Raw genomic sequence first — 57671 nt, 5'->3', positions numbered from 1 at the left:
CGAGAGCGGCACCGTGCCGGTTTCCGGAGCGGCGAACACCGAGGCGATTCCCGCCAACACGCCCATCAAGATCAGCGACTTGTCGGGGACGTACACGCCCAAGAAGAGCGGCAAGGTCACCTTCACGGCCGGTGTCCTCACCATCAAGGCGCTCGGCACGACCACCACGTGCACCCCGTCCAACAGCCCCAAGCCCTCCCTCGAACTGGACGTCAAGGGATCGGGCGGCTCCGGCGGCTCGGGCGGATCTGACGGTTCCGGTGGTACGACGGGTGGCTCGGGATCGACCGGCGGCTCCGGCAGCACGGGGTCCAACAGCGCCCCCTCCGGCGGCGAGGAACTGCCCCAGACAGGACCCGCGGACTCGGCGATCGCCCTCGGCACCCTCGGCGGCACCGTGCTGCTCGCGGGCGCTGCCGGCACGCTCTGGCTGACCCGCAGGAACCAGGCGGCGCGCTCGCGGTAGGCGCTCCGCGACCCGCAGGACCGGCCACCGAACGACGCACCAGGAGCCGCCGATGCCGCCGATGCCGATGCCGTCCTCCGCGCGCGCAGCGCTGTGCGCGGCCGCACTCCTCGCCGCCGCGGCGACCCCCGCGCACGCGGACGGCGGCGGGGCCGCGTGGTCCGTCGCCCCCGCCTCGGGCGGCGGCACCCGACCCGCGAAGGACGGGCGGCCCTACTTCTACGCGGAGGGCACCCCGGGCACGGTGCTCCAGGACACCGTGACCGTCACCAACCCGGGGCCGAAGCCCCGGACCGTGTCACTGCGGGGCGCGGACGCGGCCAACACCGGCTCCGGCGCGCTCTCCGTCACCCCGGCCAAGGGTGCCCCGAAGGACACCGGCGCCTGGATCACCTTCGCGAAGCGGCAGGTCAAGGTGCCGCCGCGGACCCGCGCCGAGGTGCCGTTCACCGTGACGGTGCCGACGGGCGCGCTGCCCGGCGACCATCCGGGGGCGATCGTGGCCTCGGGCGGCGGCCGTACGGCGGGCGTCCGGCTGCACCTGCGGATCGGCGGGCCGACGCTCGCCGCGCTCACCGTCGAGCGCGTCAAGGTCGACAAGGGCACGGGGCGCATCACATACGACCTGGTCAACCGGGGCAACACCGTCCTGACCCCGAGACTCGCGGTGCACGCGGAGGGCGTCTTCGGCACGCTCATCGACCGCGCCCCGCGCACCCTGCCCGTCGAGCTGCTGCCGGGACGCCGGGTCTCCCTGACCGAGCCCTGGCCGGACGCGCCCGCGCTCGACTCGGTCGACGTGCGCCTCACGGCGACGGCACCGGGCGGCGCCCGCGCGGAGGCGAGCGGGTCGGCCCGCTTCGTGCCGTGGAGCGTGGTGGCGGGCGGCACGGCCCTGCTGCTCGGCCTCGCGGGCGGCGCCTTCCACCTCGTACGCAGACGGCGGCGGAGCCCCGACGAACCCGAGCCGGAAGCGACGCCGCAGGAGCGGCAGGACGGCAGGCGGGAACTGGCAGGAGCGGGAGCGGGAGCGAGGCCGATCACGGGCACGGGCACGGGCACGGGGACGGTCACGGGGACGGGGACGGTCACGGGGACGGGGACGGTCACGGGGACGGGAGAGGGACTGTGAAGGGCAAGCGGAACAGGCGCGAGCGGCGCGGCAGGCACGCACGGTGGGGCTTCGGCTTCGTCGTCCTCGCACTGCTCGGCTTCGCGCTGGGCCCGCAGGCGACCGCGTCCGCCGCGGACAAGCCGAGCGTGGAACTGTCCAAGTCCCAGGCGGGCAAGGGGGGTTCGGTCACCGTCAAGGGCGCGGGATGGCGCCCCGACACCCTCCTGATGATGCTGGTCTGCGGCCAGTCCGAACCCGGCAAGGGCGTCATCGGCGGCACCAATTCCTGCGCCAACTCCGAGGGCCGCGCCGTCACCACGGACAAGAAGGGCGCCTTCAGCAAGAAGCTCCCGGTGGCCGAGCCGCCCAAGCCCTGCCCGTGCGTCGTCCACGTGGCGACGGTGACCGGCGAGAAGTCGCAGGTCGACGCCGCCTTCAAGGTCGCGGGCCACCCGGTGAAGCCGCTGCCCGAGCAGGCGACGGGCGGCAAGCTGTCCGTCCTGACCGACACCCGCCTCGAAGGTTCGAGCAGCCTTCTGACCTGGTTCGGCGCGCCGCCGTCGCGCACGCTCGTCTTCACGGTGGGCAACGTCGGCTCCGCGCCCGTGAAGGACCCCGTCTTCCAGGTCGGCACCTCGCACGGCGTGTTCGCCCCGCAGTGGGAGGAACAGCAGTGGCGCGGCACCATAGCGCCCGGCAAGAAGGCGCAGATCAAGCTGCCCTTCGAGCTGTCGGCGGGCGCGCACGGCGACTATCTGGTCTCGCTGAAGTTCGGGGAGAAGGTACTGGCCGAGCAGCCGTGGGGCGTGGGCCGCCCGTGGGGCGTCACGCTGTTCTGGATCCTGCTCTGCGTCGTGGTGCCCGCCGCCGTCTTCCGCATCGGCATGGCCGTCGTCGACCGGCTCCGCCCGAACCGGCGCCGCACCGCGCGCACCGGCCGCCACCGCACCGCGCGCCTGGCCGAACTCACCGAACGCCTGCCGAAGTTGCGGCTGCCGCAGGGGGCGGTAGCGGCGGACCGACGGACGCGCCCGCCGCGTCCCGGCCCGTCGAAGGAGTCCAGCGGCACCACCGGCGATCCGGCGGCCACGTCGACCACCTCGTCGCTGCCGTGGTTCACCCCCGACACAGACCCCGGCGCACCGGCCGGTCAGCTCTCCGCACCGTCCGACAACAGTCCGACGAAGGGAAACACGTGATCACGCAACGACGGAGAGCGGGCGCGGCATCGGTCGCGCTCCTGCTCGGCGGGGCGGGCATCCTGCTGACCGCGGGACCGGCGCGGGCCGCCGCGGTGGCGTACAAGACGGAGTGCGTTCCACCGCCGATCTCCGGCCTGCCGCCCGTGCAGGGCACCACCCAGGTGGAGATCAGCGCCCCTGCCGCGGCGAAGGTCGGCGACGAGATCGAGGTCGTGTGGAAGACGACCCAGGCCGCGTCCAAGAACCCGGACGTGCTCGACCTCGACAAGGACACCGTGAAGCCGACCGGCACCATCAAGGTGGGCGGCGGCCAGAGCGGGGACCTGAAGGTCGAGGGCGAGCGCACGAACCCGCCCATCAAGAAGAACAGCCCCATGATCCTCTCGGACATGAAGGGCAAGCTGAAGCTGACCGCGCCCGGCGACATCACGCTCACCCCGGACGCGTACAACATCAACGTCAGCAAGCCGATCTCGACCGACACCAAGTGCGCGCCCAAGGAGCAGGTGAAGGCGGGCGCGACCATCAAGGTGACGGCGGGCGGCGGCAGTTCGGGCGGCTCGTCGGGCGGCACCACCGGTGGCGCCAACGGCGGCAACAGCAGCGGTGGCAATAGCAGCACGGGTGGCAATAGCAGCACGGGCGGCAACAGCGGCACCGGTGGCGGTAAGGGCGGTACGACCGGTGGCGGCGACGGGCAGACCGATTTCCCCGGCAAGGAGGTCCAGACCCCGTACAAGTGCAAGACGCCCATCGGTGACAAGGAAGCCACCTCGCCCGTCCAGATCAACGCCAAGAAGGCCGGGGGCGACTACGGCCTGACGGTCCAGTTCAAGAAGGCCGTGATGGACAGCCCCGCCGACATCCCCGCGGACTCCGTGAAGCCGTCGATGGAGGTCAAGCTGGGCGGCGCGGACAAGGGCACGGTCCACGTCGAGGGTCCGACCAACAAGCAGCCCATCAAGTCCGGCGACCCGATGACGATCCCCGACCTGACCGGCACGTACAAGCCGGGCGCCGACGGCAAGTCGACGCTGTCACCGGGCGTCCTGACGGTCAAGGCACTCGGTACGACCACGACGTGCACGCCCGTCAAGAGCGAGGTCTCCCTGGAGATCGACACGGCCGCACAGCCCGGCGGCGCGGCCGGTTCCGGCGGCGGTACGGCGGGAGGCTCCTCCTCCGGTACGGGTGGCTCGACCACGGGCGGCTCCACCACGGGTGGTGGCGGCCTCGCGGATACCGGTGCGGAGTCGAACGGGTCCCTGCGGGCGCTGGGTCTGGTCGCGGGCACGGTGATCCTTCTGGGCGGCGCGGTCTTCACGTTCCTGCCCCGCCGCAGGGGCGGCCTGCGGTAGGAGAAGCCCCGTAAGGGACGCGGGGAACTGCGCGAGCAAGCAAGAACCAAGCCGCACCCGCCATGGAGCCGCCGAAGGCAGACGCGCCCGCGGGCACGCCGTGGCCGGTCGCGCAGTTCCCCGCGCCCCTCAGGCGCGCCCCCGGAGCCAGTCCAGAACGTCCCGCGCCATGCCACGTTCCTTCAAGAGAGGAGCGCCGTGCGCGGCGCCACCCACCGTGCGGACGGTGATGTCGCCCAAGCCCGCGCGCCGCTGCGCCGTGGCGAGCTCCGTGGAGTGGACGACAGGGACGAAGTCGCCCGTCGAGTGGACGAGGAACAGAGGGGCGTCGTCCGGGCCCGAGGCGTGGGAGAGGGCGGCGAGGTCGCCCCACCGCTCCCAGCAGCGCACCCCCGCACGGTCCGGATCGCACCCGGCGAGCCGTCTCGCGGCCTGTCTCAGCTCGCGCCGCTCCGGGGAGGCCCCCGGCGCCGCCCCGTCCTTCCAGGCGCGGTAGGGCGAGGCCACGGGGGAGAGGGCGACGACGCCGCGTACGCGTGAGCGGCCCGCCCCGTAGGTGCCCGCCTGGAGGGCGAGCTGGCCCCCGGCGGACGAGCCGAGCACGAGCGGCCGTGCGCCGGGTTCCCTGCGGCCGACCCAGCGCAGCGCCGCGAGCACGTCGTCGCGCTGCGCGGGCCAGACGGCGTCCGACGTCAGCCGGTAGTCGGTGTCGTACACGGTGAACCCCCGCGCCGCGAACCACCGCGCCCAGCCGCTCCAGTCGGTGTCCCTCGACCAGTAGCCGCCGTGCAGGATCACCAGCGGGGAGCCGCCGCGGCCGTACACGGTGATGTTCTGGCGCGCGTGGGAGCCGTACGAGTAGACCCGCCCGGCCAGCGGCTCGGGGGCGGCGGCCCCGTCGGCGGCGCTGGCGGAGAGGAGAGCTCCGCAGAGGACCAGGGTGAGCAACGTACGGCGCATGGCCAGATGCTCCACCGGCGGGGGGCCGGGGACGCGCAGAAACGCTCTGCGCCACCGCCGCGGGTGGCAGAACGTTCCTCTGTACGAAGGAAGGGCCGCTGCTCCGAGGAGCAGCGGCCCTTCCCCCGTTCGGGAATCTCAGGCGGGGAGGGTCAGTTGACCGAGCCCATGAGTTCCTTGACCTTCTTGCGGGAGGTCCAGATGCCGAAGCCCGCGAGGATCGCGATGACCGCCTCGACGGCGACCGCGCCGGACGTGTTCAGGTCGACCCCGAGCTGCGGCGACGTCAGCAGGCCCGTCACGGAGTCGCCCGCGGTGACCGCGAGGAACCAGACCCCCATCATCTGGGCGCTGTACTTGGCCGGGGCCATCTTCGTGGTGAGCGACAGGCCGACCGGGGAGAGGCAGAGCTCGCCGACGGTCTGGATGAAGTAGATCGACACCAGCCACATCGGGCTGACCTTGCCGCCGTTGTTGGCGGTGTCGATCAGCGGGATGAGGAAGACGGCGAAGGAGATGCCGATCAGCGTGAGGCTGGAGGCGAACTTGACGGCCGTGCTCGGCTCCTTGCCCCGCTTGTTCAGCCACAGCCACGCCGAGGCGACCACGGGGGCGAGCGCCATGATGAAGATCGGGTTCAGCGACTGGTACCAGGAGGTCGGGAAGTCGAACCCGAGCAGGCTGTTCGTCGTCTGGGTCTTGCCGAAGATCGAGAGGGTCGAGCCGTTCTGGTCGTAGATCATCCAGAAGACGGCGGCGACCACGAAGAACCAGACGTAGCCCGAGAGCTTGGCCTGCTCCAGCTGCGTGAGCTCCTTGTCGCGCTTCATCCGGGCCAGTACGACGACCGGGATGACCAGACCCGCGACGATGAGCGGCATCAGCGCCCAGTCGGCGAAGTTCCCGGTCACACCGAGCATCGTGTAGAGCGCGGCGGCGACGATCAGCCAGATCAGGCCGTTGCGCAGGGCGCGCGAGCGCTGCTCGGGCGTGGCGGGCTGGGAGACGACGCTGCTCTCCCCGCTCAGGTGGCGCGAGCCGAGGACGAACTGCGCGAGACCCAGCGCCATGCCGAGCGCGGCGAGCGCGAAGCCGAGGTGCCAGTTGACGTTCTCGCCGACCGTGCCGATGGACAGCGGGGCGAAGAAGGCACCGAGGTTGATGCCGATGTAGAAGAGCGTGAAGCCACCGTCACGACGCGGGTCCTCGGGACCCTTGTAGAGGTGGCCGACCATCACGGAGATGTTCGCCTTGAGCAGGCCGGAGCCGAGCGCGACGAGCGCGAGACCGGCGAAGAAGGTCACCGAGCTCGGCAGCGCGAGGGTGATGTGGCCGAGGATGACGACGGAGGCACCGATGATGACCGTCTTGCGGGGTCCCCAGAAACGGTCGGCCATCCAGCCGCCGGGCATGGCGAGCAGGTAGACCATCGACATGTAGACGGAGTAGATCGCCGTCGCCGTGGTGGCACTCATGTTCATGCCGCCGGGGGCGATCAGATACAGCGGGAGCAGTGCCTTCATGCCGTAGAAGCTGTAGCGCTCCCACATCTCGGTCATGAACAGTGTGGCCAGTCCGCGGGGGTGGCCGAAGAAGGTCTTCTCAGAGCCAGGGGTGCTGGCGGAGTCCTTCGTCAGGCTGGACGCCATGGGTCGATCCTCGTGGTTCGGGACGCGCGCGGCAGGAGCGTGAGCGCGCCCGGTGGGGGGCGGTCGGCACCGTCGCCCCCGTCCAACCCCACGCCCAGGGGCAGTTCACCCCCACGCGAGGGGGTGAGGGACGGTGACTCCGGGATCCACACCCTGGCGCATCCTCGCGCGCAGGGCCCGACCACAGGTCATTCCTTCAAAGGCTGGCCGGAGCCGGCCCGCACATAAAAGAGACCTAAGGCGCGCACAGCGGGCCAAAGGTCCTTGAGTAGTGCATCAGGCGTTGGGTCACCATACGACACGGCAGGGATGCATATGGAAGGACTTGAGACATGGATCACAGGTAGCTCTGCAACCAACGTCGCACATTCAAAGGTGTTTCTCAGAATCACACCGTAGAGCCGCAGGCTTCCTCGGCCACTGCGCGATCACCGCACGGCTGTTGTCCACTGCGGACTACCATCACCCCATGACCCGTGTACTGCTCGCCGAGGACGACGCGTCCATCTCGGAGCCGCTGGCCCGCGCCCTGCGCAGGGAGGGTTACGAGGTCGAAGTGCGTGAGGACGGCCCGACCGCTCTCGACGCCGGACTGCAGGGCAGCGTCGATCTGGTCGTACTGGACCTGGGACTGCCCGGCATGGACGGCCTGGAGGTGGCCCGCCGACTGCGGGCCGACGGGCTCACGGTGCCGATCCTGATCCTGACCGCGCGCGCCGACGAGGTGGACACCGTCGTCGGCCTGGACGCGGGCGCCGACGACTACGTGACCAAACCCTTCCGTCTCGCCGAGCTGCTCGCCCGGGTGCGGGCGCTGCTCAGGCGCGGCGCCACCGAGCCCAAGGAGGCGCCCGCCACGCACGGCGTGCGGATCGACGTCGAGTCGCACCGCGCGTGGATGGGCGACGAGGAACTCCAGCTCACCGCCAAGGAGTTCGACCTCCTCCGGGTCCTCGTGCGCGACGCGGGCCGCGTCGTCACGCGCGACCAGCTGATGCGGGAGGTCTGGGACACGACGTGGTGGTCCTCCACGAAGACCCTCGACATGCACATCTCCTGGCTCCGCAAGAAGCTGGGCGACGACGCGGCGAATCCCCGCTACATCGCCACGGTCCGGGGCGTCGGCTTCCGCTTCGAGAAGAGCTAGCAGCACCCCCTCCGGGGGGCAGGGCCCCGTAAGGGGCGCGGGGAACTGCGCGAGCAACCGAGGTCAGAGCCGCACCCGCCGTACTCCCGCCGGAGGCAGACGCGGCTGCGGGCCGTCGACGGCTGATCGCGCAGTTCCCCGCGCCCCTTACGGGGCGCTCGATCCGCGACACTGGGTGAATGCGTCGCCGACTGATCAACTCCACCCTCGCCGTCGTCCTTGTGGTCATCGCCGTCTTCGGCGTGAGCCTCGTGATCGTAGAGACACGGACCATCAGCAACAGCGCTCAGGAGCGAGTGGAAGGCGAGGCCCTGCGTCTCGCCAGCATCGTCGACAGCCGGCTGATCGGCGACGAGCGCATCAGCGGCTCGATCCTGCGCGACCAGGTCGCGTCCGACCGGTACGCCCGCATCGAGATCCCCGGCCGCGACGCCATCGAGATCGGCACCCGCCCCACCGGCGACGTGATCAGCGCGACCCGCCCCGGCGAGCAGGGCGAGGAGGTCACCGTCGAGGAGCCGCGCGCCGCCGTCACCCGCGAGGTCGGCCGCACGCTCCTGATCATCGGTGCCGTGGCGCTGCTCGCCATCATCGCCGCCGTACTCCTCGCCGTACGCCAGGCCAACCGCCTCGCGTCCCCGCTCACCGACCTCGCCGAGACCGCGGAGCGCCTCGGCTCGGGCGACCCGAGGCCCCGGCACAAGCGGTACGGGGTGCCCGAGCTCGACCGCGTCGCCGACGTCCTCGACGGCTCCGCCGAGCGCATCGGCCGGATGCTGACCGCCGAGCGCAGGCTCGCCGCCGACGCCTCGCACCAGCTGCGCACGCCGCTGACCGCGCTGTCCATGCGGCTGGAGGAGATCACCATGACCGACGACCTGAACGAGGTGAAGGAGGAGGCGACGATCGCGCTCGCGCAGGTCGAGCGGCTCACCGACGTCGTGGAGCGGCTGCTCACCAACTCACGGGACCCGCGCACCGGATCCGCCGTCGCCTTCGACCTGGACGAGGTGGTCAAGCAGCAGCTGGAGGAGTGGCGCCCGGCCTACCGCAGCGCGGGCCGCGCCATCGTCAGCTCGGGCAAGCGCCACTTGGAGGCCGTGGGCACGCCAGGGGCGGTCGCCCAGGTGCTCGCCGCGCTGATCGAGAACTCGCTCATGCACGGCGGCGGCACGGTCGCGCTGCGCACCCGCGTCACCGGCAACCAGGCGGTCATCGAGGTCACGGACGAGGGCCCTGGGGTTCCGCCGGACCTGGGCGCGCGGATCTTCGAGCGGACCATCAGCGGCCGCAACTCGACGGGTATCGGTCTCGCGGTGGCCAGGGATCTGGCCGAGGCGGACGGCGGGCGCCTGGAGATGCTCCAGACGAAGCCGCCGGTGTTCGGGCTCTTCCTGTCCCGTACGCCGCTCGCGAGGGGCGTGGAGGGCGACCACCCGGACGAGAAGACCGTCCGCTAGCCCTACGGCCCCGGAGGCCCGATGTCAGCTCGCGCGGCGCGCCACGGGCCGCTCGTCCGATTCCTCCAGGAACGATTCGGCATGGGCGACCGCCTCGCGGGCGGGCAGCGCCTTGAAGACCCAGGTGCGGTACGACCAGAAGCGGAAGAGCGTCGCGATGCCCATGCCGAGGAACTTGAAGAAGTTCGCCTCCAGCTTGCCGTCCCAGCCGAACCAGTACGTCGCGGCGTAGAGCACGCCGTTCTCGATGACCAGGCCGACCACGCTGAACAGCAGGAACAGGGTGAGTTCCTTGGTGCGGCCGCTCTTGTCGCGGTCGCGGTACGTGAAGTACCGGAACCCCACGTAGTTGAAGACGATCGCGACGACCGTCGCGATCACGCTCGCGCGCACCACGTGCAGATCGGTGAGGTGGCGCACGAGGTTGAAGACGCCGAAGTTCACCAGCGTCCCGACCGCCCCCACGGCCCCGAACTTGGCCACCTCGCGGCCCAGCCGGTCAAGGCGTACCCGCAGTGCGCCATGTTCCGTCATGGTGGTCGCCCCAACCCCCGTCGATGTTCGTCAGTACTGGGTCGTCAGTACTCGGTCGCGTACATGCCGACGGATTGGTCATACGGTCGCGTCAACCCAGCCATGCTAACCAGCGCGCTCCGTCGGCGCGCGGGGGCGCTCGGACTCTGTGGCGGCCCTGTGACAGGAAGGGCCGTGGGGGTGCGGGGATCCGGCCGTTCCCGGGTGGCCGATACCGGCCGATACCCTGGGGGTGTGACGTTCCCGGTAGTCGGCATGGTCGGCGGGGGGCAGCTCGCTCGTATGACACACGAGGCGGGCATCCCGCTCGGCATCAAGTTCAAGCTCCTCAGTGACACCCCACAGGATTCCGCGGCGCAGGTCGTCAGCGATGTCGTCATCGGCGACTATCGCGACCTCGACACGCTGCGTGACTTCGCGCGGGGCTGCGACGTGATCACCTTTGATCACGAACACGTACCCACCGAGCATCTGCGGGCCCTGGAGGCGGACGGCATTCCCGTGCGTCCGGGGCCCGACGCGTTGGTGCACGCCCAGGACAAGGGCGTGATGCGCGAGAAGCTCATGGAGATCGGCGTGCCGTGTCCACGCCACCGGATCGTGCGCGATCCGGCCGACGTGGCGGCCTTCGCGGCGGAGGGCGCGGGTTTCCCCGTGATCCTGAAGACGGTGCGCGGCGGTTACGACGGGAAGGGGGTGTGGTTCGTACGTTCCGTCGAGGACGCCGCCGATCCGTTCAGGGCCGGGGTTCCCGTCCTCGCCGAGGAGAAGGTTGACTTCGTGCGCGAACTGGCGGCGAACGTCGTCCGCTCGCCGCACGGCCAGGCCGTGGCCTATCCCGTCGTCGAGTCCCAGCAGGTCGACGGCGTCTGCGACACGGTGATCGCTCCGGCCCCCGGCCTCTCCGAGGCCCTCGCGGGCGAGGCGCAGGAGCTCGCGCTGCGCGTGGCCAAGGAGCTCGGCGTGGTCGGCCACCTCGCGGTCGAGCTCTTCGAGACGCCCGAGGGACGCATCCTCGTCAACGAACTGGCGATGCGCCCGCACAACTCCGGGCACTGGACGCAGGACGGCGCGGTGACCTCGCAGTTCGCCAACCACGTCCGCGCGGTCCTCGACCTGCCGCTCGGCGACCCGCGCCCGCGCGCGAAGTGGACCGTGATGGGCAACGTGCTCGGCGGGGACTACCCCGACATGTACGCCGCGTACCTGCACTGCATGGCCCGCGACCCGCAGCTCAAGATCCACATGTACGGCAAGGACGTGAAGCCCGGCCGCAAGGTCGGTCACGTGAACACCTACGGCGACGACCTCGACGACGTGCTGGAGCGCGCCCGTCACGCAGCCGGCTACCTCAGAGGAACGATCACCGAATGACTGCACCTGTTGTTGGCATCGTCATGGGCTCGGACTCCGACTGGCCGGTGATGGAGGGTGCCGCGCAGGCCCTCGCCGAGTTCGAGATCCCCTTCGAGGTCGACGTCGTCTCCGCGCACCGCATGCCGCACGAGATGATCGCGTACGGCGAGCAGGCCGCCGAGCGCGGTCTCAAGGCGATCATCGCGGGCGCGGGCGGCGCGGCCCACCTGCCCGGCATGCTCGCCTCGGTGACGCCGCTGCCGGTGATCGGCGTGCCGGTCCCGCTGAAGTACCTGGACGGCATGGACAGCCTGCTCTCCATCGTGCAGATGCCCGCGGGCGTGCCGGTGGCGACGGTCTCGGTCGGCGGCGCGCGCAACGCGGGCCTGCTCGCGGCCCGCATGCTCGCCGCGCACGACGCCGAACTCCTCGGCCGCATGCGGGAGTTCCAGCAGGAGCTGAACGACCAGGCGACGGAGAAGGGCAAGCGGCTGCGGGCCAAGGTCGAGGGAGCGGGTTCCGCTTTCGGCTTCGGTTCGGGAAAGTGATCGCATGACGTCCCTCGAACAAGCGCGCGCCATACTCGCCGACTTCCCCGTCGTCGACGGCCACAACGACCTGCCGTGGGCCCTCCGGGAGAAGGCGGGCTACGACATCGACAAGCTCGACATCGCCACGGACCAGCGCGGCAGCCTGCACACGGACATCGCACGGCTGCGCGCGGGCGGCGTCGGCGCGCAGTTCTGGTCGGTGTACGTCCGCACGGACCTCACCGGCGACGCGGCGGTCAGCGCCACGCTCGAACAGATCGACTGCGTCGACCAGTTGCTGACGCGCTACCCGGCGGACCTGGCCCGCGCGCTCACGGCGGCGGACATGGAGAAGGCCCGCGCCGAGGGCCGCGTCGCCTCGCTGATGGGCGCCGAGGGCGGCCACTCGATCAACAACTCCCTGGCCACGCTGCGGGCGCTGCACACGCTCGGCGTCCGCTACATGACGCTCACGCACAACGACAACATCGCGTGGGCGGACTCGGCGACGGACGAGCCCGGGGTCGGCGGCCTCTCGCCGTTCGGCCACGAGGTCGTCCGCGAGATGAACCGCGTCGGCATGCTGGTGGACCTCTCGCACGTCGCGGCGACGACGATGCGGGCGGCCCTGGACACGTCCGAGGCGCCGGTGATCTTCTCCCACTCGTCCTCGCGCGCGGTCTGCGACCACCCGCGCAACATCCCGGACGACGTCCTGGAGCGGCTGCCCGCCAACGGCGGCGTCGCGATGGCGACCTTCGTGCCGAAGTTCGTGCTCCAGGCGGCGGTCGACTGGACCCTCGCCGCCGACGAGAACATGCGGGCGCACGGCTTCCACCACCTGGACACGACGCCGGACGCGATGAAGGTCCACGCGGCCTTCGAGCGGTCGACGCCGCGCCCGATCGCCACCGCCGCCACGGTCGCCGACCACCTCGACCACATGCGCGAGGTGGCGGGCATCGACCACATCGGCATCGGCGGCGACTACGACGGCACGGCGTTCACCCCGTCCGGCCTTGACGACGTGGCGGGCTACCCGAACCTGATCGCGGAACTCCTGGACCGTGGCTGGTCCCGGCCCGACCTCGCGAAGCTGACGTGGCAGAACGCGGTCCGAGTGCTCGGCGCGGCGGAGGACGTCTCCCGGGACATCAGCTCCCGACGGGGCCCGTCGATCGCGACGCTGGAGCAACTGGACGGCTGAGGCAGGGGCGCCCCGTAAGGGGCGCGGGGCTGTGACATGTGCGGCTCCGCCGCGTGGGCGCGAGCGGGCACGACGTGCCCCGTAAGGGGCGCGGGGAACTGCGCGCTCAGCCGTCGACGGCCCGCGGCGGCCCACGGCGCGAACCCCGCAGACGCGTCTGCCTACGGCGGTTTCCACGCGGGTGCGGCTTTGTTCTTGGTTGCTCGCGCAGTTCCCCGCGCCCCTCAAGACGGTGGCCTCTCCCCGAAGCCGGGGAGAGGCCACCGTCACCGCTCAAGCGCCGCAGGCTACGGCAGGTTGCGGGCCATCACGATCCGCTGGACCTGGTTCGTGCCCTCGTAGATCTGCGTGATCTTCGCGTCCCGCATCATCCGCTCGACGGGGTAGTCACGGGTGTACCCGTACCCGCCGAGGAGCTGCACCGCGTCCGTCGTGGCCTCCATGGCGACGTCGGAGGCGAAGCACTTCGCCGCCGCGCCCAGGTAGGTCAGGTCGGCGTCGCCGCGCTCGGAGGCGGCCGCGGCCTGGTAGGTCAGCGCGCGGGCGGCCGAGATCTTCATGGCCATGTCCGCGAGCATGAACTGGATGCCCTGGAAGTCGCCGATCGGCTTGCCGAACTGCTTGCGCTCCTTGACGTACCCCTTGGCGTAGTCGAGGGCGCCCTGCGCGATGCCGAGGGCCTGCGCCGCGATCGTGATGCGGGTGTGGTCCAGGGTCTTCATGGCGGTCGCGAAGCCCGTGCCCTCCTCGCCGATCATGCGGTCGGCGGGGATGCGGACGTTGTCGAGGTAGACCTCGCGGGTGGGGGAGCCCTTGATGCCGAGCTTCTTCTCCGGGGCGCCGAAGGAGACGCCCTCGTCGCTCTTCTCGACGACGAACGCCGAGATTCCCTTGGAGCGCTTCTCCGGGTCGGTGACGGCCATGACCGTGTAGTACTCGGACTCGCCCGCGTTGGTGATCCAGCGCTTGACGCCGTTGAGCACCCAGAAGTCCCCGTCGCGGACCGCGCGCGTCTTCATGCCCGCCGCGTCCGAACCGGCGTCCGGCTCGGAGAGGCAGTACGAGAACATGCCCTCGCCCTTGGCGAGCGGCGTCATGTACTTCTTCTTCAGCTCCTCGGAGCCGGACAGGATGACCGGCAGGGAGCCCAGCTTGTTCACGGCGGGGATGAGCGAGGACGAGGCGCAGACGCGCGCCACCTCCTCGATCACGATGACGGTCGCGAGCGCGTCGGCGCCCGCTCCGCCGAAGCTCTCCGGTACGTGCACCGCGTGCAGGTCGTTCGCGACCAGCGCGTCATGGGCCTCCCGGGGGAAGCGGGCCTCCTCGTCCACCGCGGCGGCGAACGGAGCGATCTTCGCCTCGGAGAGCGAGCGGATCGCGTCGCGGAGCATGTCGTGCTCCTCGGACGGGCGGTACAGGTCGAAATCAGCCGATCCGGCCAAGGTCTCTCACGCTCCAAGGACGCTAATTACCGTTAAGTAACCCAAATTTTAGGCGCCTGCTCACCAGAGGGATACGTGAGCTTGGCGACAGCGGGAAACGTGCCCGGTGAGAGCGTCCGCCATGCCCGACTATGCTCGGGCAGCGCAATCGCCGCCTGTTCACCTCTGGAGCTCCGCATGGCCCCCAAGATCACCGTGATCGGCACCGGATACCTCGGGGCCACCCACGCCGCGGCCATGGCCGAGCTGGGCTTCGAGGTCCTCGGCCTCGACGTCGTCCCCGAGAAGATCGAGATGCTCCAGCGGGGCGAGGTCCCGATGTACGAGCCCGGTCTCGAGGAGCTCCTGCGCAAGCACGTCGCGGGGATCGAGGGCGCCAGCGGACGCCTTCGCTTCACGATGGACTGGGCCGAGGTCGCGGAGTTCGGCGACGTCCACTTCGTCTGCGTGAACACCCCGCAGAAGCACGGCGAGTACGCGTGCGACATGAGTTACGTCGACAGTGCCGTCGAGTCCCTCGCCAAGCACCTCACCAAGCCGTGCCTGGTCGTCGGCAAGTCCACCGTGCCGGTCGGCAGCGCGGCCCGCCTCGCCGCGCGCATCCTCGAGCTCGCCCCGGCGGGCGCCTCGGCCGAGCTGGCCTGGAACCCGGAGTTCCTGCGCGAGGGCTTCGCCGTGAACGACACACTGCACCCCGACCGCATCGTCGTGGGCGTGGGCAGCGAGCACGCCGAGAAGCTGCTCCGCGAGGTGTACGCGACGCCGATCGCCGAGGGCTCGCCCTTCGTCGTCACGGACTTCCCGACGGCGGAGCTGGTGAAGACCTCCGCCAACTCCTTCCTCGCCACGAAGATCTCCTTCATCAACGCGATGGCCGAGGTCTGCGAGGCCGCGGGCGGCGACGTCGTGAAGCTCGCGGAGGCGCTCGGGCACGACGACCGCATCGGCAAGAAGTTCCTGCGTGCGGGCATCGGCTTCGGCGGCGGCTGTCTGCCCAAGGACATCCGCGCCTTCATGGCGCGCGCGGGCGAACTCGGCGCCGACCAGGCGCTGACGTTCCTGCGCGAGATCGACTCCATCAACATGCGCCGCCGCGGCCAGATGGTCGAGATGGCGCGCGAGGCGCTCGGCGGCGGGTCCTTCCTCGGCAAGCGGGTCGCCGTGCTCGGCGCCACGTTCAAGCCGGACTCGGATGACGTCCGCGACTCGCCCGCGCTGAACGTCGCGGGCCAGATCCACCTCCAGGGCGGGCAGGTCACCGTCTACGACCCCAAGGGCATGCCCAACGCGCGCCGCCTCTTCCCGACCCTCGGCTACGCGGAGACCGCGCTGGACGCGGTCAGGGGGGCGGACGTCGTGCTGCACCTCACGGAGTGGCGCGAGTTCCGCGAGCTCGACCCCGCGGTGCTGGGCGCGGTGACGTCGGCGCCGGTCATCCTGGACGGTCGTAACGCGCTTGATCCCGCGGTGTGGCGGGCTGCCGGCTGGACGTACCGGGCGATGGGCAGGCCTGCGGCCTAGCGAGCTCCCGCCGGGGGGCGTCCGTCTGCGGGCCCCCGGTCGGTTGCTCGCGCAGTTCCCCGCGCCCCTTACGGGGCCCGCCCGGCTGACGGGGCCCGGCCCCGGCGGGGTGGCTTTTAGGGGCGCGGGGAACTGCGCGAGCAACCACGACGAACCCGCACCCGAGAACTGCCCAAGCCCCGCAGGGAATCCGCTCAAGCCCGGCGCCGCCGATACGCCCGCATCTTGGCCCGGGAGCCACACACCCCCATGTCGCACCACCGGCTCCGCCCCGCAGGACTCCGGTCGTAGTACGCCCAATGGCAGTCCGACGCCTCGCACGCCTTCAGGCGGGTCCACGTGCCCGCGGCCACCGCGTCGGCGATGGCGACGGCCACCCGCGAGGTGAGCGACGCCGCGTCCGCGGGGACGAGCGACGCCGCGCCCGACGCCGCGTCCACCGTCACCAACAACGCCCCCGCCGCGAGGAGTTCGCTCAAGTCCGCCACCGGCGAATGCGGCTCGTGCCCGGCGTGCGCGAGGCACGCCGCCCGCAGGGACTCGCGGAGTTCGCGTGCCGCCGCCACCTCGCCGGGGGCGAGCCCGAGCGCGTGCAGCGCCTCCTCCGTGGCCAGTGAGTCCACGCCCGTCTCCAGGTTCAGCGTGTTCACCAGCTCCTGGACCAGCGCGAGCCCGCCCGGCGCGGGCGCTCTGTCGTTCATGGTTGCGACGTTACCGCTTCCGGGGGAGCATGGGGTAACCGAGAAGGTGACCGAGAGGCATCCGAGTTCGGAGGAGAACGATGACCATCGCCAAGCTCCGCGTCGTGGCCCTGGACTGCCGCGACCCCCTCGCCCTCGCGGGGTTCTACGCCGCGATCATCGGCGGCACCCCCGTCAGGGACGAGACGGACGAGGACTGGGTCGAGCTCAGGGGCCACGAGGGCACGACGCTCGCGTTCCAGGAGTCCCCCGGCCACGTACCGCCGAAGTGGCCGTCGTCGGACGGCTCGCAGCAGCTGCACCTGGACTTCACGGTGACGGACATCGACGCCGCGGAGAAGCAGGTCCTCGCCCTCGGCGCCACCCTCCTCGACGCGGGGCCCCGGGGCCGGAGCTGGCGTGTCTACGCCGATCCCGCGGGGCACCCGTTCTGTCTCTGTGCCGACTGAGGAGGAGCAGGGCATGACTGACGCGTACGCCACCACCGGCCCCGTCGCGCGCCTGCGCACCGTGGTCCTCGACTGCCCCGACCCGCGCGGACTGGCCGAGTTCTACGCCGGGATCATCGGCGGCACCATCGAGGAGGAGGACGAGGGCGACTGGGTCAACCTCCTGGCCGAGGGGCGCGTGCGCGTCTCGTTCCAGCGGGTGGCCGACCTGCGTCCGCCCGAGTGGCCGCGCTCCGACGCCAACGCCCAGCAGATCCACCTCGACCTGGACGGGGGAAGCACCGACGAGGAGATCGACGCCGCCCAGGAGAAGGTGCTCGCGCTCGGCGCGCGCCCCCTCGACCTGGACGACGACGGCGGCAAGCGCGACTTCCGCGTCTACGCCGACCCCGCGGGGCACCCGTTCTGCCTCTGCAAGATCCCCTGACCGCCGCGAGCTCCCGGGGCCGCGTCCGGCGGGCCTACCCGTCGAGCAGCTCTATCGTCGCCGTGGACGCCGTCCTGCGCTCCCGCGCCGCCCGCGCGGTGAAGTCCGCGCCGCGCAGGGCGCGTTGGACGTTGCCCCAGGTGAGCTGCGCCAACTCGGCCTCGGACCAGTCGCGTTCGATGAGCTCGGCGATCAGCAGCGGGTAGCACGAGGGGTCGGCGAGACCGTCGGGATGCACGGCCGCCGTGTCGTACGTACCGGAGAGGCCGACGCACTCGGGACCCGCGACCTCGCGCACCCGGTCGAGGTGGTCCGCGACCTCGCGCACCGATGAGCCGGTCCGCTCGGCGGCCAGCGGCACCAGGCACAGGCCCTTGGCCTCGCCCACCTCGGCGAGCAGCTCGTCCGGGAGATTGGCCGGATGATCGCGCACGGCCCGCGCCCCGGAGCGGGTGAAGATCACCGGGGACTTGGAGACGGCGATGACCCGGTGGGCCGTCCCGTCGGAGGCGCCGGAGAGGTCCGCCATGACCCCGAGCCGGTTCATCTCCCGCACGACCTCCTCGCCGAACGTGGTGAGCCCGTCAGGGCCCGCCCACGACGTGCCGGAGAGGGTGACCGCGCACAGGCCGAGGCTGTGCAGCGCGCGCAGCGTGCCGAGGGAGTCGCCGAGCGCCGCGCCGCAGGCCGGGCCGATCAGCGTGGCGATCCGCCCGCAGTTGTGGGCGTCGGCGGTCTCCGACGCGTTGCGCGCGAGCCGCAGCCCCTCGGAGTGGGCGGCGACGACGTGCTTGACGAGGTCGATCTGCTCCAGGGTCGCGCCGACCGCCCGGTCCGCGCTGAGCGCCTCGGGCACGTGCACGGACCAGAACTGCGCCCCGACCCGGCCCGCGCGCAGCCGCGGCAGATCGCTCTCCAGACCGCAGTCGCCGGTCTCGAAGTCGTGCCAGGGCAGCTCGCGCAGCGCCCACGGCAGGCCGCTGTACCCGTCGGCGACGGGATGGGCGGCGAGCAGGGAGCGGGCCCGTGCGGCGGGGGCCGCGACGGGCGCGGGATGGGGCTCGTGGGCGGGTGGTGGATCGGGCGGAGCAGGGGGCTTGTCGAGCTCCCCGGCCTCGGCGGCGGTGTTGAGTTCCTCCAGCAGGTCTGCCATGGCAGTGCTCCGGATGTCGGCGGTGGCAGTTCGGATCACCGTGACACGGGGCGGCCGCGGCTTCGCGGCGGGCGGAGCGTTCGGGGGTACGCCACGGCGTGTCGCGCCGTGCGGGGGTCCACGGCGGGGTACGCGGAAGGGCCCCGCCGACCGGATCGGCGGGGCCCTCACGTCGTACGACCCGTACAGCTCGAACGGCTCGGAGGGACGTGGCTCAGCTACCCGAGACCGTCACCTTCTCGTCGTTGTTCAGCTCCTTCACCAGCGTCTTGACCTTGGCCTTGTCCCAGACGAGGTTGCTGCCGACGGAGCCCGAGATCGGGATGTTCATGGACGTGCCCTCGCCACCGGTGATGCCCTTCATCGCCCAGAACATCGAGCCCACGTCGGTGATGCCCATGTCCTTGTCGACGATCAGGGTGTCCAGGCCCGCGCCCATCGTGGGGTAGAGCTTGAACGGGTTCAGGATCGTGCCGGGCGTCGCCACCTGGTGGGCCAGGGCCGCGAGGAACTTCTGCTGGTTCTTCGTACGGTCCAGGTCGCTGGAGAAGGCGTGCCGGGTGCGGACGAAGGCGAGGGCCTCCTGGCCGTTGAGTGTCTGCTTGCCCGCCTCGAAGTCGGCGCCCGACCACTTGTCCTTGAAGGCTTTGGGGATGTCCATCTCGACGCCGCCGACCGAGTCCACGATCTTGGCGAAGCCGCCGAAGCCGATCTCGGCGTAGTGGTCGATCCTGAGGCCGGTGTTGTACTCGACGGTGCGGACGAGCAGCTCGGGGCCGTCCTCCGCGTACGCGGCGTTCAGCTTCGTCTGGCGGCCCTGGTTCGGGTAGAGCTTGCCGGACTCGGCGCCCTTGAAGGAGGGGATCGTGACGTTCGAGTCGCGGGGGAGCGAGACCATCGTGTTCCCGCCGTCGTCCGCGACGTGCAGGATCATCATCGAGTCCGTGCGCTTGCCCTCGGCCGAGCCCGTGTGGAGCTTCTTCTTCTCCTCGGCGGACATGCCCTCGCGGCTGTCGGAGCCGACGATCAGGTAGTTCGTGCCCGCGCCGCCCTCGGGACGCTCGATGACCTTGGAGAGGTCGACGTCGCGCTTGAGCTTGCCGTCGGCCCAGAAGTACGTCGCGACGGACGTCACCACGAGCACGGTGATCAGGGTGATCGAACCGATCTTGATGCGCCTGCGCCAGTTCGGCGCGGGGCGCGGAGCGCGCGGCGGCTGTCCGCCGCCGTTGCCGCCACCCGGGCCCCCGCCACTCGGCTGGCCGTACACCTGGCCGGTGTTGTAGCCGCTGTTGTACCCCTGTTGCTGCTGCCCGTAGGGGTCCTGGCGCGGGGTGCGCGGTTCGAAGACGTCGTCGCGGGCGTCCCCGTAGGGCTGCCCGTTCCCGTACTGGGGCTCGCCGTACCCGTCGTCGTACGCGGGCTGCGGCGGGACCCCGCCCGGCGGCGGTCCTGCCGGACGGGACGCCGGGTCGCGCTGCACATGCCGCATCACGCGGGCGCCGTCGGGCTGCGCGTCCCCGCTGCCGCGGCCGTATCGCCGGCCGCCTCCCTGATCGTCAGGCCAATCGCTCATGTGGTTAGTTTGCCGCCTTGTGCGGTGTCCCTTACAAGGGCGGTCGAGATTTCGGGCCAGTGCTGTTGCAGAGCTGATGCAAAGCGGCCGGGGAGGGGGGCGGACATATGACCGGCATAGGGTGGAGGGATGACAGATCAGGCCACCAGTCCGGAATCAGATGTTCCGGGCAAGCCGACTTCGGCGTCCCGCACCACCCTCAGTCACATCATGACCCACGGTGACACCAACCTCCTCGGCACGGTGCACGGCGGCGTGATCATGAAACTGGTGGACGACGCGGCGGGTGCCGTCGCCGGACGCCACTCGGGCGGGCCCGCGGTCACCGCGTCCATGGACGAGATGGCCTTCCTGGAGCCGGTCCGCGTAGGCGACCTCGTTCATGTGAAGGCCCAGGTCAACTGGACCGGACGCAGCTCCATGGAGGTCGGCGTCCGCGTCCTGGCCGAGCGCTGGAACGAGTCGACGCCCGCGCAGCAGGTCGGCTCCGCCTACCTCGTCTTCGCCGCCGTCGACGCCGACGGCAAGCCGCGCACGGTCCCCCCGGTCCTCCCCGAGACGGACCGCGACCGCCGCCGCTACCAGGAAGCCCAGATCCGCAGGACCCACCGCCTGGCCCGCCGCCGAGCGATCAAGGAACTCCGCGAGGCCCGGGCGGCGGAGGGCTTCGACGACTGAGCGGAGCGGCGGGCGCAGGGCCCGTCACGTGCCGTTCGGGCGGCGCCACTACGGGCAGACCACCTGATCCCCGGTGAGCGCCCCGAACTCGCCCTGGTAGGCGTCCTCGGCCCGTACCGGCCGTACCGCCTTGTAGTCCTTGCCCGCGATCACCTTCAGGGTCGCGCCCTGGCCCTTGACCTTGCGCATCTCGCAGCCGGGCAGCGCCGTGGCCAGGGCCTTCGCCGAGCGGTCCCAGCGGGGGTCGTACGCGACGACCGTTCGCTCGGCGGGCTTCGTCTTGGCGTCGGAGACGTTCCCCGGGGCGCGCGTGGTGCGGAACCCGGTCGCCCGCAGCGCCGAGTCGACCCGCTTGCCGAGTCCGGGGGTGCCCGCGCCGTTGTCCACCTGGACCCGGATCTGCTCGGGCGAGACGCCCACCAGCGCGGCCTTCGCCCGGTTGCGGTGCGCGGCGAGCGGGCGGTCCTCGCGCAGTGCCTTGAAGAGCTTCTTGGACTTGGTCTTCTGCCACTTCAGCGTCGAGCCGATGCCGGGGATCGACTTGCCCTTGGCGCTCAGCGGCACGGTGGTGAACTCCGACGACGACGGCGAGAAGCCCCGCATCGCCCGGCCCAGATCCAGCATCTCGCCCGTCCCGAAGCCCTTGTCCGCCCGCACCGAACCGAGCAGCGTCCGCGTCACGTCGCGGAACTTGACCGGGTTCAGGAGCACCCCGCCGCCCGTGGCCTTCGCGATGAGCGCCGCGAGGAAGCGCTGCTGGCGCTGCATGCGGCCCAGGTCGGACGCGCCGTCGACGTACCGGGAACGGACGTACTGGAGCGCCTCGCCACCGTTCAGCTCGTGCGTGCCGACCGACAGGTCGAGCCCGGTGTGCGAGTCCTTGAGCGGCCGCGCCGTGCAGATCTCCACGCCGCCGAGCACGTCCACCGTCTTCATGAAGCTGGTGAAGTCGACCTCCAGATAGTGGTCGATCTTGACCTTCGTCATGTGCTCGACCGTGCGCACCGTGAGGTTCGGCCCGCCCTCCGCGTACGCCGCGTTGATCTTGTTGGCGTGCTCGTGGTGCTTCTCGCCGGTGGTCTGGTCGGTGTGCGCGGGCAGCTCGGCGTACGAGTCCCTCGGCAGGCTCACCACACTGGCGCGGTCCCTGTCCTCCGAGATGTGCACGATCATGATCGTGTCCGTGCAGTGGCAGGGCGCACCGCCGAGGCGGTACTTCGCCTTCTCCTCGGGGGTGATCTTGTCCCGTCCGTCGGTGCCGACGAGCAGCACGTTCATGCCGTTGCCGGGCGCGGGCCTGTTCTTCATGTCCTTGAAGGCGTCGACCCGCTTGATGCCGGTGTCGAGGCTGGTGACGACGCCGTGCCCGATACCGGCCGCGGCGAGGACCGTCACGGAGAACGTGGTCGCCACCCGCATGGCCCAGCGGGGCCGCTTCCCCCGTCCCGTCGGCTTGCGGGCGGACTGTCGAGCCGGTGGACGCGGACGCGGCGAGGGGGCGGGGGAGCGGGGCGGTGTGGGCACGAGGGGGGACACCTCCGCGGAGACGGGCCTGGTCATGGGGTGGGCGACGAGGTCGGCGACGGGCCAGGGAACCCGAGAAACGTAAGGCCATACGAAATGCGGCCCGGGGTAGCGACCCGGACGGCGCGCGCCCGTGTCCCCCGTTCGCGGTAACGTGACGCGTGATGAACGCGAAGTCTGAGGTGCAGCCTCCCGCCGTATCGGTGATCATGCCCGTCCTCAACGAGGAGCGGCACCTGCGCGAGGCGGTGCACGCGATCCTGCAGCAGGAGTACGCGGGCGAGATGGAGGTCGTCGTCGCGCTCGGCCCCTCCACCGACCGCACCGACGAGATCGCCGCCGAGCTGGTCCGCGAGACGGCGTCGAACACGAACGCCCGGGTGCACACGGTCCCCAACCCGACAGGCCGCACGCCCGCGGCGCTGAACGCCGCGATCAAGGCGTCCCGCCACCCGATCGTGGTGCGCGTGGACGGCCACGCCGCGCTCTCCCCCGGCTACATCACGACCGCCGTCCGCCTCCTGGAGGAGACCGGCGCGATGAACGTCGGCGGCATCATGCACGCCGAGGGCCAGAACGACTGGGAGCACGCGGTCGCCGCTGCCATGACCTCGAAGATCGGCGTGGGCAACGCCGCCTTCCACACCGGAGGCGAGGCCCAGCAGGCCGAGACGGTCTACCTCGGCGTCTTCCGCCGCGAGGCCCTGGAGCGGCAGGGCGGCTACAACGAGGAGTTCATCCGCGCCCAGGACTGGGAGCTGAACTTCCGCATCCGCGAGGCCGGCGGCCTGATCTGGTTCTCGCCCGAGCTGAAGGTCTCCTACCGCCCGCGCCCGAGCGTGAAGGCCCTCGCCAAGCAGTACAAGGACTACGGCCGCTGGCGCCACGTCGTCGCCCGCTACCACGAGGGCTCCATCAACCTGCGCTACCTCGCGCCGCCGACCGCCGTCTGCGCGATCGCCGCGGGCATCGTGGTGGGCGCGGCCCTCACGCCGTGGGGCTTCGTGGTCCCCGCCGGCTACCTCGCGGCCATCGCCGCCGGATCCGTCCCCGCGGGCAAGGGCCTGCCGCTCAAGGCCAGGCTGCGGATCCCGGTGGCCCTCGCGACCATGCACATGTCGTGGGGCTGGGGCTTTTTGACCAGCCCGCGCTCGCTGGCCAAGAAGGTCATCGCCTCGCGCCGCCCGGCCGTCCTCGGGGAGACCCAGGAGGTCTGAGAGGGCCCGAAGGCCGTACGGAACAACAGACTCAGGGGCACCGGCCGAAAGCGGCGGGTGCCCCTGAGTCGTCCGACCGGACCGTCTACCAGGTGTAGTTCGGGTCCACCTTCATGCACGCCTTCTTGTCGGAGCCGCTCAGCGCGTCCGCCGAGTCCGGCGTCTTGTCGTCCTTCTTCTTCGGCTTGGGTGGTACGTCACCCTCGCGCCAGTCGGCGCCGACGACCAGCGTCACCCCGGAGACGTCCGTCGACTTCTTCACCGAACTCAGCGGCAGACCGAGGGACTTGGCGACCCGCTGGGCATCGCCCTCCAGTTCGGCGCTCGGGAAGCGTACGACCGTCCGCTTCTCGGCGAGCGACGTCGTCGTGTCAGGGGCGGCCTTCGCGAAGCCCTTGCCCGAAAGGAGCTGCGCCACCGTGCTGGCGCGGCCGGGGACCGGGGCGAGCGCGTCGGTGCGCGTGCCGTTCTGGACCTGGATCGCGATCTTGTCGTCCGCGGCCGCGGGGTCGTCCGAGAGCTTCTCCTTCGCGGGCTTCTTCTTCTTGCCCTTGCCGTCCAGCGGGATGTCGTCGCGGACGAGGCGGAAGAGCTGCTCGGCGTCGCCGGGCTTGGGAACGACGCGTTCACCGGCGTAGTCGAACGGCATGGTCGTCATCGTCGTGCGCTCCGCGGGGACCTTCTTGAGCTCGTTGCCCAGGTCGTAGAGCTTCTTGATGCTGCCGAGACCGTCGTCGACCTTCAGCGCGTCCACCGCCTTCTCGGCGAGCTTGCGCAGCTGGTTGGGGCTGGTCAGGCCGGTGTTCTCGCGGAGCTTGCGGACCAGCGCGTTCATGTACATGTGCTGGGCCTTGGCGCGGCTGATGTCGGTGCCGCCCTCGAAGCCGTAGCGGGTGCGCAGCCACTGCAGGGCCTGCTCGCCCTTGACCTCCGTGGTGCCCTTCTTCAGCTTCAGGCCCGAGCCCTTGCCCTGGCTGGTGCGCGAGTGGATGTTCTTGTCCACGCAGACCGGTACGCCGCCGATGGCGTCCGCCATGGAGACCACACCCGCGAAGTCGACCATCATGAAGTGGTCGATGTGGATCTTGGTGAGCTTCTCCCAGGTGGCGACGGTGCAGCCGGGGCCGCCGTGGCCCAGCGACTCGTTCGTCATGTACTTCGGGCCGGTCTGCGGATAGACCTTGCCGTCGTCCGGGTCGGTGCACTTGGGGATCTGCAGCAGGGTGTCGCGCGGCATGCTGACCACGGACATGTTGCTGCGGTCGGCCGACAGGTGGAGCAGCATCTGGACGTCGGCGAGCGGCGGTGCGCCGAAGGTCTCCTTGGCGCCGCCGAGCTTCTGGTTCGCCTTGGAGTCGCGCGCGTCCGAGCCGATGAGCAGGATGTTCATCGGAGTCTGACCCGCCGCGTTGGGCGTGGGGGCCGGGGCCCTGTGCTCGCCCAGGTTCAGGTCGTCGGTCTGCAGGCTGTTGTTCAGGTGCTGGTAGTACAGGTATCCGGCGCCGGCCGTGCCGATTATCAGTACGGCGAGGACCGCCGCCGACCAGCGGAGCACCCCCCGCTTGCGCCGCGGCGTGCGCCCTCCGCCGCCCCCACCGCGCCGGTGCCGGTGGCGGGCCGAGCCCTGCGAGGGTTCGCCGTCGCCGTCCGGGGGCTCCCCGGGGCGCTCCTCGCCCTCGGACTCGCCTCCGTCCCAGCCGTGATCACTTGCGTGCGGGGCGCGTTGTCGCGCCCCCTCCTCACGCACGCTCTTCTGTCCCATCCCCATGCCCCTCCCCGCCCCATCCCTGAACTGCGGTCGCCCCGCGTCCTCTTGACGCGCCGGTGCGACATACGCGGCCCGGGCCGACGTACTTGCTTTGGCGCATTGTTAGACGCAGAACGACCGCTTCAGGTCACTTGGCACACACAGTCTTGTCAGCTTCGACTTTCTGGATCCCCTCCGGCGCCTTCGTCGGAGCGGAGACGGGCACCCCCGCGCCCTTGAAGTCACCGCCGAGCGTCAACTTCATGGCAGGGAGACCCTGTGCGTTCTTCTCGCTCTTGCCCGGCTTCAGGGCGGCGGCGGGCAGACCCATGATGTCGGCGAGCCGACGGGCCTGGTCCGCCTGGTCGGGCGCGTACTCGAGCGTCGTCTTCTTGATGTCCGAGGGCGCGTTGCCCAGTTGGCTGGACTTGAGCACTCCCTCATTGTTCTGCAGCCAGGTGAGAGTTGTCTGAGCGGCGCCGGTCTTCCCGCTGCCGTTGTAGATGTCGACCCGCACCTCGGAGGCGTCGGCCTTGGGGCCCTTGAGGCGGGCGGCCACCGCGGCCTTCTCCTTCTTCTCCTTCTTCTTCACCTCGGTCAGCGACTCGTCGGCGCGCATCATCGCGAAGAGCGGGTCGGCCTTGGGCTGGTTGGGCACGACCGTGACGGGGGTCTTCTCGGCGGGGTTGTCGATGACCGGCACCGTGACGAAGGTCAGGTTCTTCATGTCGAGCTTGCCGAGCTCCATGCCGAGGTCCTTGAGCTTCATGATGTCGGCGATCTTGGAGTCGACGGTGAGGGCCTCGGTGCCCGCCTCCGCGAGCTCTATCATCTTCTTCGGGTTGGTGAGGGTGTCGCCCGAACTCAGCTTGCGCATCAGGGAGCTGAGGAACTGCTGCTGCAGCTCGATCCGGCTCAGGTCGCCGCCCTGGCCCACGGAATGGCGCGTGCGGACGAACGCCAGCGCCTCCTCGCCCTTGACCACGTGCTTGCCCCTGGACAGCTTCAGGTGCGACTTGGGGTCGTCGATGTCCTTGGCGAGGCAGACCTCCACGCCGCCGACCGCGCTGGAGAGCGTCTTGACCGCGTTGAAGTCGGCCACCATGAAGTGGTCGGGAGTTATCCCGGTGATCTTCGTGACCGTACGCATGGTGCAGCTCGGCGTGCGGTCGTACTGGCCGAGGCTTTCGTTGAAGCGGACGTTCGGCGTGCCCTTGATGGTCTTCATGCTGCCGTCCGGCTGCTTCGTCGGGCAGTCCGGGATGTCGGTGATCATGTCGCGCGGGATGCTCAACGCGGTCGCGTTCGTACGGTCCTTGGAGACGTGGAGGAGGATCGTCGTGTCGGCGTGGCCGACGCTGCCCTCGTCGCCGTAGCCCTTGTTGCCGCTGCCGCTGCGCTTGTCGGTGCCCATCACCAGGATGTTGATGGCCCGGTCCTTGCTGAAGCCGCCGGTGCTCGCGCCGTCATCGTCTATCGACGTGATGTTGTCGTTGAGGTGCTGGTAGTAGAGGTACCCACCGGTGCAGCCCGCGACGAGCAGGAAGGCCAGCGAGCCGCCGGTCCACATCAGGACCTTCTTGCCCTTGGACTTCCGGGGCTTCTGCTTGCGCCTGCCGCCCGTCGCGGCTTCCGGCTCCTTGACCCGGCGCCTGCGCTGTCCCGGCACTTCCCGCTGCCGCTCGTCCCGCTCGTCACCGCGCGGTCGCTCACCACCCGGCGCAGGGCGGCCGCGGCCACCCGGACGGGGTGCTGATCTCCGGGGTCCTGGAACCGTCGACTGCCCAGCGGAGGGGCTCAGTCGCAATTCGTAATCACCGGTAGTCGGGTTGAGTACCCACTGGTCTGCGGGGTCGATGTTCTCCGCCCGCCCACGGCCTTGCGCGTCCACGGTTGTTTGCGTCCTCCGTCGGGGCCACGCGGCGCCTTTCCCCCCTCAAGAAAGGCGCTCGGTCAGTCGTTCAGCGGCGCGCCGCCCAGAGGGCCAGGCGCGCCGGATCGCTCACACTATCCGCCCAGTTCAGCGCTGAACGACGCCGGTGACAAATTCCACTCCCCTACAACTGGGCAATCCGCCCTATTTCTTGGTGGGGAGCGTCTCCGGCTTGGCGATCGTTTTACTCGCAGGTAGCTCCAGCGGCCGTGTTGCCCCGGAATGTCGGCGCGGGCGACGGAGTATGTGAAGGGTCGTCCGGCTTCTCGTCGCTCCCGTACTCACCGGAGTCCTCGTACCCCTCCTCGTATCCGGATCCCTCTTCGTACGAGGACTCCTCGTACGCCCGTTCCTGGCTCGGCGCCGATTTCTCGGGCTCCCGAGGGGTCACCTGGACCGGGCTGTCGGTGCGGAGCCGGGTGAAGAGTTCCTCGGCCGCCGGTTCGACGAGCTCGTCGCGATTGGCGTCGTAGGAGTACGACTGCCGGGGCACGGTGAGGAACTGCACCCGTTCTGTGGGGATATTGCGCATGCCGCGCACCAGTTCGTACAAACCCCGCAGGCTGGCGAGTGCCGGATCAGTGGTGAGCGAAGAAGTCGCCGCGTCGAGAACGGGATAGAGCTTGGCGGGATTCAGCAGGACGTCATTGCTCTGCACCTTGTTGACGAGTGCCCCGAGGAACTCCTGCTGGCGGTCCATCCGGTCGGTGTCGCTGCCATTGCCGAGGCTTTTGCGCGCCCGGACATAACCGAGAGCCTGTTCGCCGTTGAGGGTCTGCTTGCCCGCGGCGAGCTTCACGTGGGCGTCGGTGTCGTCGACCGGGGCCCGCAGGCAGACCTGCACGCCGTCCACCGCGTCGACCATGCCCTTGAACCCGGCGAAGTCCACCACCATGTGGTGATCGACGCGGATCTTCGTCAGCTTCTCGATCGTGCGGATGGTGCAGGCCGTGCCGCCGAACTCGTACGCCCAGTTGAACTGGGCGAACTGGGCCCTGGTCCGGGAGCCGTCGGGCCGTCGGCAGCTCGGGATGTCCACCATCACGTCGCGCGGGATGGAGACGGCGGTCGCGCTCTGCCGGTCCGCCGCCAGGTGCAGCAGGATCGTGGTGTCCGAGCGCTGGGTGCCGGGATCCCTGCCGTACTTCCCGTTGCCCCGGCCCGCGCGGGTGTCGGAGCCGATGAGCAGGATGTTCTGGGCGTCGTGCACCAGCGGCGTCGGCCGCTCCTTCTCGTAGCGCGCCAGCTCGGCGGCCGCGTCGGTGTCCTTGGTGATGTTGCCGTTGAGCTTCTGGTACGCGGCCCAGCCCACGCCCCCGGCGGCCAGCACCAGGACGGCGACACCGAGCGCCCCGTACCGCAGCCACCGCCGCCTGCGCCGGACGGCACCCATGCCACTGGGACTCGCACCGGCACCGGGCCCGTACGTACCCCTCGACTCGGACATCCCTCCGGGGTCGCTCACGTGTACGTCCACCCCTCACGGCTACGTCGGTGCATGGTGCGTCCTTACGACCATGGACCGAAGCGGGGCGGGGGGCCTCTGGACCAGCGAATCGACTGAGCCGAACGGGGGACGAGTCCCGAAGGGGCGAGTGCTCGAGGGGCGCGGGGAACCGCGCGAGCGACCACGACGAACCCGCACTCGAAAGCCCCAGCCCCCCGGGAGGCAAGCTCACCGCACGGTGACCGTCACCCGCTCGTCCGCGACCCGCTTCTCGAGAACCCCCTCAGCGGCCTGGTCGAGGTTCCGGCAGAGCACCACGGACCCCCCGGAGGCAAGCGCGGCGTACAACCCCGAGCTGAGCCCCTCCCACGCCCCGTACGACAGCCCCGAAAGAATCCGTCCGGGTCCGACGCCCAGCCGCTCCGCGTCGGCGCGCGCCCGCTCCACCACCTCGGCGCCGCTCAGCTCGCCCCCGTCGACCGCGAGCGCGACCTCGTCAGGATCCACCGGCGCGTACGGAGCGAACCGGTCCCCCTGGCTCGGCACCTCCACCGCGTAATCGGCGAAGCCCTCCGGCGTCTGAGGGAAGCGCCCGCCGAGCGGCCGGAGCGCCAGCGCGATCCGCTCGCCGGAGCAGGCGCGCGCCGCGTCAAGGGATTCGGGACCGCTCACGACGAGATCGGCCGACGCCGGATCCCCGCCCACGTCGGCGACGACTCCCACCGACGAACAGGCGAGCAGCCACACCGCGGTCTGCCAGTGCGCGGGAAGCAGCAGTGCGACCCGGTCGCCGGGCTCGGCGGCGAGGTCGCCCTGGAGCAGATTGGCGGTCTTGGCCACCCAATTGGCGAAGGTGGCCACGGACAATTCCACGCGCTCGCCCGTGGCGTCGTCGTAGAAGGTGACAAGGGGGCGGCCCGGGTCCGCGGCGAGCGCGGATCGCAGCAGGTCGGCAGGGGTGCGGTCGTTGGCGTTCACGGGCGCAAGGGTACGCGGGCGGTCCGTGGCGCCCCGGCGTGGCGGGGGAGCCCCGGCCGCCGGTTCGGCCGCTCCGGGCCGACGGTCCGTCAGTTCCCCAATGGACAGATATGTTCCGCTGTGTCGACTATCAGACGTATGCGTGGATTTCTTGCTTCCTCGATCGGCGTCACGTGCGCGGCCGCCCTGGCCGTGCCCCTCACCCTGCCGTCGTCCGGCGCGCGCGCCGCGACACCCGCCGCGGAGTCCCCCGCCGGGTCCGCGGTGGCGGCGGCCCCCGCGCGGGCCGCCGGATCGGTCCCCGGCAGCACCCAGTCCCTCCCGCTCACCCCGGCGGGCTCCGACCGCTCGCTGGGCCCCGCGTCGCGCGAAGAGGGCGTCGCCCGGCGCGACGTACGTCCCTTCTCCCTGGTCGGCGTCGTCTGGGACGACCCCGAAGCCGAACTGCACGGCACCGTCCAGGTCCGCACCCGGGCGACCGGCACGACCACCTGGTCGGCCTGGCAGGGCGTGGAGACCCACAACCACGAACACGCCGCCGACCCGGGCACCCCCGAGCGCGGCACCGGCGCCGTGCGCGGCTCGACCGCCCCGCTGTGGGTCGGCGACTCGGACGGCGTCGAACTCCGCGTACGGGCGGAACCCGAGCGGTCCGAGCGCTCGGGTTCCGCCACGGCCACCGAGAGGGCCCTGCCCCGGGCCCCGCTCGCGTCGCCCCTCCCCAAGGGCCTGCGCCTCGAACTGGTCGACCCCGGCGACGAGCCGCCCCGGCAGGGCGCCGGGGGCAAGGCGGAGGCGGCCCGCGCCGGCGCCACCGCCATGACCGTGGAGTCCGCCACGGCCTCGGCCGTCAACGCGGACCTCGCCCCGATGGGCGCCACCGTGATCCCCGAGCTGACCAAGCGTCAGACGGAGGACGACCTGATCGCCGTGCGCGGCGGCTCCGAGGCGGTCGGCAAGGCGCGGCCCTACATCGGTCCGCGCCCGCGCATCATCACGCGCAAGGGCTGGGGCGCCGACGAGAAGCTCCGCGAGAAGGACTTCGCCTATACCAAGACGGTGAAGGCCGCCTTCGTGCACCACAGCGCGTCCGGCAACAATTACAGCTGCTCACAGGCCGGATCCGTGCTGCGCAGCATCTACCGCTTCCACGTCAAGAGCAGCGGCTGGCGTGACTTCGGCTACAACTTCGCGGTCGACAAGTGCGGAAACATCTACGAAGGACGTGCCGGAGGTGTGGCCAAGCCGGTCCTGGGGGCCCACACTCTCGGTTTCAACACGGACAGCATGGGCATCGCCGTCCTCGGCACGTACAGCAGCTCCAACCCCCCGAAGGCGGCCGTGAACGCCGTCGCCCGGCTGACCGCGTGGAAGCTCGGCCTGTACGGCGCCAATCCGCGCGGGTCGACATACCTGAAGTCCGGCGGTGGCAACCTGTACAAGAAAGGCTCGAACGTCCGGCTCCGGGTGATCTCCGGCCATCGGGACGGATTCGCCACGGAGTGCCCCGGTAGCCGCCTGTACAAGAAGCTCGGCAAGGCCCGGTCCAGCTCGGCCCGCTTCCAGGGCCGCTGAGGTCCGACGCACCGCTCGAACCGCACGATCTGCACATCCGTCTGCATACACTGGCCGGCCGAAACTCAAGTTCGGCCGGCCCCAGCAGGAAGCAGAGACGACAGGTGACAGAAGCGATCCTCCTGGTCGGCGGCAAGGGAACCCGGCTGCGACCGCTCACGGTCAACACCCCCAAGCCGATGGTCCCGGCGGCGGGCGTCCCGTTCCTCACCCACCAGCTGGCGCGGGCCCGCGCGGCGGGCGTGGACCACATCGTCCTCGCCACCTCCTACCTCGCCGAGGTCTTCGAGCCGTACTTCGGGGACGGCTCGGCGCTCGGCCTCCACATCGAATACGTGACCGAGGAAGAGCCCCTGGGCACGGGCGGCGCGATCCGCAACGTGGCCTCGCGGCTGCACTCGGCGCCCGACGAGCCGGTCCTGATCTTCAACGGGGACATCCTCACGGGGCTGGACATCGGCGCCCTGGTCCGTACCCACGAGGAGTCGGGCGCGGACGTCTCCCTGCACCTCACGAAGGTCGACGACCCGCGCGCCTTCGGCCTCGTCCCCACCGACGCGACCGGCAGGGTCACCGCCTTCCTGGAGAAGCCGGGCACCCCCGAGGAGATCGTCACCGACCAGATCAACGCGGGCGCGTACGTGTTCCGCCGCTCGGTCATCGACACGATCCCCACGGGCCGCCCCGTCTCGGTCGAACGCGAGACCTTCCCCGGCCTCCTCTCCTCCGGCGCCCACCTCCAGGGCATGGTCGACTCGACGTACTGGCTGGACCTGGGCACCCCCCAGGCGTTCGTACGCGGCTCCGCCGACCTGGTCCTCGGCCGCGCCCCCTCCCCGGCGGTCCCCGGCCGCTGCGGCGACAGCCTCGTCCTGCCCAGCGCCTCCGTCGCCCCCGACGCGAAGCTCACCGGCGGCACGGTGGTCGGCGAGGGCGCGCGGATCGGCGAGGGCGCGCGGGTGACCGGCAGCACGATCCTCTCCGGCGCGGTCGTCGGACCCGGCGCCGTGATCACGGACTCCCTGATCGGCGAGGGCGCCCGCGTCGGCGCCCGAGCGGCACTCTCCGACGCGGTGATCGGCGACGGCGCGCAGGTGGGCGCCGACAACGAACTCCGCGACGGCGCCCGCGTCTGGTGCGACGCGGTACTGCCGTCCGGCGCGGTGAGGTTCTCCTCGGACCAGTGACCGCCCGGTTCAGGCCGCGCCGGTAGCCGTTCACGACCGGCCCCGGTCCACCCGTGCCGGTAACCACCCCGGCGGAGCCCCCCGTCGCCTACCCTCGGTGAGATGTCCTCCCGTTTCGCCCCGCGCCCCACCCGCACCTCCGTGCGCGGTGGCGAGACGGCCGTGCCGGTGGGTGTCCCGCGACAGACCACGGCGCACCTGAACCGGACGTGGCGGCCGCCCCACCCCCTGGACCTGGGCCTCACCCTGGGACCGCTGCGGCGCGGCCCGGCTGACCCCACCTTCCGTACGACCCCCGACGGCTCGGTCTGGCGCGTGAGCCGCACCCCGCAGGGGCCCGGCACGCTGCGGGTCGCGCTGCGCGCGGGAACCGTCGAGGCCGAGGCGTGGGGCCCGGGCGCGGCCTGGTTCCTGGATCAACTCCCCGTACTCCTGGGCGAGTTGGACGACCCCGAACCCTTCGAGCCCCGCCACCGCCTGGTCGCCGCGACGGCCCGCCGCCGCCCAGGACTGCGCCTGACCCGTACGTCCCTGGTCCTGGAATCCCTGATCCCCTCGATCCTGGAACAGAAGGTCACCACGGACGAGGCGTACCGGGCCTGGCGCCTCCTGGTCCGCAAGTTCGGCGAGCCCGCGCCGGGACCGACGCCCGCGCAGGCCCGCATGCACGTCATGCCGGAGCCGAGGACCTGGTCCCTGATCCCGTCCTGGGAGTGGCACAAGGCGGGCGTGGACAACAAGCGGGCGGCCACGATCCTGCGCGCGGTCGCGCGGGCCTCCCGCCTGGAGGAGGCGGCCGCGATGGAACCCCTCAAGGCCCAGGCCCGACTGGAACTGATCCCCGGCATCGGCCCCTGGACCTCCGCGGAAACGGTCCAGCGCAGCAACGGCGCACCCGACGCGGTGACGACGGGCGACCTCCACCTGCCGGGCATCATCGGCTACGCCCTCGCGGACAACCGCGACGCGGACGACGCGGAGATGCTCAGGCTCCTGACCCCCTACGAGGGCCAGCGCCACCGGGCCTCCCGCCTGATCCTCCTGAGCGGCAGAACCCCACCCCGCAGACACCCCCGCATGCCGAAGGGCAACATCGCGCCCCTGTGAGGGGCGCGACGGGTGACGTGTTTTCAGGGGCGCGGGGAACTGCGCGAGCAACCACGACGAACCCGCACGACGCCACTCGACCGATCATCGAACGGCGAGGAAATCCCCCACGTCCCGCCCGGCGCGAGCCGAAGGCTCACCCACCGGATGCCCCACGGCAACCGCCCCCATCGGATCCCAGGACGCCGGAAGCCCCAGAACCTCACGGACGACATCCCGGCAGAACATCGTCGACGAAACCCACGCGGAGCCGAGCCGCTCGCCGGCCAACGCCACCAGGAAGTTCTGCACGCCCGCCCCCGCCGCGACCACGAACATCTCGCGCTCGGCGGTGTCACGCCGCTCGTCCCCGTACGCATGGGCCCCGTCCATCACCAGGCAGGGCACCACCAGATAGGGGGCCTTCCGCAGCAGGTCCCCCCTCCGCACCCGCTTGGCGATGGACTCCTCCGACTTCCCGTCCCGCCGCAGATCCGCGATCCACGCGTCCCGCATGGCGTCGAGGAGCTCGATCCGCGACGCGGCGGACTCGAGGAGGACGAAGCGCCACGGCGTCGTGTGGTGCGGCGCGGGCGCGGTCACCGCCGCCGCCACGGCCCGCCGCACGGCCCCCGGATCGACCTCCTCGTCGGTGAACTCGCGCACGGTCCGCCGCCGCGTCACCGCTTCCCGCACGGCCTCCGACGTACCGAGCCGGAACATGTCGTCCCGGGCGCCGCGCACCAGCGCCCGCGCCCCCTCGTCGGGGTCGCCGCCCACCACGTGCGGCAGGCCGCGGACCACGGCGACGGGGAGCCCCGCGGCCTTGCCCTTGACGAGGTCGCCCGCCGCGGCGAGTTCGTCCGCGGTGGCGACGACGGTCGCGGCGAGGGGATTGCCGTACGCGTCGACGCCGCCCCGCAGGTCGTCGAGGACCCGCACTCCGGCGGCGCCGATGGCGACGTCGGTGAGCCCGGCGCGCCAGGGCCTGCCGAAGGTGTCGGTGACGATGACGCCGACGTCCACACCGAGCGCGTCGCGCAGCCCCTCCCGCACGGCGCGGGCCGAGGCGTCCGGCTCCGCGGGCAGCAACAGCACGGTCCCCGCGGGCGTGTTGGAGGCGTCGACCCCGGCCGCGGCCATCACCAGGCCCTGCCGGTTCTCGACGATGCGCAGGGTGCCGCGGCGCGCCACGACCCGCACGGTCTCCGCGTCGATGGCGGCCTCGCGGTCGTCGGCCTGGACGACGCGCCCCTCCGCCTTGCTGACGATCTTCGAGGTGACGAGGAGCACGTCCCCGTCGGCGAGGCCCGGTTCGGCGGCGGCGATCAGCTTCGCGAGGTCGTCGCCTTGGCGCACCTCGGGCAGGCCGGGGACGGCCCACACGCGGTAGCCCTGTGCGGTCACGCGCGGACCTCCGAGGCGAGCGCGAGCGCCTCCGCGGCCATCGCGGCCGCGGCGTCGACGTCGGTCATCATCAGCGGGATGGCCCGGCACCGGATCCCGGCGCTCTCCACCCGCTCCACCACGCCCGCGTCGACGGTGTCGACGAGCCAGCCGTCGAGCAGCCCGCTGCCGTAGTGCTCGGCGACGGCCGCCGCGCTGGTCTCCACGCCGACGGCGGCGAGCACCTTGTCGGCCATGCCGCGCACGGGGGAGTCGCCGACGATGGGGGAGAGGCCGACGACCGGCACGCCCGCGTCCGCGATCGCCTCGCGGATGCCGGGCACGGCGAGGATGGTCCCGACGCTCACCACGGGGTTGGACGGCGGGAAGAGCACGACGTCGGCCTCGGCGATGGCCTCGAGGACACCGGGCGCGGGCTTGGCCTGCTCGGCGCCGACGGGCACCACGGCGTGCGCGTCCACGGAGGCGCGCAGACGCACCCAGTACTCCTGGAAGTGCACGGCCTTCTGCTCGCCGTCGACGGTGACGGCGACGTGCGTCTCGACGCGGTCGTCGGACATCGGGATGAGCCGCACCCCGGGCTGCCACCGCTCGCACAGCGCCTGCGTGACGGCGCTGAGCGGATATCCGGCGCCCAGCATCTGCGTCCGCACGATGTGCGTGGCGAAGTCCCGGTCGCCGAGGCCGAACCACTCGGGCCCGACGCCGTACGCCGCGAGCTCTTCCTTGACCTTGAACGTCTCGTCCGTACGCCCCCAGCCCTGCTCTTCGTTGATGCCGCCGCCGAGCGTGTACATCACGGTGTCCAGGTCGGGGCAGACCTTCAACCCGAACAAGTGAATGTCGTCACCGGTGTTGCCGATGACCGTGATGTCCGCGTCGGGCGCGGCCTTCTTGAGGCCACGGAGGAAACGGGCGCCGCCGATGCCGCCGGCCAGAACCACAATGCGCATGTCCCCCAGCATGTCAGGCGGGTACGACAGCGCGTCAGGCGGTTACGACATCCTCCGCGACGCCGTCCGCGGTGGCGGCGGCGCACTGGGCCGCGTGCATCGGCATCTCGGTCAGGCCGGGGTGGTAGACGTGCAGGCTGACGGCCGGTTGGAGGGAGTCGTTGACGACCTCGTGCACGTACCCCGGCGCGAAGACGCGCTGGGCGCCCTCGTCGAGCGCCCGCGCGCCGCGCGCCGTGTGCTCCGTCAACTCGCCCTCCAGGACGGTGAGCACGCCGGAAGAGCGCCCGTGGCCGTGCATACCGCTGCCCTGTCCGGGCACCCAGGACAGCAGCCAGACCTCGTAGCCGGGTCCGGTCTTCAGCCGGTGGTACCAGCGGCTCGTCGCGTCGTACTCGACGAGGTGCTCCCACTGGGAGCGGTCGGCCGCGATGGCGCGGGCCAGGCCGACGAACTCGGCCACGGTGGCGGGGTGCTCACGGGCGGGCTGCAGGAGGTGCGGGACTTCGAGGATGTCGCCGGCGATCTGGAGGTCGCTGTCGCTGTTCATCGTGCGGTGGTTCCTCAACGTAAGAGTGCTGGGGTGTCGCGAAGGAAGGGTGGAGCGCAGAGATGCGGGGAGTGCGGAGCGGGCGGAGAGGCCGAGAGGTGGAGCGGGAAACGCGGCTCAACAGCTGGAAGGACTCAACAGCTGGAGCAGGAACAGCAACAGCGCGCGTGGGCAGCACCGATGGACCCGCTGGTGCGGGTCATCGAAAGAGCCAGGTTCGCGAGCATGCCCACTAGGACACCGGCTCATACCTTCGGTGTCAACTCTATGTCCGGAATGTGGGATATGTTTCACCTCATCCGGTTGTTCTCTCAGGCGAAAGGTTTGTGCACTCGGCGCACGGGACACATGGCGCAGCAACCGGCACTCAAACATCGACGTCTTTCCCTGTGAGGCCTCCCGAGGTCGCACCGGGTGTGGTGCCGGACGGGTCGTTGACCGCTGTCAGGGTTTATGCCGATTTGAACACTTTCCGCATAGCCTTGGTTCCGCAGAGTGAATAAGGGACCCAATAGCAGATCTCGGCTTGACTGGCCCGGATCGGCACACTTGTAATTTCACTCGTGTCGTTCAGCCGAAATCGGTAACGGCAAGCACCACGGGGACGCACAGACAGACGAGGGGCGCACATGACCGAGCTGGTTCAGGAACTGCTGGTCGAGGACGCGGACGAGGAACTCGGCTGGCAGGAGCGCGCGCTGTGCGCCCAGACCGACCCCGAGTCCTTCTTCCCCGAGAAGGGCGGCTCCACGCGTGAGGCCAAGAAGGTCTGCCTCGCCTGTGAAGTCCGCTCCGAATGCCTCGAATACGCACTCGCCAACGACGAACGATTCGGCATCTGGGGCGGTTTGTCGGAGCGTGAACGACGCCGTCTGAAGAAAGCCGCCGTCTGAACACCTGCGCGACAGCGCGGGATCCACGCGCGCGATGCGCAGCCCACGCGCGCGTACGTGAAGGAAGCATGTGAAGAGACCGGACCCCGACGAAGCGTGCCGCCCGACCAATTCGGCACACACCTCCCACAAACAATGCGCAACGAACGGCCCGTCACCCGTGGGTTATCCACAGGCGGCGGGCCGTCCTGGTGCCAGCCGTTAGTGTGGGGCCCCGTCCGAGACGCCCCAGTACCCCCGCGGGCCGCAGGCGTCCACCACAGTCCATCGAACCGGGGCCCGTACCTCGATGTCCGTGCACAGCCATTCGGCAGCCCACCAAGAGGCCGCCGCTCCCGAGTTCCCGCGGCACGTCGTGACCGCCGTCCTCGTCTCCCACGACGGCGCCCGCTGGCTGCCCGACGCCCTGGCCGGCCTGCTCGGCCAGGAGCGCCCCGTGCAGCACGCCGTGGCCGCGGACACCGGCAGCGCGGACGACTCCGCCCGCCTGGTCACCGAGGCCCTCGGCGCCGACCGCGTGCTCCACCTCGCCCGCCGCTCCGGCTTCGGCACCGCCGTCGAAGAGGCCGTCCGCACCGCCGGAGTGCTCACGCCCGAAGAGCTGCCGTACCTCAAGCGCCCCAGCGGCTGGGACCCGGTCAGCAGGAGCTGGCGCGACGAGGCGTACGACATGCCCGACCTGCCGCACGGCGAGCCCGTGCAGTGGCTCTGGCTGCTGCACGACGACTGCGCGCCCGAGCCGGACGCCCTCGCCGAACTGCTGCGCGTCGTCGAGAACGAACACGAGCTCGGCAAGGACGTCGCCGTCGTCGGCCCCAAGCTCCGCGGCTGGTACGACCGCAGGCAGCTCCTGGAAGTCGGCGTCTCCATCGCCAACAGCGGCCGCCGCTGGACCGGCGTGGACCGCCGCGAACAGGACCAGGGCCAGCACGACCACGTGCGGCCCGTGCTCTCCGTGTCCACCGCGGGCATGCTGATCAGGCGCGACGTCTACGAACAGCTCGGCGGCTTCGACCGGCGCCTGCCCCTGATGCGCGACGACGTCGACCTGTGCTGGCGCGCGCACTCCGCGGGCCACCGCGTCCTGGTCGCCCCCGACGCCGTCGTGCGGCACGCCGAGGCGTCCTCGCGCGAGCGCCGCACCGTCGACTGCGTCGGCCGTACGGCGACGTCGCCGCACCGCGTCGACAAGGCGGGCGCCGCCTACACCCTGCTCGTCAACGCGCGTACGGCCGTGCTGCCCTGGATCCTGTTCCGGCTCGTCGTCGGCACGCTCCTGCGCACCGTCGCCTATCTGGTCGGCAAGGCGCCCGGACAGGCCCTCGACGAGATCGCCGGACTCCTCGCGACCCTGCTGCGCCCCGGCCGGATCCTCGGCGCCCGCGCGACGCGCGGCAAGTCCGCGCTCGACGCCGGTGAGATGCGGGCGCTGTTCCCGCCGCCCGGCGCCACCGTGCGCGCCACCGTCGAACAGGCCGCGGGCAGTCTCGTCGGCCGCGCCGACGCGGAGGCCCCCGCGGGCGCGGGACGGCACGGCGCCGTCGAGTCGGGCCCCGGCGGCGACGACGCCGACTTCCTCCAGATCGAGCAGTTCGCCCGGCTCAAGCGCATCGCCCGCAAGCCCGGACCGATGCTCTTCGTGGTGCTGCTCTTCGTCTCGCTCATCGCCTGCCGCGCCCTGCTCGGCAGCGGCGCGCTCGCGGGCGGCGCGCTGCTGCCCGCGCCCGCCGACTCCTCGGGCCTGTGGGCGCGTTACCTGGACGGCTGGCACGCCGTAGGCACCGGCGGCACCGAGGCGGCACCGCCCTACGTGGCGCTCGTCGCGGGCCTGTCCACGCTGCTGTTCGGCTCCACCGGACTCGCGGTCACCGTGCTGCTCGTCGGCTCCGTGCCGCTGGCCGGTTTCGCCGCGTACTTCGCCTCGCGCCCGCTCGTCCAGTCCCGGCTCCTGCGGGCCTGGGCCTCGGTCGCGTACGCCTTCCTGCCCGCCGCCACCGGCGCGCTCGCGGGCGGCCGCATCGGCACCGCGGTCCTCGCCGTCCTGCTGCCGCTCATGGCGCGCGCGGGCGTCGCGGCCAGCGGCCTGACGGCCGCTCAGGGCACGCGCGGCACCTGGCGCGCCACCTGGGCGTACGCGCTGCTGCTCACGCTCACCACGGCCTTCACGCCGATCGTCTGGCCGATCGCCCTGGTGCTCGGCCTCGCCCTGCTGGTGCTGCGCCGCGGCGACATCACGGCGTACGGCCTCCGGTTCCTCGCCGCCCTCGGCACGCCGCTGCTCGTGCTCGCCCCCTGGTCCCTCTCGCTGCTGCCCTTCGGCTTCTTCCGCGAGGCGGGCCTGGAGTTCGGCACCGGCTCCGCGAGCGCGTTCGACCTGCTCGGCGGCAGCCCCGGCGGCCCCGGCACGGTGCACGGGCTGCTGCTCATCGGCATCGTGCTCGCCGCGCTCGGCGCCCTGCTGCGCGACGAGCGGCAGCTGGCCGTGCGCACCGCCTGGGCCGTGGCCCTGGTCGCGCTGGTCTTCGCCGTCCTGTCGAACCAATCGGCCTGGGCGGGCCCCGCGACCCTCGCGTACGGCATCGCGCTCCTGGCGGCGGCCGCGCTCGGCGCCGACGGGGCACGCGCGCGTGTCGCCGAGCAGAGTTTCGGCTGGCGCCAGCCGGTCGCCGCACTCATCGCGTTCGCGGCGGCCGCCGGGCCGCTGCTCGTCGCCGCCGGGTGGATGATCCGCGGCGCCGAAGGACCGCTGGAGCGGCGCGATCCGGTGCAGGTGCCCGCGTTCGTCGCCGAGGAGAGCGGCACGCAGGACCAGGCCCGCACCCTCGTCCTGGACAGCGAGTCGGCGGCCGAGGTCTCGTACTCGCTCGTACGGGGCTCCGGCGCGCGCCTCGGTGACGCGGAACTCAGCGCGTCGGCCGCCGCGGCCGCCGACGACAAGCTCGACAAGATCGTCGCCCGTCTGATCGCGGGCTCCGGCGCCGACCAGGCCGACCAGCTCGGCGGCTTCGCCGTCCGCTACGTCCTCGTGCGCGACGGCGCGCCCCGCGAGATGAGCCGCACCCTGGACGCGACGCCGGGCCTGACCCGGCTGAGCCAGGAGGACGGCAGCGCCCTGTGGCGGGTGGACCGGCAGGTCTCCCGCGCCGCCGTCGTCCCGAAGACGGGCGACCCGGAGCCGGTGGCCGCGGGCCCGGTCGAACTGCACACGAAGATCCCCTCCGGCGACCAGGGCCGCGTCCTGCGGCTCGCCGACTCTGCCGACCCGGGCTGGACGGCCACCCTGGACGGCCGCCCGCTCGACCGGGTCACCCTGGACGGCTGGGCGCAGGGCTTCGAACTGCCAGGGTCGGGCGGCCACCTGGACGTCACCTACGACACCCCGCTGGGCCACACCGCCTGGCTGTGGACGCAGGGCGCGCTCGCCCTCGTCCTGGTGGTGCTCGCGCTGCCGGGCCGCCGCCGCGACGTCGACGACGACCTGCCCGAAGAGCCCGTCATCCCCGCCCAGGCGGTCGAGGGCGAGGGCCGCAGGGCACGCAGGCTGCGGGCCCAGAACGAGCAGGCGGCGCAGGAGGCGGGCCAGGACGTACCGCCGCCTCCGGAGGAGCCCGGCGCCGCGATCCCGCAGCAGTCGCAGGGGCGGCAGCAGTCGTACGACGAGTGGGAGGCCCCGGCCCACGCGGGCGCCGAGCACGGCGCGTACGGCGGCGAGCAGCAGTACCAGGGCGGGCAGTATCCGGCCGGTTCGTACGAGCAGTCGGCGTACCCGGCGGACGCCTACCAGGGCGGCCAGTACGACCCGTACGCCTCCTACGGAGGGGCGGGCGGTGTCTACGGAGGCGGCGAGCAGCAGTACGGCCAGTACGACGACCCGTACGCGCGCCAGCAGCCCCCGTTGCCGCCCCAGCCCCCGCAGCCGCCGCACGGCACCGACAGTGAGCGCCCCGACGGGAGCCAGCAGTGAACCGCACCACCCAGTCCCTGATCGCCGTGGTCGTCGCGCTCGGCGCCGTCACCGGGTACGCCGCGTCCAGCGGCACCGACGGCGCGGGCGACGACGGGGCGAAGGCCGCGGCGCGGCTGCCCGTCGAGCGCACCAGCCTGCTCTGCCCGGTGCCCAGCGCTTCGGACCTCGCCGAGACGTCGTACACGGCGTTCACCCCGAGGTCGAGCGGCGCGGAGGGCACCGGCAAGGCGGAACTGCTGCCCGTGAGCAAGGCGTTGACGGACGCGGCCAAGGCCGAGGACAAGAAGAAGGTCAAGCCCTTCCTGACCCAGAAGAAGCCCGGCGAGCCGGTCGCGGGCGACGCGTCGGGCGGCGACTCGCCCGCGCTCATCGGCACCGCCGACGGCGGGTTCGCCCCCGGCTGGAGCGCGCAGCAGACCACGACGTACGCGGTGGGCAGCGGCCGCGGCGTCCAGGGCACCAACTGCACGGCGCCCGACACGGACTTCTGGTTCCCCGGCGCGAGCACCGCCAAGGACCGCAGCGACTACATCCACCTGACGAACCCCGACGACTCCGCGGCCGTCGTGGACGTCCAGCTGTACGGCCCGGACGGCGTCGTCAAGGCCGAGGTGGGCGAGGCGATCCAGGTCCAGCCGCACTCCAGCGTCCCGGTGCTGCTCTCCACGCTCACCGGCAAGCCGTACACGAACCTCACGATGCACGTGACGGCGCGCAGCGGCCGGGTCGCGGCCCACGTGCAGTCCTCCGACGAGAAGCTCGGCGGCGACTGGCTGCCCCCCTCGGCCGACCCCGCGAGCAGCCTCGTGCTGCCCGGCATCCCCAAGGACGCCACTTCGGTGCGCCTGGTCGCCTTCACGCCGGGATCCGACGACGCGGACCTGAAGGTGCAGCTGGCCTCGCCGAACGGCTCGATCACCCCGGCCGGCCACGAGAACCTGCACGTGAAGTCGGGCATGACGGCCGCCGTCGACCTCGGTGACGTCACCAAGGGGGAGCCGGGTTCGCTGGTCCTGACGCCGACGGACAAGGCGGTGCCCGTGGTCGCGGGGCTGCGCGTCACCCGGGGCAAGGGCGGCAAGCAGGAGACGGCGTTCATCCCCGCGGCGAACGCGGTGGGCACGCGCGCGACGGTGGCCGACAACCGCGCCAAGGGCTCCACGCTCTCCCTGGTGGCGCCGGGCAAGTCGGCGAAGGTGAAGGTCACGGCGTCGGCGGGCACCGAAGGCGGCTCACCGGCCTCGAAGACGTACACGGTCAAGGGCGGTACGACCCTGGAGATCGCGGACCCGCCGGTGCCGGACGGGCTCAAGGGGCGGTACGCCCTCACGGTGGAGTCGGTGTCCGGCGGCGAGGTCTACGGCTCGCGGATGCTGGCACTGCCGGAGGACGGCATCCCGATGTTCACGGTGCAGACGCTGCCGGACGACCGGGGGACGGTCGAGGTGCCCGAGGCGGAGCGGGATCTGTCGGTGCTCCAGAAGTGACGGTGCTTCAGGAAGAAGCGGGTTCCCGCGAAGTGGGTTCCCGAGAAGCAGCGTCCCGCGCGCGGGACGGCGGGGGTGGCGGGGGCAGCGGAGGCTACTCCTCGTCTCCGTAGCGCGGGTCCACCGACTCGGGGGAGAGGCCGAGCAGCTCGGCGACCTGCTCGACGACCACCTCGTGCACCAGGGCGGCGCGCTCGTCGCGCCCCTTGGTGCGGATCTCCACCGGGCGCCGGTAGATGACGACGCGGGCGGGCCGCCCCTCCGCCGCCGCGATCGTGCCGCCGAGCGGCACCACCTCGTCGTGCCACTCCCCGTCACTCCCTGCGGAGCCCCCCAGGGGCGGCACCTCAAGCACCAGGAACTCGATCTCCGTGAGCTGCGGCCAGCGCCGCTCGAGCCGCTCCACCGAGTCCTGCACCAGGTCGGTGAAGGCTTCCGCGCGGCTCGCCGAGAGCGGCACCTGGGGCGGCGCGACGGGGCCGCGCATGCCCCTGCCGTGGCGGTCGCGGCGGCGGGGCCTCGGGTCTGCTGAGCGGGGCTGTACGGGGTCGTCCATCACTGACGAAGCGTAGTCCTCGAGATCGCCCTTTCCGTACGGCGCGCGCCATGTCGCTTCCTGACCGTTCCGGCCAAGCTTGGGCTCAATTCCATATCTCTCCAGGACCGTCGGCCTCGCGACAAATGACGTGATTCACGCCATGTGCTGACCGGATCCCACACCACGCGTCCCGGTGGCCACTGGCGTCCCCGCAGGTCAACGAGGCGCCCGCGCGTCACTCCGGAGCGGAGCCGAGGACCCGACACGGTGGGGTGACCTCGTGGCGAGTCGTCGCGGCCCGCTCAAGAGTGCGGTACCGTCCAACGTCGTGAGCCCTGTACGTCGCTGTTCGCGCACCGCTTGCGGCCGTCCCGCCGTCGCGACGCTGACGTACGTCTACGCCGACTCGACCGCGGTCCTCGGCCCCCTCGCCACCTACGCCGAACCCCACTGCTACGACCTGTGCGCCCAGCACTCCGAGCGGCTGACCGCACCCCGCGGCTGGGAGGTCGTCCGGCTCGCCGACGCCTCGGGTCCCGCCCGGCCCAGCGGTGACGACCTCGAAGCGCTCGCCAACGCGGTGCGCGAGGCGGCCCGCCCGCAGCAGCGCGCGGCCGAGGCGAGCGGCGGCGGCGCACGACAGGCGGACCCGATGGAGGTCGCGCGGCGCGGTCATCTCCGCGTGCTGCGCTCGCCCGAGTCCTGACCGGCGCTTTCCTCCACTCTCCGTAGAGACCTGTCGTTCATCGCTGAACAACAGTCGGCGTACGCCCCATTGACGTGCCCTTGTTGCGGACACGAGCATTCCCCCACTTGTGAGAGATCGCATTCCGCATCACGGAAACCGGGGAGCCGCCCGTGTTCACGCAGCAACTGGAGCCCGTGGCCGACTCGCTCGGCCTGTCCGCACTCGTCGCGACCCTGCCTCTCCTGACCGTCCTCGTCCTGCTCGGCGCCGTCCGCATGAAGGCCCACCTGGCCGGAGTCATCGGCCTCGCGGTCGCCGTCCTCGTCGCCTGGCTCGCGTTCGGCATGCCGCTCGGCCAGACCGCCTCCAGCGCCGCGCAAGGAGCGCTCTTCGGCCTCTTCCCCATCCTGTGGATCGTCGTCAACGCCCTGTGGGTGTACCGGATGACGGTCCGCACCCGGCACTTCGACATCCTGCGCCGCTCCTTCGGACGGCTCTCCGACGACCCCCGCATCCAGGCCCTCGTGGTGGCCTTCTGCTTCGGCGCGCTCCTGGAGGCGCTCGCCGGGTTCGGGGCGCCCGTGGCGATCTGCTCGGTGATGCTCGTCGCCCTCGGCTTCGACCCGGTGCGCGCCGCGGTCGTCGCCCTGGTCGCCAACACCGCGCCCGTCGCCTTCGGCGCCATGGGCACCCCGGTGGTGACGCTGGCTCAGGTCACGGGCCTGCCCCTGGACGCCGTCGCCACCGTCGTCGGCCGCCAGACACCGCTGCTCGCGCTCGTCGTGCCGCTGCTCCTGGTCGTCCTCGTCGACGGAAGGCGCGGGCTCCGCGAGACCTGGGCGCCCGCCCTGGCCTGCGGATTCGCCTTCGCCGCCGCGCAGTTCGCGGCCTCCAACTACGTCTCCGCGCAACTCGCCGACATCGGGGCCGCCCTGATCGGCGCCGCCGCCCTGGTGGCCGTGCCCGCCGCGCGCAGACCGGCCGCCGAGCCCGTCCGCGCCGCGGTCCTCACCGGCGCCCGCAGCGAAGACCTCGACCAGGACGACCCGCGCCCCGAAGTGCTGCGCGCCTACGCCCCGTACGCGCTCATCGTCGCCGTCTTCTCGCTCGCCCAGATCCCGGCGGCCAAGGACCTGCTCGCCAAGGCGACCCGCACCTTCGACTGGCCCTTCCTGAACGTGGCCGACCCGACGGGGAAGCCGGTCGGCGGCAACGTGTTCGCGCTGCCGCTGGTGTCGACGGGCGGCACGCTCGTGCTGCTCGCCGGGGTGGCCACCGCCGCCGTCATCGGGGTGCACGCGCGCGTGGCGGTCAGGGAATGGGTCGCCACCGTCCACGAGTTGCGCTTCGCGATCCTCACCGTGACGTCCGTCCTGGCCCTCGCCTACGTCATGAACCTCTCCGGGCAGGCCGCCACGATCGGGCACTACGTAGCGGCGGCCGGGGCGGGCCTCGCCTTCCTGTCACCGGTGCTCGGCTGGTTCGGCGTCGCGGTCTCCGGCTCCGACACCTCGGCCAACGCGCTGTTCGGTGCCCTCCAGGTGACCGCGGCCAAGGAGTCAGGGCTCTCTCCCGAGCTCCTCGCGGCGGCCAACAGCTCCGGCGGCGTACTCGGCAAGATGATCTCCCCGCAGAACCTGACGATCGCGTGCGCCGCCGTCGGCCTGGCGGGCAAGGAGGGAGATCTGTTGCGCAAGGTGCTGCCGTGGAGCCTGGGACTGCTCCTGGTGATGTGCCTGATCGTGGTGGGCCAGAGCACGGCGGTGCTCGGCTGGATGCTGCCGTGAGGCGGCTTCCGAGCCGCTTCCAGGGAGGCTCGGTGCGCTGTCGGCGGCAGCGGGTACTTTTGTGGTGACCGGGGAGAACTCTCCGTACTCGCTGAGCTAGCAGAACCGTAGAGAGGGTTGGCTGTGACTGCTGATCTGTCCCAGATCGTGAAGGCGTACGACGTCCGCGGGGTGGTCCCGGATCAGTGGGACGAGTCGCTCGCCGAGCTGTTCGGGGCGGCCTTCGCAGCGATCACGGGCGCGGACGCCATCGTCGTCGGGCACGACATGCGGCCCTCGTCGCCCGGCCTCTCGCGGGCCTTCGCGCGCGGTGCGGCCGCGCGCGGCGTCGACGTCACGGAGATCGGCCTCTGCTCGACGGACCAGCTCTACTACGCGTCGGGCGCGCTGAACCTGCCGGGTGCCATGTTCACGGCCTCGCACAACCCCGCCCAGTACAACGGCATCAAGATGTGCCGCGCGGGCGCGGCCCCTGTCGGCCAGGACACCGGGCTCGCGGAGATCCGCGCCCTGGTGGAGAGCTGGAGCGAGTCCGGCGCCCCCGAGAGCGCGGCGCGCCAGGGCACCCTGACGCAGCGCGAGACCCTCACGGACTACGCGGCGCACCTGCGCGGCCTGGTCGACCTCAGCGCCATCCGTCCGCTCAAGGTCGTCGTCGACGCGGGCAACGGCATGGGCGGGCACACGGTCCCCACCGTCTTCGAGGGACTGCCCCTCGAACTGGTCCCGATGTACTTCGAGCTCGACGGCACCTTCCCCAACCACGAGGCCAACCCCCTGGACCCGGCCAACATCGTGGACCTCCAGGCACGGGTGCGTGCGGAGAGCGCCGACCTCGGCATCGCCTTCGACGGCGACGCGGACCGCTGCTTCGTGGTCGACGAGAACGGCGGCCCGGTCTCCCCGTCGGCCATCACCGCCCTGGTCGCCTCGCGCGAGCTCGCCCGGCACGGCGGCAAGGGCACCGTCATCCACAACCTCATCACCTCCTGGTCGGTCCCCGAGGTCGTGAAGGAGAACGGCGGCACGCCCGTGCGCACGCGCGTGGGCCACTCCTTCATCAAGGAGGAGATGGCCAAGACCGGCGCGATCTTCGGCGGCGAGCACTCCGCGCACTACTACTTCAAGGACTTCTGGAACGCGGACACGGGCATGCTCGCCGCGCTCCACGTCCTCGCGGCCCTCGGCGGCCAGGACGGCCCGCTGTCCGCGCTCGTCGCGCAGTACGACAGGTACGCGGGCTCCGGAGAGATCAACTCCACGGTCGACGACCAGGCCGCGCGCCTCGCGGCGATCAAGACGACGTACGAGGGCCAGGAGGGCGTCACCCTCGACGAACTCGACGGCCTGACGGTGACCGCCGCCGACTGGTGGTTCAACGTCCGCGCCTCGAACACGGAGCCGCTGCTGCGCCTGAACGTGGAGGCCCGCGACGAAACGACCATGGCCAAGGCCCGCGACGAGGCTCTGGCGATCATCCGCGGTTGAGGGCTGAGGGCTGAGGGCTGAGGGCTGAGGGCTGAGGGCTGGCAGGGGATCGTGGCTGGCCACTGACGTCCGGGGGCCCGGGAACCGGCGCGGGCCCACCGCCCGCGCCGGTCGTCCGAGCCGGGTCGGTCCGTGCCGATGCTTCGGCGCCGGTCGGCTCGTGGGGACGTGCTGGTCGCTCTGCGGGGACGGCGCTGCGCCGGGCGGCCTGTGCCGGATGCCCTGCGGGCCCCGACCCGCAGGAGCAGCTTCCGCGGGACTCGGCCCGTGCCAACATCCACAGCCCCCGCACCGGCCAGCCAGCTCAGCCCCACACACCAGTCAGCGTCGCCCCGCTCCACCCCGCCCCACCCCTCCGCCCCCTCGACACCCCTCCGCCCCGCCCCGCACGGAGGTAGGCTGACCAGGCCGCATCCGGGCCGTCACCGCACGGATTCCGCACAGAATCCCGCACGACGGCAGCCCGCACCGCGGTCGCGCGACAACCCACTCGTTCAGCTCGAAGGGACCCACCCCATGCCGCTCGAAGCCGGCCTCCTGGAGATCCTCGCCTGCCCGGCCTGTCACGCCCCGCTCAAGGAGACGGACACCGAGCTGATCTGCACGGCGGACGCCAAGGAATGCGGCCTCGCCTACCCGGTCCGCGACGGCATCCCCGTGCTCCTGGTCGACGAGGCCCGCCGCCCCGCGTAACGGCGTGGCCGACCGCGCACCCCACGGAAGGCGTGCACGGCGCGGGACGGCGTACGACCAGCACAGGCAGGAAGCCGCGCACGGCGATCGGAGGCCCCATGCTCGACGAGTCACTCCTTGACGCCCCCGAGGCACTCACCCGCGCGGATCGCCGCGGGCTGCTGCGGGCCGCCGCAGAGGCGGGCGCCCGCGTCCGTACGGCGATCCGGCACTCCGCGGAGGCGGGGCTCACCGACCTCAAGCCCGACGGCCGCCCCCGCGCCATCCTGATCGCGGGCCCCGGCACCGCCGCGGCCTGCGTCGCCGACCTGCTCGCCGGTCTCGCGGGTACCGGCTGCCCCGTCGTCCGCCTCGCCCCGACGGGCGTCGCGCCCGCCGCGGGCGCCCTGCGCTGGGCCCTGCCCGGCTGGGTGGGCCCCGTCGACCTGCTGCTCATCGCCACCCCCGACGGCTCCGAGCCCGGCCTCTCGCTCCTCGCCGAACAGGCATACCGACGCGGCTGCACGGTCGTCGCGGTCGCCCCGGCCCGCTCACCGCTCGCCGAGGGCGTGGAGGGCAGCCACGGCCTGACCGTCCCGATGGCCACATCGCCGTACGGCGCCTACGAAGGCGCGCACGACGAGACCACCCGCCTCGCCGCCTCCTACGAGGCCCGCCGCGTCGAGGACGAAGCCGCCCCCGGAGCCCCCGGCACCCTGTGGGCACTGCTCGTCCCGCTGCTCGTGCTCCTCGACAGGACCGGTCTGATCACCGCTCCCGTCGACACCCTGCAGAAGGTCGCCGACCGGCTCGACAGCGTCGCGGAACGCTGCGGTCCTGCCATCACGACGTACAGCAATCCCGCCAAGACGCTCGCCGTCGAGCTCGCCGACGCACTGCCGCTGATCTGGACCGAGGGCCAGTCCGCGGGCGCCGCGGGCCGCCGCTTCGCCGCCACGCTCGCCGAGCTCGCGGGGCACGCCGCCCTCGCCGCCGAGCTGCCCGAGGCGCTGCCCGCGCACGGCGCCCTGCTCGCGGGCAATCCGACGGGCGGCGAGGACACCGACGACTTCTTCCGCGACCGCGTCGACGACGCGGCGGCGCTCCGCGCGCGCGTGGTGCTGCTCCGCGACCGGCCCGCCGACGCGGGCGGGCTCACCGCCGCGCCCGCGGCCCGCGAGCTCGCGCACGGCCACGACGTCGCGCTCAGCGAGCTGGAACCGGAGAGCGCCGAGGATCTCGAAGCCCTGGCGGAGCTGATCGCCGTCACGGATTTCGCCGCCGTTTACCTGGCGCTCGCCTCGGGGGACCGATCATGACCGCACATCGGTCATGGCCGAACCGCTCGTGAGGGAAACCGTCCCGATCGCAGTCCAGCACTCGCGTACGCAGCAGTGCCAGCAGTGCCAGCAGTGGCAAGCAGAGCAAGCAGCAGCAAGGAGCCCCCCTCCGTGGACCGCCTCACCAACACCATCCGCCCCTACGCCTGGGGTTCCACCACCGCCATCGCGGAGCTCATCGGCGTCGAGCCGAGCGGCGAGCCGCAGGCCGAGATGTGGATGGGAGCCCACCCGGGCGCGCCGTCACGCACCGAGCGCGGCGCGCTCAACGAGCTCATCGACGCGGACCCGGAGCACGAGCTCGGCAAGGAAGCGGTCGCCAAGTTCGGCCCGCGCCTGCCCTTCCTCCTCAAGATCCTCGCCGCGGGCGCCCCGCTCTCCCTCCAGGTGCACCCCGACCTCGCGCAGGCGAAGGAGGGGTACGCGGAGGAGGAGCGCCGGGGCGTCCCGATCGACGCCCCGCACCGCAACTACAAGGACGCCAACCACAAGCCCGAACTGATCTGCGCACTCACGCCGTTCGACGGCCTGTGCGGCTTCCGGGACCCCGCCGAGACCGCCACCCTCCTGGAGGGTCTCGGCGTCGACTCCCTCAAGCCGTACGTCGACCTGCTGCGCGCGCACCCCGCGGAGGCCGCGCTGCGCGAGGTCCTGACGGCCGTCCTGAGCGCCGACCCCGAGCAGATGTCCGAGACGGTCGCCGAGGTCACCGCCGCCGCCCAACGCCTCGGCGGCGCCTACGAGCCGTACGCCGGAATCGCCCACCACTACCCCGGCGACCCGGGCGTCATCGCGGCGATGCTCCTCAACCACGTCCAACTGCAGCCCGGCGAGGCCCTGTTCCTCGGCGCCGGAGTCCCGCACGCCTACCTCGACGGCCTCGGCGTCGAGATCATGGCCAACTCCGACAACGTCCTGCGCTGCGGCCTGACCCCCAAGCACGTCGACGTGCCCGAACTCCTGCGCATCGTCCGCTTCGAGCCGACCGACCCCGGCGTCCTGCGCCCGGAGGCTTCGCCCGACGGCGAAGAGGTCTACGACACCCCGATCGACGAGTTCCGCCTCTCCCGCTACGTCCTGCCCGAGGGCGCCGCCGCCCACGACCTCACCGCCGCGACGCCGCAGATCCTGCTCTGCACGGCGGGCACGGTCCACGCGGGCGAACTGGCCCTGGAGCCCGGCCGGTCCGCATTCGTCCCCGCAGGCGAAAAGGCCGAAGTGTCCGGAGTGGGCACGGTTTTCCGTGCCACTGTGGTGGCCTGACGTACCAAGCCCCTCTCGTGCTGCAACAATGACCCACCGCAAAGCCCGGGCAAAGCACTTGCCCGGGTGCCGTGGTCGGTACGTACGAAGGCGAAGGGACACCCCGCACTTATGAGCGCGTCAGGCGGAACAAAGGCGATCGTCGCGGCACTCGCCGCGAACCTCGCGATCGCGGTGGCGAAGTTCGTCGCGTTCCTCTTCAGTGGCTCGTCGTCGATGCTCGCCGAGAGCGTCCACTCGCTCGCCGACTCCGGCAACCAGGGCCTGCTGCTCCTCGGCGGCAAGAAGGCCCAGCGCGAGGCGACCCCGCAACACCCCTTCGGCTACGGCCGCGAGCGCTACATCTACGCCTTCCTCGTCTCGATCGTCCTTTTCTCGGTCGGCGGCATGTTCGCGATCTACGAGGGCTACGAGAAGATCAAGCACCCGCACGAGCTGGAGCACTGGTACTGGCCCGTCGGGGTCCTGGTGTTCGCGATCATCGCGGAGGGCTTCTCCTTCCGTACCGCCATCAAGGAGTCCAACCAGACGCGCGGCAAGCTCACCTGGACACAGTTCGTCCGTCGCGCCAAGGCCCCCGAGCTGCCCGTCGTCCTCCTTGAGGACCTCGGCGCGCTCGTCGGCCTGGTCCTCGCCCTCGGCGGCGTCGGCCTCGCGCTCGCCACCGGCGACGGCGTCTGGGACGGCATCGGCACGCTCTGCATCGGCATCCTGCTCATCCTGATCGCGATCGTCCTCGCCGCGGAGACCAAGTCCCTGCTGCTCGGCGAGGCCGCGGGCACCGAGGAAGTCACCAAGATCGAGAAGGCCCTGGTCGACGGCGACACGGTCACCAAGGTCATCCACATGCGCACGCTCCACCTCGGCCCCGAGGAGCTGCTCGTCGCCGCCAAGATCGCCGTCCAGCACGACGACACGGCCGCGGAGGTCGCCGCCGCGATCAACGCCGCGGAGGAGCGCATCCGCGCCGCGGTCCCGATCGCCCGCGTGATCTACCTCGAACCGGACATCTACAGCGAGTCGGCGGCATCCGCGGGCACGAACCCGGCGAAGGCGCCCGGCGGCCACTGAGCCGTTTTTCGTCCGTACGCCGATGGGGCCCCGCACCAGTCAGGTGCGGGGCCCCATCGACGTATCCGTACCGCCTGGGCGGCTAGTGGACCTCACGCAGTACGTCGAGGATCGCGGCGTCGTCCGGCGCCGCCTCGAGACGCTCGCGGAAGCCGGTGTCCATCAACTTCCGCGACAGCAGGGCGAGGATCCGCAGGTGCTCGTCCCCGGCGGCCGCCTCGGGCACGGAGATCATGAAGATCAACTTGGCCTTCGTGCCGTCGAGCGCGCCCCACTCGATGCCCTCGGACGACCGGGCGAACCCGACGAGCGGCGAGTCGACGGCGTCGGTCTTGGCGTGCGGGATGGCGATCTCCTCGCCGAGTCCCGTGGTGCCCTGCGCCTCGCGCCGCAGCGCGGTCCGCACCAGCTCCTCGACGTCGTTGACCTTGCCGGTGGTGGCGAGCAGCGTGGCCATCTCGTGGATCGCCGCTTCCTTGTCGCGCGCGGCCAGCTGGACCTTGACGGTCTGCTCGGTGAGGTAGCCGGAGAGGACCTGGTCGGCGGCTTCCGGTCCGGGGGAGGGGACCGGCGCCGAAGCCTCGGCCGCCGGAGCCGGAGCCGGGGCCTTCTGGAGAGCCTCCGCCGCGACCGCCGCACCACCCGCGGTGGCCCCGACCCCGACGAGCACCGGCTCGGGCCCGCCCGGCACGTCGACCAGCGGGGCACCGCGCCGCTTGCGCTCACTGAGGTCGACCAGCGTCACCGTGGTGAGCGCGGTGACGACCGAACCGATGGCGATCGCCACGAAGAACATGGGCACGCCGCCGACGGCACCGAGGACCGCCACGATCGGGCCACCGTGCGGCACGGCGTCCTTCACGCTCGCCATCCCGGCGATCGCCCCGGCGACAGCACCGCCGAGCATGTTGGCGGGAATGACCTGCGCGGGCCGCGCGGCGGCGAAGGGGATGGCGCCTTCCGAGATCCCGAAGAAGCCCATGAACAAGGACGCGAGCCCGGTCTCCCGCTCCTGCTCCGTGTAGAGCCGCTTCCGCATCAGCGTCGCGAGCCCCTGCCCGAGCGGCATGACCGGAATCGCCGCGGCACACATGCCCATGACGGTCTGGTTGCCGGTCGCGATGAGCCCCGCACCGAAGAGGAACGCCGTCTTGTTGACGGGACCACCCATGTCGAACGCGATCATGAGTCCCAGGATGGCGCCGAGCAGGATCGCACTGGTCCCTGTCATGCCGCTGAGCCAGCTGGTCAGATGCTCGAAGATCCACGAGATCGGCTTCCCGATGACGTAGATGAAGAACAGGCCGAGCGCCGTGGTCGCCACGATCGGGATCACGATGATCGGCATGATCGGCTGGACGAACTTCGGGACCTTGACCTTCTTGATCCACAGCACCAGATAACCGGCCAGGAAGCCGGTGACGATGGCCCCGATGAAGCCCGCGCCCGCCTTGGAGTCGTACAGATCACCGGTGTTGGCGATCCACCCGCCGATCATGCCCGGTACCAGCGCGGGCCGGTCCCCGATCGCGTACGCGATGTAGCCCGACAGGATCGGCACCATCAGCGTGAACCCGATGACGCCGATCTGGTTCACGTGCATCCAGAACGAGCCGTCCGGAATGACGAGCCCGCCCTTGGGGTCGGTGTGCCCGCCGAGCGACAGCGAGATGGCGATCAAAAGCCCACCCACCACCACGAACGGAATCATGTACGAGACGCCGTTCATCAGCGCCTTGTACGCGACGCTCCGCTCCTTGCCCCCGCCCCCACCGGAGACCGGCTCGGCCGAACCGCCGCCCCCGCCCCCGCCGTGCACGGGCGCGCTCCGCACCCGCTCGATCAGCCGCTCGGGGTGGCTGATGCCCTCGGACACCCCGACGGACAGCACGCGCTTGCCCACGAACCGGCTGCGGTCCACGTCCTTGTCGGCCGCGATGATGATGCCGTCGGCATCTCTGACATCGTTGTCAGTCAGTACGTTCTCGGCCCCGATGGAGCCCTGCGTCTCCACCTTCATGTCGATGCCGAGGCTCTCCGCGGCCTGCGAAAGCTTCTCCGCGGCCATGTACGTGTGAGCGATACCGGTCGGACAAGCGGTCACCGCGAGCAGCTTCACCTTCTTCTGCCCGCTGCTGTCCCCGCCTATCGGGGGGTCGGCCGGACTGGTCACGTGGATCTCCTAACGCCCAAACGCTACTGCCGAACAAGATCGCGCACATGTTCCCGATCTCAAGGCATCCTGCAACACATAAGCGCAGGATCAAAAGCGCAAAGGTCCCAAAACGTCCAGGTCTGACGGCCTCTGTGCCAGTGATGACGTGCTTGGAGGCGGGCTGGGGCTAGCTGGGCCAATCGGTGTAGCTTTGTGGGGAGCCAGACGTCGCTGCTGATGGCGGTCGGGCGGTCCGCGCACGGATCGTCCGAGGGAGAGAGGGCCTCCGACGGACTGCGCTGCGCGCGCCGGTGCACCCCTGTGCCCGATGCCGCAGGTCAGCCATGTCCACCCCTCGACACATCCACGAGGAGCAGCTCACTTATGACTCTCATCAACGGCCAGGACTTCAAGGTCGCCGACCTCTCCCTCGCCGAGTTCGGCCGCAAGGAGATCACCCTCGCCGAGCACGAGATGCCCGGCCTGATGTCGATCCGCAAGGAATTCTCCGCCACGCAGCCGCTGGCAGGCGCCCGCATCATGGGCTCGCTGCACATGACCGTGCAGACCGCCGTCCTCATCGAGACCCTGGTCGCCCTCGGCGCCGAGGTCCGCTGGGTCTCCTGCAACATCTTCTCGACCCAGGACCACGCGGCCGCCGCCATCGCGGTCGGTCCGAACGGCACCCCGGACGACCCCCAGGGCATCCCGGTCTTCGCCTGGAAGGGCGAGACCCTGGAAGAGTACTGGTGGTGCACGGAGCAGGCGCTGACCTGGCCGAACACCCCCACCGGCGGCCCGAACATGATCCTGGACGACGGTGGCGACGCCACCCTCCTCGTCCACAAGGGCGTCGAGTACGAGAAGGCCGGCAAGGTCCCCTCGGTCGACACCGCGGAGAACGACGAGCACCGCGTCATCCTCCAGCTCCTCAACCGCACCATCACCGACGGCTCGCAGAAGTGGACCCAGCTCGCCTCGGAGATCCGCGGCGTGACCGAGGAGACCACGACCGGCGTCCACCGTCTCTACGAGATGCACCGCGACGGCTCGCTGCTCTTCCCGGCGATCAACGTCAACGACGCCGTCACCAAGTCGAAGTTCGACAACAAGTACGGCTGCCGCCACTCGCTGATCGACGGCATCAACCGCGCCACCGACGTCCTCATCGGCGGCAAGACCGCCGTCGTCCTCGGCTACGGCGACGTGGGCAAGGGCTGCGCGGAGTCCCTGCGCGGTCAGGGCGCCCGCGTGATCGTCACCGAGGTCGACCCGATCTGCGCGCTCCAGGCGGCGATGGACGGCTACCAGGTCACCACGCTCGACGAGGTCGTCGACAAGGCCGACATCTTCATCACCACGACCGGCAACAAGGACATCATCATGGCCTCGGACATGGCCAAGATGAAGCACCAGGCGATCGTGGGCAACATCGGCCACTTCGACAACGAGATCGACATGGCCGGTCTCGCGAAGATCGAGGGCATCGTCAAGGACGAGGTCAAGCCGCAGGTCCACACCTGGACGTTCCCCGACGGCAAGGTCCTCATCGTGCTCTCCGAGGGCCGCCTCCTCAACCTGGGCAACGCGACCGGCCACCCGTCCTTCGTGATGTCCAACTCCTTCGCGGACCAGACGCTGGCCCAGATCGAGCTGTTCACCAAGCAGGACGAGTACCCGACCGACGTCTACGTGCTCCCCAAGCACCTGGACGAGAAGGTCGCCCGCCTCCACCTCGACGCGCTCGGCGTGAAGCTCACGAAGCTCAGCCCCGAGCAGGCCGCGTACATCGGCGTCGAGGTCGAGGGCCCGTACAAGCCCGACCACTACCGCTACTGACGGTCGACCGGCCACCGGTCAGCACCACTTCAGCAGGCCCTCGCCCCCGCGGCGGGGGCCTGCCCCTTTGCGGCCCCGTCGTGGCCGACGAGACTGTGGCCCACGAGGCTCACGCCAGGAAGAACAGGACCGAGGACCGAGACCCATGCCCCGCGGCCGATATTCGCTCCATGACCCGCACGATCACACCCCCCTCGGTGAAGAACACTTCCACTGCGCCCCCGGCCCCTCCGGCTGGCGCTACGTCTCCCAACGCACCACCCCCTCGGGCGACCCCGCAGGCTCCGTCGACCTCGCACTCGACGACCGGGGCCGCCCCATCCGCCTCGAACTCCACGCCGGCGACTGGCAGGTCCGCGCCGGGGCCCTCAACGGCGTCACCTGGGTCCGCACCGACTCCACCGGCGAACACGCGACGGAGAACAACGCCCCCGCTCACGCCTGCACCGGCACGTCCCCCGCTTTCCTCGTCGCGACGGCCCGGCTCCTGAGCCTGACCCCCGCTTCCCCCGCGACCCGCCTACGCCTGGTCGCCTTCACGGATCCGGTCCTGGCCCCCCGCACCCTCGACCAGTCCTGGACCCTGCTGAAAAGAGAAGCACACGCCACTGACAACGGCCCGCTGACCGTGGACGAATACCAGGTCACAGCCCTGGACACCGGCGAACAGCACTCCGTCCACATCACCGGCGACGTCGTCCTCTCGGCCCCCGGCATCGAACTCGAACACCTCGAATCCCCGCCGTCCGTCTTCACCTGACGAGGCCGCCACCTACGCGGGCGGCGCGAACCCCGTGGCAGGAGGCGGTGCTCCCTCGGAGGCCGCAGGCGAATCGGCGGGCGCGGGCGGCGCAGTAGTAGGGGCGGAGACAGGCTGCACAGGCGTGGGATAGACAGCGGCGGAGCCCGCTCCGGCATCCCCTCCGGCCCCAGCCCCTCCCACATGTCCGGCGTACGACTGCTGCTCCTGGCCAAAGGCCCGCCGCGCGTCCCGAGCCTGCCGCTCGTTCATGACAGCGGCCAAGTAGGCGGCCGGGGGAACGCCCTGCGGCGCGGGCGCCCCCGTCCGCTCCACCAGATCGGTGGCGAGCCGCTCCGCCATCGCCCAGCCCACCTGCGGATCCAACTGCCTCATCCGCGTGAGGTACTGGCGAATGGCCAGCCACAACCCCTCGGGAACCCCGGACAGATCAAGCCCGGAGAACTGCCCGACCAGCCACGGCGGAGGCGGCGGAACGAACTCCCCCCGCCCCGAAGGCACCCGCTCACGCACGACGAGCGTCCCCGCGAACACATCCCCGAGCCGCCGCCCGCGCGCCGACACCAGCGACGCGACGCACGCGACCACCCCGAACGTCAGCAGAATCTCGACGACCCCGACGGCCCCGCGCACCAGCGCGTGCCGGAACCGGATCGGCCCCCCGTCGTCCCGCACCACCCGCAGCCCGCACGCCAGCTTCCCGAGCGACCGGCCGTGACTGAGCGTCTCCACCGCGATGGGCCCGCCGATCAGAACGAGCAGGAAGGTGGCGACCGCGACAGCGGCGGCCGCGGCATCGTCCAGCGAGGCGGTCGAGGCGAGGATCCCGACGGTCACCGCGAGATAGACGGCCCACGCCACGGCCAGGTCGATCAGCACCGCAAGCGCCCTGCTCGGCAGTTTCGCGGGACGCAGCTCCAGCGCCACCGCCTCACCCGTCACAAGCTCACTCACGTCCGCCGCCCTTCCCTGCCCTGCCCTAGGACTCGCCAGTCTGCCAAGCTGAACAGCCACGCGCCGCAGTACGAGGAGCAGCCACCCGATGGACCTCGACGTCTTCGTGTCCGCCCACCGAGCCGAATGGGACCGGCTCGACGCCCTGCTGCGCCGCCAACGCCGCCTCTCCGGAGCAGAGGCCGACGAACTCGTCACCCTCTACCAGCGCACCGCGACGCATCTGTCCCTG

The 57671-nt window shown here is 71.4% G+C and carries 48 protein-coding genes (2 of these 48 running past the window's edge); 30 read left to right on the top strand and 18 right to left on the bottom strand.

The features are described 5' to 3' along the window. The 4 genes from KY5_RS16325 to KY5_RS16310 all read left to right on the top strand — a co-directional run. A protein-coding gene (locus tag KY5_RS16325) for an LPXTG cell wall anchor domain-containing protein (protein WP_199843104.1) crosses the window boundary here: on the top strand, window positions 1–466 show its 3' portion. It extends 290 nt beyond the left edge of the window; only the last 466 of its 756 coding nucleotides appear in the window; its start codon lies beyond the left edge, outside the window; the stop codon is at window positions 464–466. Between the two features lie 52 nt (window positions 467–518). Next, window positions 519–1598 (top strand): DUF916 domain-containing protein, encoded by a 1080-nt coding sequence (locus KY5_RS16320; protein ID WP_234362745.1) that lies wholly within the window; start codon window positions 519–521, stop codon window positions 1596–1598. A 71-nt stretch (window positions 1599–1669) separates the two neighbouring features. Next, window positions 1670–2779: a hypothetical protein gene (locus KY5_RS16315; protein WP_098247289.1), complete on the top strand. Its 1110-nt coding sequence runs from the start codon at window positions 1670–1672 to the stop codon at window positions 2777–2779. Continuing rightward, window positions 2779–4140, top strand: coding sequence for a hypothetical protein (locus KY5_RS16310; protein ID WP_234363182.1), 1362 nt, complete (start codon window positions 2779–2781; stop codon window positions 4138–4140). Before KY5_RS16315 ends, KY5_RS16310 begins: the two co-directional genes overlap by 1 nt. A gap of 129 nt (window positions 4141–4269) precedes the next feature. On the opposite strand, the gene KY5_RS16305 is transcribed toward KY5_RS16310, so the two are convergent. Both KY5_RS16305 and KY5_RS16300 read right to left on the bottom strand, forming a co-directional pair. Further along, window positions 4270–5100 carry an alpha/beta hydrolase gene (locus tag KY5_RS16305; RefSeq protein ID WP_098242935.1) on the bottom strand — a complete coding sequence of 277 codons (831 nt, stop codon included), beginning with the start codon at window positions 5098–5100 and terminating at the stop codon, window positions 4270–4272. 152 nt (window positions 5101–5252) lie between these two features. Beyond that, window positions 5253–6749, bottom strand: a complete 1497-nt coding sequence (locus KY5_RS16300) for a peptide MFS transporter (protein WP_098242934.1) — start codon at window positions 6747–6749, stop codon at window positions 5253–5255. Between the two features lie 469 nt (window positions 6750–7218). Here KY5_RS16300 and KY5_RS16295 point away from each other — a divergent pair, with 469 nt between their 5' ends. Beyond that, window positions 7219–7896, top strand: coding sequence for a response regulator transcription factor (locus tag KY5_RS16295; protein WP_055544110.1), 678 nt, complete (start codon window positions 7219–7221; stop codon window positions 7894–7896). Window positions 7897–8075: 179 nt separating this feature from the next. Further along, window positions 8076–9356: an ATP-binding protein gene (locus tag KY5_RS16290; RefSeq protein ID WP_098242933.1), complete on the top strand. Its 1281-nt coding sequence runs from the start codon at window positions 8076–8078 to the stop codon at window positions 9354–9356. 24 nt (window positions 9357–9380) lie between these two features. Here KY5_RS16290 and KY5_RS16285 read toward each other — a convergent pair whose 3' ends face one another. Continuing rightward, window positions 9381–9890: a GtrA family protein gene (locus tag KY5_RS16285; protein WP_098242932.1), complete on the bottom strand. Its 510-nt coding sequence runs from the start codon at window positions 9888–9890 to the stop codon at window positions 9381–9383. Between the two features lie 255 nt (window positions 9891–10145). Here KY5_RS16285 and KY5_RS16280 point away from each other — a divergent pair, with 255 nt between their 5' ends. The 3 genes from KY5_RS16280 to KY5_RS16270 are packed head-to-tail and all read left to right on the top strand — an operon-like array spanning window position 10146 to window position 12983. Further along, the gene (locus KY5_RS16280; RefSeq protein WP_234363181.1) at window positions 10146–11264 is read left to right on the top strand and encodes a 5-(carboxyamino)imidazole ribonucleotide synthase; all 1119 of its coding nucleotides are present in this window, start codon (window positions 10146–10148) and stop codon (window positions 11262–11264) included. Then, window positions 11261–11794, top strand: coding sequence for a 5-(carboxyamino)imidazole ribonucleotide mutase (gene purE / locus KY5_RS16275; protein ID WP_098242930.1), 534 nt, complete (start codon window positions 11261–11263; stop codon window positions 11792–11794). The genes KY5_RS16280 and purE overlap by 4 nt, the downstream gene beginning before the upstream one ends. Before the next feature lie 4 nt (window positions 11795–11798). Then, entirely contained in the window at window positions 11799–12983 is a 1185-nt protein-coding gene (locus tag KY5_RS16270; RefSeq protein ID WP_098242929.1) for a dipeptidase, read from the top strand. A 287-nt stretch (window positions 12984–13270) separates the two neighbouring features. On the opposite strand, the gene KY5_RS16265 is transcribed toward KY5_RS16270, so the two are convergent. Further along, on the bottom strand, window positions 13271–14428 hold the full coding sequence (locus KY5_RS16265) for an acyl-CoA dehydrogenase family protein (RefSeq protein ID WP_098242928.1): 1158 nt from the start codon (window positions 14426–14428) through the stop codon (window positions 13271–13273). Between the two features lie 177 nt (window positions 14429–14605). Here KY5_RS16265 and KY5_RS16260 point away from each other — a divergent pair, with 177 nt between their 5' ends. Then, on the top strand, window positions 14606–15949 hold the full coding sequence (locus KY5_RS16260; RefSeq protein WP_098242927.1) for a UDP-glucose dehydrogenase family protein: 1344 nt from the start codon (window positions 14606–14608) through the stop codon (window positions 15947–15949). A 194-nt stretch (window positions 15950–16143) separates the two neighbouring features. Here KY5_RS16260 and KY5_RS16255 read toward each other — a convergent pair whose 3' ends face one another. After that, complete coding sequence (locus KY5_RS16255) at window positions 16144–16650, bottom strand: CGNR zinc finger domain-containing protein (RefSeq protein ID WP_098242926.1); 507 nt, start codon at window positions 16648–16650, stop codon at window positions 16144–16146. Window positions 16651–16730: 80 nt separating this feature from the next. Between KY5_RS16255 and KY5_RS16250 the strand changes: the two genes are divergently transcribed. Both KY5_RS16250 and KY5_RS16245 read left to right on the top strand, forming a co-directional pair. Further along, on the top strand, window positions 16731–17099 hold the full coding sequence (locus KY5_RS16250; protein WP_098242925.1) for a VOC family protein: 369 nt from the start codon (window positions 16731–16733) through the stop codon (window positions 17097–17099). 13 nt (window positions 17100–17112) lie between these two features. Then, entirely contained in the window at window positions 17113–17526 is a 414-nt protein-coding gene (locus KY5_RS16245) for a VOC family protein (protein ID WP_098242924.1), read from the top strand. A 34-nt stretch (window positions 17527–17560) separates the two neighbouring features. Here the strand turns inward: KY5_RS16245 and KY5_RS16240 are convergent, their stop codons facing one another. After that, window positions 17561–18679: a dipeptidase gene (locus tag KY5_RS16240; protein ID WP_098242923.1), complete on the bottom strand. Its 1119-nt coding sequence runs from the start codon at window positions 18677–18679 to the stop codon at window positions 17561–17563. 214 nt (window positions 18680–18893) lie between these two features. Beyond that, window positions 18894–20255 (bottom strand): LCP family protein, encoded by a 1362-nt coding sequence (locus KY5_RS16235; RefSeq protein ID WP_098242922.1) that lies wholly within the window; start codon window positions 20253–20255, stop codon window positions 18894–18896. Window positions 20256–20384: 129 nt separating this feature from the next. Between KY5_RS16235 and KY5_RS16230 the strand changes: the two genes are divergently transcribed. Continuing rightward, the gene (locus KY5_RS16230; RefSeq protein ID WP_098242921.1) at window positions 20385–20933 is read left to right on the top strand and encodes an acyl-CoA thioesterase; all 549 of its coding nucleotides are present in this window, start codon (window positions 20385–20387) and stop codon (window positions 20931–20933) included. A gap of 48 nt (window positions 20934–20981) precedes the next feature. Here the strand turns inward: KY5_RS16230 and KY5_RS16225 are convergent, their stop codons facing one another. After that, window positions 20982–22493 carry an LCP family protein gene (locus KY5_RS16225; protein WP_098242920.1) on the bottom strand — a complete coding sequence of 504 codons (1512 nt, stop codon included), beginning with the start codon at window positions 22491–22493 and terminating at the stop codon, window positions 20982–20984. Between the two features lie 128 nt (window positions 22494–22621). Between KY5_RS16225 and KY5_RS16220 the strand changes: the two genes are divergently transcribed. Further along, a complete protein-coding gene (locus KY5_RS16220) occupies window positions 22622–23674 on the top strand; it encodes a glycosyltransferase family 2 protein (RefSeq protein ID WP_098242919.1) in 1053 nt (350 codons plus the stop codon). 85 nt (window positions 23675–23759) lie between these two features. Here KY5_RS16220 and KY5_RS16215 read toward each other — a convergent pair whose 3' ends face one another. The 4 genes from KY5_RS16215 to KY5_RS16200 form a co-directional block, all read right to left on the bottom strand. Then, a complete protein-coding gene (locus KY5_RS16215; protein WP_098242918.1) occupies window positions 23760–25436 on the bottom strand; it encodes an LCP family protein in 1677 nt (558 codons plus the stop codon). Window positions 25437–25569: 133 nt separating this feature from the next. Further along, window positions 25570–27312, bottom strand: a complete 1743-nt coding sequence (locus KY5_RS16210; RefSeq protein WP_098242917.1) for an LCP family protein — start codon at window positions 27310–27312, stop codon at window positions 25570–25572. A 226-nt stretch (window positions 27313–27538) separates the two neighbouring features. Further along, window positions 27539–28801 carry an LCP family protein gene (locus KY5_RS16205; RefSeq protein WP_098247287.1) on the bottom strand — a complete coding sequence of 421 codons (1263 nt, stop codon included), beginning with the start codon at window positions 28799–28801 and terminating at the stop codon, window positions 27539–27541. Between the two features lie 228 nt (window positions 28802–29029). Further along, on the bottom strand, window positions 29030–29779 hold the full coding sequence (locus KY5_RS16200; protein WP_098242916.1) for a TIGR03089 family protein: 750 nt from the start codon (window positions 29777–29779) through the stop codon (window positions 29030–29032). 138 nt (window positions 29780–29917) lie between these two features. On the opposite strand from KY5_RS16200, the gene KY5_RS16195 reads away from it, so the two are divergent. The 3 genes from KY5_RS16195 to KY5_RS16185 all read left to right on the top strand — a co-directional run bounded on the left by KY5_RS16195 (window position 29918) and on the right by KY5_RS16185 (window position 33648). Next, window positions 29918–31354, top strand: coding sequence for a peptidoglycan recognition protein (locus KY5_RS16195; RefSeq protein ID WP_098242915.1), 1437 nt, complete (start codon window positions 29918–29920; stop codon window positions 31352–31354). Between the two features lie 104 nt (window positions 31355–31458). Further along, window positions 31459–32541: a sugar phosphate nucleotidyltransferase gene (locus tag KY5_RS16190; protein WP_098242914.1), complete on the top strand. Its 1083-nt coding sequence runs from the start codon at window positions 31459–31461 to the stop codon at window positions 32539–32541. A gap of 102 nt (window positions 32542–32643) precedes the next feature. Next, on the top strand, window positions 32644–33648 hold the full coding sequence (locus KY5_RS16185; RefSeq protein WP_098242913.1) for a DNA-3-methyladenine glycosylase family protein: 1005 nt from the start codon (window positions 32644–32646) through the stop codon (window positions 33646–33648). An 84-nt stretch (window positions 33649–33732) separates the two neighbouring features. Here KY5_RS16185 and KY5_RS16180 read toward each other — a convergent pair whose 3' ends face one another. From KY5_RS16180 to KY5_RS16170, 3 genes are read right to left on the bottom strand one after another with little or no spacing between them, the layout of a single operon-like run. After that, window positions 33733–35034, bottom strand: a complete 1302-nt coding sequence (locus KY5_RS16180) for a coenzyme F420-0:L-glutamate ligase (RefSeq protein ID WP_098242912.1) — start codon at window positions 35032–35034, stop codon at window positions 33733–33735. Then, window positions 35031–35987 (bottom strand): 2-phospho-L-lactate transferase, encoded by a 957-nt coding sequence (cofD, locus tag KY5_RS16175; RefSeq protein WP_098247286.1) that lies wholly within the window; start codon window positions 35985–35987, stop codon window positions 35031–35033. Before cofD ends, KY5_RS16180 begins: the two co-directional genes overlap by 4 nt. 34 nt (window positions 35988–36021) lie before the next feature. Continuing rightward, complete coding sequence (locus KY5_RS16170) at window positions 36022–36537, bottom strand: cysteine dioxygenase (RefSeq protein ID WP_098242911.1); 516 nt, start codon at window positions 36535–36537, stop codon at window positions 36022–36024. A 629-nt stretch (window positions 36538–37166) separates the two neighbouring features. On the opposite strand from KY5_RS16170, the gene KY5_RS16155 reads away from it, so the two are divergent. The 3 genes from KY5_RS16155 to KY5_RS16145 all read left to right on the top strand — a co-directional run bounded on the left by KY5_RS16155 (window position 37167) and on the right by KY5_RS16145 (window position 42884). After that, window positions 37167–37430, top strand: coding sequence for a WhiB family transcriptional regulator (locus tag KY5_RS16155; RefSeq protein WP_016642094.1), 264 nt, complete (start codon window positions 37167–37169; stop codon window positions 37428–37430). Between the two features lie 289 nt (window positions 37431–37719). Next, window positions 37720–41394, top strand: a complete 3675-nt coding sequence (locus KY5_RS16150; protein ID WP_098242910.1) for a glycosyltransferase family 2 protein — start codon at window positions 37720–37722, stop codon at window positions 41392–41394. Further along, window positions 41391–42884, top strand: coding sequence for a DUF5719 family protein (locus tag KY5_RS16145; RefSeq protein ID WP_098242909.1), 1494 nt, complete (start codon window positions 41391–41393; stop codon window positions 42882–42884). Before KY5_RS16150 ends, KY5_RS16145 begins: the two co-directional genes overlap by 4 nt. Before the next feature lie 94 nt (window positions 42885–42978). Here the strand turns inward: KY5_RS16145 and KY5_RS16140 are convergent, their stop codons facing one another. Continuing rightward, complete coding sequence (locus tag KY5_RS16140; protein ID WP_098242908.1) at window positions 42979–43440, bottom strand: metallopeptidase family protein; 462 nt, start codon at window positions 43438–43440, stop codon at window positions 42979–42981. Between the two features lie 262 nt (window positions 43441–43702). Here KY5_RS16140 and KY5_RS16135 point away from each other — a divergent pair, with 262 nt between their 5' ends. The 7 genes from KY5_RS16135 to KY5_RS16105 all read left to right on the top strand — a co-directional run bounded on the left by KY5_RS16135 (window position 43703) and on the right by KY5_RS16105 (window position 51731). Then, window positions 43703–44128 carry a DUF3499 domain-containing protein gene (locus tag KY5_RS16135; RefSeq protein ID WP_098242907.1) on the top strand — a complete coding sequence of 142 codons (426 nt, stop codon included), beginning with the start codon at window positions 43703–43705 and terminating at the stop codon, window positions 44126–44128. 152 nt (window positions 44129–44280) lie between these two features. Then, the gene (locus KY5_RS16130) at window positions 44281–45897 is read left to right on the top strand and encodes an L-lactate permease (RefSeq protein WP_098242906.1); all 1617 of its coding nucleotides are present in this window, start codon (window positions 44281–44283) and stop codon (window positions 45895–45897) included. Between the two features lie 123 nt (window positions 45898–46020). Next, window positions 46021–47385, top strand: coding sequence for a phosphomannomutase/phosphoglucomutase (locus KY5_RS16125; RefSeq protein WP_098242905.1), 1365 nt, complete (start codon window positions 46021–46023; stop codon window positions 47383–47385). Window positions 47386–47901: 516 nt separating this feature from the next. After that, window positions 47902–48078, top strand: coding sequence for a Trm112 family protein (locus tag KY5_RS16120; RefSeq protein ID WP_098242904.1), 177 nt, complete (start codon window positions 47902–47904; stop codon window positions 48076–48078). Window positions 48079–48176: 98 nt separating this feature from the next. Further along, entirely contained in the window at window positions 48177–49376 is a 1200-nt protein-coding gene (locus tag KY5_RS16115) for an SIS domain-containing protein (RefSeq protein WP_098242903.1), read from the top strand. A gap of 132 nt (window positions 49377–49508) precedes the next feature. Continuing rightward, the gene (gene manA / locus KY5_RS16110; RefSeq protein ID WP_098242902.1) at window positions 49509–50660 is read left to right on the top strand and encodes a mannose-6-phosphate isomerase, class I; all 1152 of its coding nucleotides are present in this window, start codon (window positions 49509–49511) and stop codon (window positions 50658–50660) included. A gap of 111 nt (window positions 50661–50771) precedes the next feature. Next, on the top strand, window positions 50772–51731 hold the full coding sequence (locus tag KY5_RS16105; RefSeq protein WP_098242901.1) for a cation diffusion facilitator family transporter: 960 nt from the start codon (window positions 50772–50774) through the stop codon (window positions 51729–51731). 82 nt (window positions 51732–51813) lie between these two features. On the opposite strand, the gene KY5_RS16100 is transcribed toward KY5_RS16105, so the two are convergent. Beyond that, complete coding sequence (locus tag KY5_RS16100; RefSeq protein WP_098242900.1) at window positions 51814–53904, bottom strand: fructose-specific PTS transporter subunit EIIC; 2091 nt, start codon at window positions 53902–53904, stop codon at window positions 51814–51816. A gap of 366 nt (window positions 53905–54270) precedes the next feature. Here KY5_RS16100 and ahcY point away from each other — a divergent pair, with 366 nt between their 5' ends. Next, window positions 54271–55725, top strand: coding sequence for an adenosylhomocysteinase (gene ahcY, locus KY5_RS16095; protein WP_098242899.1), 1455 nt, complete (start codon window positions 54271–54273; stop codon window positions 55723–55725). 145 nt (window positions 55726–55870) lie between these two features. Further along, window positions 55871–56485 (top strand): hypothetical protein, encoded by a 615-nt coding sequence (locus KY5_RS16090; RefSeq protein WP_098242898.1) that lies wholly within the window; start codon window positions 55871–55873, stop codon window positions 56483–56485. Window positions 56486–56497: 12 nt separating this feature from the next. On the opposite strand, the gene KY5_RS16085 is transcribed toward KY5_RS16090, so the two are convergent. After that, window positions 56498–57439: an RDD family protein gene (locus KY5_RS16085; RefSeq protein WP_098242897.1), complete on the bottom strand. Its 942-nt coding sequence runs from the start codon at window positions 57437–57439 to the stop codon at window positions 56498–56500. 88 nt (window positions 57440–57527) lie between these two features. Here KY5_RS16085 and KY5_RS16080 point away from each other — a divergent pair, with 88 nt between their 5' ends. Continuing rightward, window positions 57528–57671, top strand: partial view of a stage II sporulation protein M gene (locus KY5_RS16080; protein ID WP_098242896.1) — the beginning only. It continues 864 nt past the right edge of the window; only the first 144 of its 1008 coding nucleotides appear in the window; it begins with the start codon at window positions 57528–57530; its stop codon lies beyond the right edge, outside the window.

This window comes from Streptomyces formicae (assembly GCF_002556545.1).
GTDB lineage: Bacteria > Actinomycetota > Actinomycetes > Streptomycetales > Streptomycetaceae > Streptomyces > Streptomyces formicae_A.
Note: the sequence above shows the minus strand (reverse complement) of the source record. Positions and strands in the feature narration are given on the sequence as shown.

Excerpts from the sequence above, each read along its gene's own strand:
- KY5_RS16270 (WP_098242929.1), top strand. The coding sequence starts at position 11,799 with ATGACGTCCCTCGAACAAGCGCGCGCCATACTCGCCGACTTCCCCGTC.
- KY5_RS16290 (WP_098242933.1), top strand. The coding sequence starts at position 8,076 with ATGCGTCGCCGACTGATCAACTCCACCCTCGCCGTCGTCCTTGTGGTC.
- KY5_RS16090 (WP_098242898.1), top strand. The coding sequence starts at position 55,871 with ATGCCCCGCGGCCGATATTCGCTCCATGACCCGCACGATCACACCCCC.
- KY5_RS16320 (WP_234362745.1), top strand. The coding sequence starts at position 519 with ATGCCGCCGATGCCGATGCCGTCCTCCGCGCGCGCAGCGCTGTGCGCG.
- KY5_RS16235 (WP_098242922.1), bottom strand. The coding sequence starts at position 20,255 with ATGAGCGATTGGCCTGACGATCAGGGAGGCGGCCGGCGATACGGCCGC.
- KY5_RS16155 (WP_016642094.1), top strand. The coding sequence starts at position 37,167 with ATGACCGAGCTGGTTCAGGAACTGCTGGTCGAGGACGCGGACGAGGAA.
- KY5_RS16230 (WP_098242921.1), top strand. The coding sequence starts at position 20,385 with ATGACAGATCAGGCCACCAGTCCGGAATCAGATGTTCCGGGCAAGCCG.
- ahcY (WP_098242899.1), top strand. The coding sequence starts at position 54,271 with ATGACTCTCATCAACGGCCAGGACTTCAAGGTCGCCGACCTCTCCCTC.
- KY5_RS16205 (WP_098247287.1), bottom strand. The coding sequence starts at position 28,801 with ATGTCCGAGTCGAGGGGTACGTACGGGCCCGGTGCCGGTGCGAGTCCC.
- KY5_RS16185 (WP_098242913.1), top strand. The coding sequence starts at position 32,644 with ATGTCCTCCCGTTTCGCCCCGCGCCCCACCCGCACCTCCGTGCGCGGT.
- KY5_RS16120 (WP_098242904.1), top strand. The coding sequence starts at position 47,902 with ATGCCGCTCGAAGCCGGCCTCCTGGAGATCCTCGCCTGCCCGGCCTGT.
- KY5_RS16140 (WP_098242908.1), bottom strand. The coding sequence starts at position 43,440 with ATGGACGACCCCGTACAGCCCCGCTCAGCAGACCCGAGGCCCCGCCGC.
- KY5_RS16250 (WP_098242925.1), top strand. The coding sequence starts at position 16,731 with ATGACCATCGCCAAGCTCCGCGTCGTGGCCCTGGACTGCCGCGACCCC.
- KY5_RS16260 (WP_098242927.1), top strand. The coding sequence starts at position 14,606 with ATGGCCCCCAAGATCACCGTGATCGGCACCGGATACCTCGGGGCCACC.
- KY5_RS16220 (WP_098242919.1), top strand. The coding sequence starts at position 22,622 with ATGAACGCGAAGTCTGAGGTGCAGCCTCCCGCCGTATCGGTGATCATG.
- KY5_RS16105 (WP_098242901.1), top strand. The coding sequence starts at position 50,772 with ATGAGCGCGTCAGGCGGAACAAAGGCGATCGTCGCGGCACTCGCCGCG.
- KY5_RS16285 (WP_098242932.1), bottom strand. The coding sequence starts at position 9,890 with ATGACGGAACATGGCGCACTGCGGGTACGCCTTGACCGGCTGGGCCGC.
- KY5_RS16170 (WP_098242911.1), bottom strand. The coding sequence starts at position 36,537 with ATGAACAGCGACAGCGACCTCCAGATCGCCGGCGACATCCTCGAAGTC.
- KY5_RS16255 (WP_098242926.1), bottom strand. The coding sequence starts at position 16,650 with ATGAACGACAGAGCGCCCGCGCCGGGCGGGCTCGCGCTGGTCCAGGAG.
- KY5_RS16280 (WP_234363181.1), top strand. The coding sequence starts at position 10,146 with ATGGTCGGCGGGGGGCAGCTCGCTCGTATGACACACGAGGCGGGCATC.
- KY5_RS16305 (WP_098242935.1), bottom strand. The coding sequence starts at position 5,100 with ATGCGCCGTACGTTGCTCACCCTGGTCCTCTGCGGAGCTCTCCTCTCC.
- KY5_RS16295 (WP_055544110.1), top strand. The coding sequence starts at position 7,219 with ATGACCCGTGTACTGCTCGCCGAGGACGACGCGTCCATCTCGGAGCCG.
- KY5_RS16195 (WP_098242915.1), top strand. The coding sequence starts at position 29,918 with ATGCGTGGATTTCTTGCTTCCTCGATCGGCGTCACGTGCGCGGCCGCC.
- KY5_RS16215 (WP_098242918.1), bottom strand. The coding sequence starts at position 25,436 with ATGGGACAGAAGAGCGTGCGTGAGGAGGGGGCGCGACAACGCGCCCCG.
- KY5_RS16300 (WP_098242934.1), bottom strand. The coding sequence starts at position 6,749 with ATGGCGTCCAGCCTGACGAAGGACTCCGCCAGCACCCCTGGCTCTGAG.
- KY5_RS16150 (WP_098242910.1), top strand. The coding sequence starts at position 37,720 with ATGTCCGTGCACAGCCATTCGGCAGCCCACCAAGAGGCCGCCGCTCCC.
- cofD (WP_098247286.1), bottom strand. The coding sequence starts at position 35,987 with ATGCGCATTGTGGTTCTGGCCGGCGGCATCGGCGGCGCCCGTTTCCTC.
- KY5_RS16225 (WP_098242920.1), bottom strand. The coding sequence starts at position 22,493 with ATGACCAGGCCCGTCTCCGCGGAGGTGTCCCCCCTCGTGCCCACACCG.
- KY5_RS16115 (WP_098242903.1), top strand. The coding sequence starts at position 48,177 with ATGCTCGACGAGTCACTCCTTGACGCCCCCGAGGCACTCACCCGCGCG.
- purE (WP_098242930.1), top strand. The coding sequence starts at position 11,261 with ATGACTGCACCTGTTGTTGGCATCGTCATGGGCTCGGACTCCGACTGG.
- KY5_RS16245 (WP_098242924.1), top strand. The coding sequence starts at position 17,113 with ATGACTGACGCGTACGCCACCACCGGCCCCGTCGCGCGCCTGCGCACC.
- KY5_RS16240 (WP_098242923.1), bottom strand. The coding sequence starts at position 18,679 with ATGGCAGACCTGCTGGAGGAACTCAACACCGCCGCCGAGGCCGGGGAG.